We start from the raw sequence: 55,401 nt of genomic DNA on the forward strand, positions 1-55,401 counted from the left end.
GGGCACGCGTGTGGCGCGTGCCCGGCGACCGGCTGGGGTTGGGAGACGGACGGTTCAGGTGGCGTCCCGGTCCCAGCGGTAGAAGCAGTTCGCCATCGCGTCCTTCGGCGAGCGCCAGGTGGCCGGGTCGTAGGCGGTGACGTAGGCCGACAGGCGCTCGCTGATGTGCTGGAACTCCGGGTGCCCGGCCATCTTGGCGATGGCCGGCCCGGGGTCGTGCTCGGACTCGATGAGGTGCAGGTACACGTCACCGAACTGGAACAGACTGCGCCCGCGGACCCCGATGAGATGCGGGAGCTCCCCCCGGTCCGACTCCTCGAACACCTTGGCGATGTCCTGGGCCGAACCGGGGGCCATCCGGGCGACGATCAGGGTGTGGTGCATGGTCGTGTGCTCCGTCCCGCTCAGTCGGTCAGGCTCGGCACGGGCTCGCGCTCCGCGGCGGCCTGCTCGATGCGGTCCCGGATCAGAGCCATCTGGACCTTGGAGTTCCGGTTGATGTTGTCCGTCATCCAGTCGTCGTCGACCGGTGCGTCCGGCTTCATCGCGAAGTCCTGGATCCACACCATCCGGGTGCCCTGCGGCACCTCCTCGTACCGCCACCGGATGTTCATGTACGCGAAGGGGCCGGTCTCGACCCGGCGGGCCGTGACGGAGAGCGTGTCACGGTCCGTTTCGCGTTCGGAGACCCAGCTCCACACCGTGCCGTCCTTGTCGGGGTGCATGGTGAGCCGGAAGGTGGTCTTGTTCCCTTCCTGCGACAGGATCTCGGCCGAGGCGTACTCGCTGAACAGGTCCGGCCAGTTCGCCACGTCGTTGGTCATGTCCCACACGAGGTCGACCGGCGCGGCGATGACGATCTCGTTCTGCGTGTGCCCGGCCATCTCAGGCTCCCGCCAGCAGCGCGCTGTTGACGAGGCCGAGGAACTGCCGCGGGGTCTTGGAGCGCTCCGCGTCCGGCGGCATCGGGGTGCCGTACCGGTTCTCCAGTTCGCCCACGATGCCGAGCAGGCCGAGCGAGTCGATGCCGAAGGTGTCGAAGCCCGAGTCCTGCCGCTCCCGGAGGTCTTCCGCGGGGACGGTCACTCCGGCGGCCTTCTTCATCAGCTCGGACAGCTCTTCCACGGTGATGCGGTCACTCATGTGTTTTCTCCTTTGCTCTGTGCCGTCTCACTGCGCGGCGTCGGCGGTGCCGCGTCGCAGCACCAGCGCCGAGTTCGACCCCATGAGCCCTCGGCTGAGGACCAGCGCCGTGCGCAGCTCGGCGGCGCGGGCCCGGCCGGTCACCAGGTCGAGGTCATGGCATACGTCGAACACATTGGGGGTGGGCGGGACGAGTCCCTGCTCCATCGCGAGCACCGCCGTCGCGGCGTCCAGCACCGGCGCGGCGCAGTAGCCCCGGCCGATACCGGTCTTGGGGGCGGTGACGGGCACCCGCCGGCCGTGCGCTCCGAGGGCGTCCGCGATGGCCAGTGCCTCGGCGCGGTCCGCCTCCGGCACGCCGAGGGCGTCCGCGAAGACCACGTCGATCTCCTCGGGCGCCAGGCCGGCCTCGTCCAGGGCGCCCCGGACGGCCTGGGCCAGCCCTTCCCTGGACTCCTCCCAGCGGGAGGCTCCGGTGAAGGTCGCGGCGTGTCCGGCGAGGACGGCCCGCACCGGCGCGCCGCGCTCCAGCGCCGAGCCCTCGTCTTCCACGACGAACATGGCACCGCCCTCGGCGGGCACGAACCCGCAGGCCGCCGGCGTGAACGGGCGGTAGGCACGCGCCGGGTCGCCGGCTGTGCTCAGTTCCGCGTAGCCGAGCTGGCAGACCACCGAGTACGGGGCCAGCGGGGCCTCGGTCGATCCGGTCACGATCACCTCGGTGCCGCGCCGGACGGCCCGCGCGGCGTGCGCGAGGGCGTCCAGACCGCCGGCCTCGTCGGCGGCGACCACCCCGCAGGGGCCCTTGAAGCCGCGGCGGATGGAGATCTGGCCGGTGCTGGCGGCGTAGAACCAGGCGATCGACTGGTACGGCCCGACGAAGCGGCTGCCCTTCCCCCACAGCTGCTGCAACTCCCGCTGCCCGAACTCGCCGCCGCCGGAGCCGGCCGCGGTGACGACACCGACGGAGAACGGCGAGCCGTCGGTGTCGCTCCGGGCGAGGCGGGCGTCGTCGAGCGCGAGGTCGGCGGCGGTCATCGCGAAGTGCGTGAACCGGTCGGTCTGGACCAGATAGCGCTCCTCGACCGCCGCCGACGGGTCGAACTCCCGGATCTGGCCGGCGACCCGCAGCGGCAGGTGCTCGCATCCCTCCCGGGTGACCCGGTCCAGGACGCTGATGCCCTCCTTGGTGGACTTCCAGAAGGTCTCGGTGGTGGTTCCGTTGGGCGCGACCACGCCGATTCCGGTGACGGCCGCGCGCCGTGGATGCGGTTCGCTCATGGTGTCTTCTCCCTCGGCCGGGTCAGGACCACCGCGGACTGGAAGCCGCCGAACCCGCTGCCCACGGAGAGGACGCTGTTCAGTCTTCGCTCGCGGGCGACACGCGGGACGTAGTCCAGGTCGCATTCCGGGTCAGGGGTCTCGTAGTTCGCGGTGGGCGGTACCACCTGGTGGGCGAGAGCCAGCACACAGGCGACGACCTCGATCGATCCGATCGCCCCGAGGGAGTGCCCCACCATGGATTTGATGGAGCTCATGGGCGTGCCGTAGGCGTGCTCTCCCAGGGCGCGTTTGACCGCCGCCGTCTCGTGCCGGTCGTTCTGCTGGGTGCCCGACCCGTGCGCGTTGACGTAGTCGATCGCCGTGCCGTCGAGCCGGGCGTGATCGAGAGCGGACTCGATGGCCCGGGCCATCTCCAGGCCCTCCTTGGTCAGACCGGTCATGTGGTAGGCGTTGCCGAAGGTGGCGTAGCCGCCGATCTCGCAGTACACGCGCGCTCCGCGGGCCCGCGCGTGCTCCAGCTCCTCCAGGACGAGTACGGCCCCGCCCTCCCCCATCACGAACCCGTCACGGTCGGCGTCGAAGGGGCGCGAGGCGTGGGCGGGGTCGTCGTTGTTGGGGGACGTGGCCTTGATCGCGTCGAAGCAGGCCATGGTGATCGGCGAGATAGGCGAGTCCGAGGCGCCGACGATGCACACGTCGGCCCGGTTCTCCTCGATCGTGTGGAACGCGTACCCGATCGAGTCGAGTCCGGAGGTGCACCCGGTGGAGACGGTCTGCACCGGCCCGCGCGCCCCGAACCGCTCCGCCACCGTCGAGGCGAGCGTGCTGGGCGAGAACGCGCGGTGCAGGTGCGGCTCCGCCTCCCGGTGGTCCACGTCCCAGCGCCGGCCCCGGTGGCTGACCAGGACGTAGTCGTGCTCCAGCCGGGTGGTGCCGCCGACCGCGGTCCCGAGGGAGACCCCGACCCGCCAGGGGTTCTCCCGGGCCAGGTCGAGGCCGGAGTCCCGTACCGCTTCGTCCCCGGCGGCCAGGGCGAACTGGATGTACCGGTCGCACTGTTCGATCTGTTCGGTGTCCAGACCGTGGGCCGCCGGGTCGAAGTCGCACTCGGCGGCGATCCGCGAGCGCAGTCCGGACGGATCGAAGAAGGTGATGCCCCGTGTCGCGGTGCGCCCGTTGGACAGCAGGTCCCAGAACGCCGGCACGCCGATGCCACCCGGCGCGACAATGCCTATGCCGGTGACGGCCACGCGCCTGGTCATGACCGGACCTGCCGTCGCTCGGCGGCCGGCGCGTCGCCCACGCGGACCGGCTCCGCGGCGGCCGGGACGGCGTCGGTCTCCTCGGTGTCGACGTGGCCGAGCGGCGGGCTGGGGGCGAGCGGGCCGAGGTGGAAGACGATGCGGGCCTCCACGTTGCCGACGTTGCGGAAGCGGTGCCGCATGTGCATCGGGATCATCAGCCCCTGCTCGGGCTGGAGGGGGTGGGGCTCGCCGTCGAGGTCCACCTCCAGCTGTCCGCACACGACGTAGACGAACTCCTCGGAGTACGGGTGGTAGTGCTCGGCGATGCGGTCGCCGGGCTGCACGATGGCCACACCCATGAAGCCGCTGGTGGAGCCGACCGTGGCCGGGGTGAGCATGGCACGCAGATCGCCACCGCGCCGGGTGTTGGGCTCGACCTCGCTGAGATGCACGATTCTGGGACTGGCTTTGATCACAGCTTTCCTCCGATCTGGTGCCGCTTCGACGCGGCGGCGTGGCTGGGGCGGCACGTGCGCCGACGCATCAGGCTTCGGGCGCGTGGCGGTCGGTGACGAGGTCCATTCGGGCGAGCGTGAGCAGGCGGGCGGGGTCGCCGTCCCGCAGCGCGGAGGCGTCCGCGCCGAGCGCCCCGGCGTCGAGGAGTGCCGTCAGCTCCCCCGCGTGCTCCCGGTCGCCGAGGCCGAGCACGGTGCCGGGGTCGGCCGCGGGCCCCTCCCGCACGTCGACGAGCCGCGTCACGACGTCGTCGCGCTGGAAGATGGTGCTGCGCAGGACCGGGCCCCGCGGATCTTCCGCCGCCGCCTCGTCCTGCCGGGCGAGCAGTTCGGCCAGACGCATGCCGCGGCCCTCGCGGGCCGGGTAGTAGAGCGCGTACCGCACGGCGTCCGCGGTCTCCCGGCCGGCGTCCACGTGGTGTACGGCGGGCAGCGCCGCCCGGGTGAAGAAGGCGCGGGCGGATTCGGGGTCGTCGAGGTCCCGGTCCTGCTCCAGGTGGGGATTGATGGCCTCCTCCACCGCCCGTACTTCGGGCTGCCGGGCGACGTGGCGCAGCGCGGCGAGCAGGTCGCCCCGTACCTCGATGGCGCGTACCACCCGGTTGCCGTGCATGAACAGGGAGGTGCGGCACAGGCGGGTGGTTGCGTCGACCCGGGGCTCGGGTGAGACGTAGCCGGCCAGGATGTCCGCGACGGCCTGCTCGCTGCCGGGCTTGACGGTGAAGGTGAGCGCGTGGCGGATGACACCGTCACCGATCCTCGGCGACGCCTGGAGGCGGCGCTCCGCGGGATCGGCGTCCGCCGCCGGGCCGCCCGTCTCGCGGACGATGTGGAAGCGAAGGGACCTGGTGTCCCGGACGCAGCTGTGCAGCGGTTCCACCATCTGCACGTGCTCCTCGCTGTTCACCCAGGTAAGGAACGGCGGGGCGCTCTCCCACTCACTCGTGATGAGCCATTGGGAGGGGTTCTCGATGGACTGGCACAGCTGGTCGCTGACATGTCCGGGAACGGAGGCGACCTGATTGCACAGTTGTTCGTATGCTTCCAGGAACTGCTGCTGGGCACCGTCGTGGACGTCCACCAGGAGGACGACACGGAGCCTGGAACCGTCGAACACGGACTGGGAGACACGCTGCGACACCTGTCGGGTCAGCGGTCCGGAAACACGTTCGGACGTGGTGGTCATCCTGCGTACATCTCCTTCGGAGGAACGGGGTGGACATCGGGTCACGGTGAGCGACGTCGGCGTTCCTCGATCCTGTGGCCGTCCTCTGAGGAGCGCGACTTGCGTGGAGTAGGCGGGTGATCGGCCGGCCCCTGGGGACCGGCAGGGCGGCACGGGCTCAGGTGAGGTGGGCGAAGACCACGAGGTTCTCCGTGTAGTCCTTCACCGCGGTGTCGTAGGCGCCCGCGCACGTGATGAGCCGGACCTCGGCCTGGCCGGTGTCGCCGTACACCCGTTCGTCGGGGAAGTCGTCCTTGTCGAACGTCTCCACTCCGTCGACCACGAACGACGCCTTGCGGCCGTCGGCCCGCCGGACGTGGAATACGTCGCCCTTCGTCAGTTCGCTGAGGCCCGCGAACACCGCGGGGGACGTCTTCGTGTCCAGGTGCCCGGCGATGACCGACGTACCGATCTCGCCCGGCGAGGGTCCCTCGGCGTGCCAGCCGACGAGGTTGACGTCACCCGCGGGCGGGGCCTCCAGCTGCCCCGAGGGATTGATGGAGAGCTCCGTGAACGGGGCGTCGACCGAGATCTTCGGGATGAGCAGGCGCACCGGTTTCGAACGCGGCAGCCGCTTCCCCGGCGCCCCGCTCGGCTCCTCGGCCGACGGGGCGGCCGAGCCGGCCGGCGCGGCCTGCGGCGGCCGGGGCGCGTAGGTCGTGGTGTCGTTGCCGCCCATCAGGCTCATGACGAGGACCAGGACGGCCAGGGCCCCCGCCATCAGCACCCCGGCGGGGTACTTCTCCTCGGCCGGAGCTGATTCGCGGTCGGCGAGCGAAGACGGATCGGCTGCCATCGGGGAACCACCTCACTGGAGCACGGCGAACAAGGCGAACGGGGTGCCGGGGGTACCGACCGGGGCCGCCACGCGGCACGCGCGTGGCGGCCGCAGCGGCTATCGCGTCCGGCATCGATCAGCCCGCGCTCTCGGCCGACTTCTTACGACGCACCACGTACAGGCCCGCTCCGGCGACGGCCAGGGCGGCCATCCCGCCCGCGGTCACCGTCGGCGCGGCCAGGGCGCCGCCACCGGTGTGCATCCCGCCGCGGGGCTTGTCGTGGTCGCCGCCCCAGGAGCCCTTGCCCTGCCCGCCGTCCCTGTAGCCCGAGGACTGGCCGCCCTCCTTGTAGCCCGAGGACTGGCCGCCGTCCTTGTGGGAGCCCGAGTCGCGCTGCCCGGAGCCCCAGTCGCCCTCGTTCACCGCGGCCAGCGCTCCGCCGCCCGTGCGCATGCCGCCGCGCGGGGAGTCGTACGGGTCGTCCTCGTCGTGGTCCCCGCCGTTGTCCTTGTCGTGCTCCTTGCCGTTGTCCTCGCCGTTGTCCCGGCCGTTGTCCTCGGCGTCCTCCTTGCCGTTGTCCTCGCCGTTGTCCCGGCCGTTGTCCTCGGCGTCCTCCTTGCCGTTCTCCTCGCCGTTGTCCCGGCCGTTGTCCTCGCCGTACCCGGTGCTGTCCTCCTTGCCGTTGTCCTCGCCGTATCCGTTGCTCTCCTTGTCGTGGCCGTTGTCCTGTTCCTGGCTGTAGGAGGAGTCCTCGTGGTCCGAGCCGTCCGCGTAGGCGCCGGGCGCACCGAGAGCGAGGGCGGCCGAAGCCGCTCCGGCGGCCAGCAGCATGCGAGCAGAGCGCATCTGTCATTCCTTCCGCCGAGGGCCGAGCAGCTGTCACTTGGTCAGCTGGCCTAACTCGACCTCGACGTGCTCAACCGTCAGCCAGCCGGCTCCTGACCGCTACTCCTGGCGATCAGTCGGGTGAACCCTTCCGTCCACCGGAGGACGTGACGCCCGCCCGCGCCGGGTGCCGCCGGACGCGCCGGCTCGTCAACTTCGCGGGGGCTCATCACCGCTGAGGGCCCCTCCGACGACGAGGCGCCGACCCGCGCTGTGCGGATCGGCGCCTCGCCCATCGATGCCGGCTGCCCTGTGCGACGCGCGCGGCGTTGGAAGGTCAGCCCACGGCCAGCACCTCGGTCAGCACCCGGCGCAGCTCCCGCACGGCGTCCGGGACCGGGCCGGGCGCTCGCCACGCGACGAACCCGTCCGGCCGGACGAGCACCGCGCCGCCCGGTTCCGTGCCGTGGCAGGCGCTCCACTCCACGCCGTCCTCGGGCGTCAGCTCGGCCTCGGGGCCGGTGCCCACCCGGTACGAGGTCAGCGGTACGGCCATCTCTTCCGCGACCCGCTGGGCGGCCTCATGCCACCCGCTCGCGGCGTCGGCGTCACTGAGCAGGACGAACGACGTCTCGTAGAGGTCGAGGGTGGAGACACGTTCCCCCCGGCGCCGCAGCCACATGTGGGGCGCCCTGCTGCCGGGTGCGCCGGTCAGTCCGAGGCCCTCCGGGACCACCGGGGTCGCCGGGTCGGCGCCGATCACGGCACCGCGCGGATAGCGGTAGCCGAGGGCCACGTTGAGGATGCCGCGCTGGGGCGCGCCGGCGGCTTCGGGCGGCGGGGTGAAGCCGGGGTGGCTGTGCTCGACCGACCGTGCGGCGGCCCGGGAGCTGGTCGCCTCCGCGATCGGGCGGCGCTCGGCGTCGTACGTGTCCAGCAGCCCGTCGCCCGCCCAGCCGCCGAGCACCGCGGCCAGCTTCCACGCGAGGTTGTGGGCGTCCTGGATACCGGTGTTGGAGCCGAAGGCCCCGGTGGGGGACATCTCGTGAGCCGAGTCGCCGGCCAGGAACACGCGCCCCGCCCGGTAGCTACGGGCGACACGCTGGGCCGCGTGCCAGGGCGCCTTGCCGGTGATCCGGACGTCGAGGTCGGCGACCCCCACCGCACGGCGGATGTGCTCGACGCACCGCTTCTCGGTGAAATCCTCCAGGGTCTCGCCGCGTTCGGGGTGCCAGGGGGCGTGGAACACCCAGTTCTCGCGGTTGTCCACGGGCAGCAGCGCGCCGTCGGCGTCCGGGGCGGTCAGGTAGCAGACGATGAAGCGGCGGTCGCCCACGATGTCGGCGAGGCGGTGGGAGCGGAAGGTCAGGCTGATGTTGTGGAACAGTTCGCCGGGGCCGCTCTGGCCGATGCCGAGCTGTTCGCGGACGGGGCTGCGGGGGCCGTCGGCGGCGACGAGGTAGTCCGCCCGCACGGTGGTGTGCTCTCCCGTCTCACGGCTCTTGACCACCGCGGTGACACCGGCGGGGTCGGCGTCGAACGAGATCATTTCGGTGTCGTAGCGCAGGTCGCCGCCGAGTCGCGCGGCGTGGTCGAGCAGGACCGGCTCCAGGTCGTTCTGGCTGCACAGGCACCACGAGCTGGGGCTGAAACGGGACAGGCCGCCGCCCGGGTCGATCTCCCGGAAGAGCCACTGCCCCGCGTCGCCGACCAGGGTGGGGGTTTGCAGGATGCCGTGGTTGCCGGCCAGCGTGGCGGCGGCCTGCCGGATCGCCGGTTCGGTGCCGGCCACCCGGAACAGCTCCATCGTACGGACGTTGTTGCCACGGCCCCGGGGGTGGACGGAGGTGCCCGCATGACGCTCCACCAGCGTGTGCCGCACTCCCAGCCGTCCCAGGAACAGCGAGGTCGACAGGCCGACCAGGGAGCCGCCGACGATGAGGACCGGGACCTGATGGACGGTGGGGTCCGTCTGATGGGCTCTTTGGTTCATCACTCGCCTCCAGGCGCTTCGGGTCCGAGGATGCGGCCGGAAACGGCCGGGACCTCCATGCATGCCCGGCGAGGCGGGCGACGGCCCAGTCTTCACCCGCTTACCCCGCGCGGTTCGCCGTGTCGGCGGGCCCGGGCCCGCCGGCCCGGGCCCGCCGGCCACGAGGGCGCGTCGCACGCCGCGCCTGCCGGGGCATCAGTTCCGGTGCCGGCGCGTCACCCGGCGTCCGGTCGCGTACGGCCGACAGGCCGCCGCCCGCCTCCGCGCGGCCGGTCCCTGATTCCGCCCCGGCGGCCCGGTGCTGACGCGGCGGCTGCCCCGGCGGCTGACCCTGGTCCTCGCGCTGGGCGTCTTCACGGTCGGGCATCTCGTCGTGGCTCTCGGCTCCGGCTGCCCGCCGCCGCTGGCCGCACGGTTCCTGACCGTGCGGGCGACCGGGGCGTTCTGGGCGGTGGCCAACGTGGTCGCCGCACGCGCGGCCGGACCCGCCGCGAGCTCCCGCGCCCTGGGCGTGGTGGGCGCCCGCGCGATGCTCGCCGACGTCGTCGGGGTGCCGCTGGTGCCTTCGCCGGGCAGCTCATGGGCTGGCGGGGGCCGTTCCGGGCCCTCGCCGTCCTCGGCGCGGCCGTGATGCCGCTCGTCGCTCGCCGGGTCCCGCGCGACACCCACAGTGGCCAGACGGTCTCGGTCCGCTCCGAGCGTCGGCTCTGCGTTCGGGGCGCCTGTGGTGGGCGCTGGCGGCCTGCGTGACCACAACCGGCGGCGTACTGTCGACGTACACCTGCATCTCGCCGCTGCTGACCGACCGGGCCCATCTGGCCCACGGTCTCGTGCCGCTGGTCCTGGTCGGTTCCGGCGTCGGCGCGCTGGCGGGCTTCCTCCTGGGAGGCCGTCTCGGGACCACTGTCCGCGCACGGCGACGCTCGTGGCCCCGGCGGTGACGTCGGTCCTGCTGCTGGCGATCTGCCTGCTGTCCGGACACGCCGCGCCCACGATCGCGCTGGTCGCCCCGCTGGGACTGTTCGGGCTCGGCGCGAACCCGGTGCTCATCTCCCCGGGGGTCCGCTTCCCGGGCCGGGCCCCGACCCTGGGGTCCGCACTGACCGTGTCGGCGTTCAATTCGGCACCGCCGCGGGCTCCTGGATCGCCGGGCTCGCCCTCGCCCGAGGGCTACCAGGCCATGGACGAGCGCCCCGCCGCCAAGGTTCCCCTCACCCTCTGAGGCCACTGGAGTGCCCCCACGCACCGGCCCCGGCCGCCGGCTCCGGAGCGGCGGGGGACACCGACCCGACGACTGGATCACCGTCAATTCCCGGCGGGATCGGCCGAGTCCGCCGCGTTCACCGAGTACTGAGCCCACCCGTCCTCGTCGGCCACACCGCCCGCCGCGCCGCCCTCGCGCCGGCGGAGATACGCCTCCAGCTCCGCGGCCCCGGTCAGCATCGCCCGTCCGCGGGCGGAGAGCCGGCCGTGCCAGTCGCGCAGTGCGGCCTCCAGCGGCTCCGGCCCGCCGGCCGCCCGCACCCGGGCGATCAGCGGGGCGATCTGCTCCAGCAGGTAACCGCCCCGCCTGAGCTGGTGGGCCAGCCGGGCGTCCCGTACGGCGGCCTCGTCGTAGACGCGGTACCCGGTCCGCGGGTCGCGGCGCGGGCGCACCAGCCCGGCGCGCTCCCAGGCGCGCAGGGTCGCTGGCCGGATTCCGAGCCTGCGCGCCAGCGTCCCGATGAACGTGTCGCCGGGCGCGGAGGCCCGGGCCGGCTCGGGCCCCGCACCGGGCTCGGACGCCGTGACGGGCTTCAGGTCGCTCAGGGCTCTCTCCACGGCCTGGAGGGTCCGGCGGTCGTCGAGGAGCTGGGCATGGCTCTCGTCGAGGAGACGGAACGCCTCGTCGAGCGCGCCCTGGTTCACGGCCCGCATGATCGCCGTCGCGGTCCGGTGGCCGTGACCGGGCACCAGGGCGAGAAACGCGCGCAGGGCGTCCGCGTGCAGCGACGTGTAGGTGCGGTAGCCGTGGGCCGTGCGGCCGGCGGCCGGAAGGATGCCGGCCGCCTCGTAGTTCCTGATCGCCTGTGTGGACAGGCCGTGTCCACGCGCGAGATCCACCGGCCTGAGCCGCCCACCGTTTTGAAGGTTTCGCCCCATCGTCCTGCCGTTTTCGCGGAAAAGTCTCCACCGAAGCTTCAACGATAGCGTTGAAGGCATGGCTACAGACATCAGGGACACCACCCATGCCGTCGAAGCCGCCGCCGTCATGCGGCTGCTTCCCGCCCGGCCCCGGCTGCTCGCCCTGGGGGAGCCCACCCACGGCGAGGACGCCCTGCTCGGCCTGCGCAACGAGCTCTTCCGGCAGCTCGTCGAGCAGGAGGGCTACCGGACCATCGCGATCGAGAGCGACTGCGTGCGGAGCCTGGTCGTGGACGACTACGTCACCTCGGGCACGGGCACTCTCGACGAGGTCCTGGAACACGGGTTCAGCCATGGCTGGGGCGCCTTCGCGGGCAACCGCGAGCTCGTGCGCTGGATGCGCTCCTACAACGTCCGCGCCGAGAGGGACGGCCGCCCCGCGTCGGACCGGCTCCGCTTCGCCGGTTTCGACGGACCGCTGGAGATCACCGGTGCCGCGAGCCCCCGGCAGGCTCTCACCGCTCTCCACGGCTACCTCGCGGCCCGGGTGGACGCGGACCTGCTCCCCTGCGCCGACCAGACGCTCGACCGTCTGTTCGGCGCCGACGACCGGTGGACCGATCCCGCCGCGATGAGGGACCCGGCCCGGTCCGTGGGGCAGTCGGCCGAGGCCGGCCGGCTGCGGCTGCTCGCCGACGATCTGGTGGCGTTGCTCGACGCGCAGACGCCGCACCTGCTCGCGGTGTCGCCGCGGGAGGACTGGGAGCGGGCGCGCCTGTACGGGCGCACCGCGACCGGCCTGCTGCGCTACCACTACTGGATGGCCGACGCCTCACCCGCCCGGATGGCCCGGCTGGTGGGCCTGCGCGACCAGATGATGGCCCACAACCTCCTCGCCGTCGCCGCTCGCGGCCCGGCACTGGTCCACGCCCACAACTCCCATCTCCAGCGGGAGAAGAGCACGATGCGGATGGGCGGGATGCCGGTGGCGTGGTGGAGCGCCGGCGCGCTGGTCAGCGCCCGGCTCGGCGAAGAGTACGCCTTCGTGGCCACCGCCCTCGGCACGATCCGCCACCGGGGAGTGGACGCGCCGCCGCCGGACACCGTCGAAGGACTCCTGTACGCGCTCCCGCGGGACCGCTGCCTCGTCGACGCCCGCCGGCTGGCCGCCGTCCTCGGCGACACGCTGCCCGCGGCCCGCGTGTCCCCCTGGTTCGGCTACGCCCCGCTCGACCCGGCCCACCTGGCGGACGGCGACGGGATGGTGTTCGTCAAGGACGTCCTGCGGAACTGGGGTCAACGGCCTCCGCGACACCGAAGCCCCACGGTCGGGTGAGGCCGGCGATGACGACGTCCAGGTCGCGCTCGTGCGGGCCCCCGGGAAGTCAGCCGCCGCAGGTCGTGAACTGCGGGCCCGTCTTCGCCAGATAGATGCTGGCCTGACCCGCCTCATCGCTGGTCAGAGGCACGGTGACGGTGTCCTGCGCCTTCCAGGGGTAACCGTTCGCGTCGAAGGTCCACTCACCGGTCACCTTCGTCGCCAGTTCGGAGAGGGCCACCCATCCGTAGTGGTGCGACGGCACAGTGATCGTCAGGCTGTTACCGAGCGTCTCGCTCAGACTGTAGGTGATCTTCCCGGAGGTGGTGACGGCGACCTTCGTCTGCACGGGGCTCGGCTGCCCCACCGTCAGCTCCGACTCCAAGGAGACGCTGATCTCGCTCGACCAGCCACTGGAGGTGGTCAGCGAGAACGTCCACGGCACCGGCGCGCCGGTGCCATTGTACCAGACGGGCGAGACGCACTGCACGGGCAGCGGCTCGGCAGGCGCCTGGGATCCCTTGCTCCACGAGCACGTCGCCGCGTCCTTCTGGCAGCGCTTGGACGCGTAGTCCACGGCGGCCTGGAAGGCGTCGGCGGCGGCCGAAGAGGGAATGGTCCAGCGCTGCGCCTTGGTGCCGTTGCAGTTGTAGGTCTGGGTCCACGCGTCGTTGTTCTGGGCGGCCAGGAAGACGTCGAGACACTTGTTGTCACCGGCGTTACGGATCATGAAGGTGTCGTCGGAACCGCTCACGGGCTGGAAGTACCACCGTTGGCCCGCTGCCCCGGAACAGGACTGCTGCGTGAGCGGGAAGCCGGTCGCCATGCACTTACCGGTGTCGTCGTTGGCGAGGGTGAACGACCCGTCGGCCAGCCGATGGACGCTCCACTCCTGGTGGTAGCCGGGTGCGGAGTTCGTGACGAGGAAGACGCCGTCCCCGGTGTTGCCGTTCTGCACGTCCAGGTTCCGGCCATTGTTGACCGAGGTGAACGTCAGACCGGTCAAGCCCGACGCGCCATCGGCCCGCGCGGTGCCGGCCTGCGCTGTGCCGGCCTGCGCGGACATGCCGAGGATGACGGCCAGCGTGGCCATCAGAACGGTGAACGCTCTGGGTAAGACGCGGGCTGCGCGCGATTCCATACGATTCCCCCTTCGTGAGCGGTGCGCTCCTCCTGCTGTGGCGGGCATCACGCTAGTGCCGCCCGCCACCACCGCGGGGCACTTCTGTGTCTTTGGCCGGTATACGGAGGTAATGACCGGGTGGTCACCAGGCGTCCACCGCGGTCGGCGGGCCGGCGGCCACGCACCTCGGAGCGGCCACGACAGGCGCGCCGGGCAGGTGTGCGGGCACCCTGGACGATGAACCGACGGCCTTCGTCACCCCCCTGGGCGACGACAGCCACCAGTACGAAGAGTGCGAGCGTGGTGACGACGAAGGCCGGTCGGCCATCGCGGACTCCTGGAATGAGGTTCGGTGGAAACGGACGATTGCGGGAAAGCGCCTCACCGACCGAAACAGGACACCCCTTGACATTTCCCTTACGGCGATCCGTACGACTTTGACGGACCTCATACGCCCGCAGTCCATATCGATGAGCAGGCCGGCTGAGCGGCCGGTGACCCGGCTCACGGCAGGTGAGACGGGGGCCGGCCGGCGGTCACCCGGCGGGCCGCGTGACGCGCCGTGGGCGACGACCCGCCGTACGGGGCGGCCCGGCGACCACTCGCCGGTCGAACCCTGTGTGAGCGTCTGGGGTCGCGCGGGGCGCGCGATAGGGGTCCGCCCGCAGTCAGGGGTCGTCTCACCTGTACGGCGGGATCGGCGGTCGGTCCAATGGAAGGCGTGCCTCCGGAACTGGCGTGGCATCAGCGAGCCTGTGCCGGCGGCGGATTCTTGCCATCCCTCGAAAGGCGAGGTCACGTGACCGACGTCTGTCATGACAACAGGCAGGCGGGTCCGGCGCCGCGCGCGCTCAGCGCGGCCCGGAGGGCGCGGGCCCCGGCGTCCGCGATGGCGGCGGCCGCCGCGGAGACGCGGCAGGCCGTCGAGGCCGCGGACGGCACGGACCGCGCGGCCACCGTCACCGAGCTCGGTGTGGTGCTGGAGGATGCCTCCCGGCACACGGACGCCGCCGCCGAGGCCGCCGTCTCCGCCGCCCGGGCCGCCGCCCGGGCCGAGACGTCCGAGGCCGCCCGGGCGGTGGCCGCCGAGACCGCAGAGGCCGTCGCTGCCGCCGCCGAGACGGCGGTCCTGGCGGCCCGGGTCACGGAGGCCGCCACGAGCGCCGCCGCCGAGGCCGCGGCCGGTACGGATGCGGCGGACGCGATGGCGGCCGCGGCGGCGCACACCCGGCAGGCCGCCGCCGAGACCGCGGCGGTCGCCGCCGCGGCCGCCGCCGCGGCCCGCGCGGCCCGCGCCGCCGTGGGCAGCGAGGCGGCGGACGGCACGGACCTGTGCCGGCGGGCCGACGAGGAGGAGGCGGCGGCCCTGCGGCTGTGCGCGGACACGCCGTGGCTGCGCAGGCATCTCCCCGACGCGTGAGACAGCGTGCCCGGTGGCGCCGGCGGGCCGGGCGGTCCTCATTCCCTTGGGATGCCGAAGGGCTCCCGGACGCGACCTCGCAGCCGGTGACGGGCCGGGCGGCGGACGCGGCGACCACGACGGAGGAAAGAGCACGATGGACTCGATCAGCCACGCCCAGGACGGGTCGCAGTGTCCGGCCGGACAGCCCAAGCCCGCGGCACGTCGGCAGCCGTCGCAACAGGCCGGCACGGATGTCGTGGCCGGGGCCGCACCCGGCCGGGTCACGCTGCTGGGACACGGGGGCGCGATGCTGCGGCGGCCGCTGGAGTTCCTCGCATCGCTGCCGGCCCACGGTGACCTGGTGGAGATCCGGATGGGGCCGTGGCCGTTCCACGTGATCTGCCACCCTGAACTCAACGGTTACGCCGTGCACCAGCGGGCCGACCTGTATCCACGGCCGGCGGTCTTCGATCCGGACCGCTGGATCGATCAGCGGACCCCCCGCGGCGGGTTCCTCGCGTTCGGCGGCGGGCGCAAGTGCATCGGCGACGTCTTCGGCCTGACCCAGATCGCTGTGGCGCTCGCCACCATCGCCGGCCGATGGCGGCTCGCGCCGGCCCGTCCGTCCCGGGTGCGGCCGGTGGCCCGGACCCAGCGGGCGGCGCTGGGCTACCCCATGCGGGTCACCGCCCGCTGAACACGTGCCACTCGCCTCCGGCACGCGCAGGTGTCCGCCCGGTGTGTGTTCACACCCGGCTTTCGATGTGCGTGTAGAGCCGAGCGGGCAGCTCCTGACGGCGGCTGATCTCCAGCTTGCGGTAGGCGCGGGTCAGGTGCTGCTCCACGGTGCTGACGGTGACGCAGAGCCTGGCGGCGATCTCCCGGTTGGTGTGCCCGTTGGCGGCCAGTTCCACGACCCTGAGCTCCGATCCGCTCAGCGCCGCCTCGGACCGCCCCGCGTTGTCTCCGGGCGACTGCCGCCCGGGGCCTCCCGGCAGGATCCGCTCGCACAGCGCCCGCGCCCCGCAGTCGTTCGCCAGATGCCAGGCACGGCGGATCGTGGCGCCCGCCCGGGTCGACTCGCCGCGCTCCCGGTAGACGGCGCCCAGATCGGCCGGGGCACGAGCCAGGGACAGCCGGTCGCCGCTGCTCTTCAGGTCGTTCACGGCCTCGGTCAGCAGGCTCAGCCGCTCCGGCGGGTCGGCGATCTGCGCGCGCAGCCGGAGCGAGACGCCCCGCACCTGCGGATCGTCGTCGGGGGTCCTGGCCAGTTGTTCCCGCAGGAGGCGGTCGGCCCTCCTCGGCTCGCCCAGGCGCAGGAACGCCTCCGCCGCGTCCGAGCGCCACGGCATCAGCGTCGGCCGGTCGATCCCCCAGCGCCGGACCAGACCACCGGCGTCGAGGAAGTCCCGGACAGCGGCCAGGGGCCGGTCCAGGGCCAGGTAGTAGTGGCCTCGGGCGCGCAGGTAGGCCAAGCCGTACACGCTGCGGAACAGGGCCTCCGGCACCGGGTGGTCCAGCTGCCGGGTGGCCTCGTCGTAGCGTCCCATCGCGGTGGCCGCGAGCACCCGGCTGGCCAGCGGACCGCCGACGAAGACGCTGCGGCTGCACCGCGGCACGCAGGCCAGGGCCTGGCGGGCGTACTCCTCGGTGTCGGCGAGCAGTCCCCGGCACAGCGCGATCTCGGCCTGGAGGGCGAGGAACTGCGCCTTCCAGCCGGGCAGTTCGCGACCGGCTGCCTCGCCGAGCAGGCGTTTGCACCACAGCGCCGCGGTCTCGTACGAACCGGTGCGGCACAGGACCCGGACCGCGTTGACGACGATGACCAGGGTGGTGTCGGTGAGCGGCAGGCTCCGCAGGACGTGCTCCGCCGTGTCGGAGGCCGACGCGTTGGTGCCGTCGCCGGGCAGGTCCCAGATGCCGGTCGCCGGCATCGGCGGGCGAGAGCTCTTCTCGTCCCCGGGCTCCGGGTCCGGGCGGGCTCGGATCAGCGGCTCCCAGAGGGCGGAGGCGTGAAAGCCCGTCGCCAGCCGGGAGCTTCCCGGGTCACCGGGGGTGCCCAGTCGCCCCAGGACCTCCGTGGCCTCCTCCAGCCGTCCGCATCCGAGCAGCAGGTGGCCCAGCCGTTCGGTCTCGGTGCTCGTCAGTCTTCCGGCCCGCAGCTCGGTGACGAGCTCGGCGAGGTGGGTCTCCGCCGCCGCCGGATCCATGCGCCGGGTGGCGACGGTGAGGCGCAGCAGGATCTCGGCGCGCCGGCGTTCCACGGCACAGGAACGCCGGGCGAGTTCGAGGCAGGAAATCGCGGTCAGGACGTCGTCGCGCATCAGCAGTTGCTCGGCGGCGTCCCGCAGTACGGACATCGCCCACGGCCCTACCGCGTGCCGGGCCGCGAGCAGGTGCCGGGCCACCTCGTCCGGTTCCGCGCCGACGTCGTACAGCAACGCGGCGGCGCGGCGGTGGAGGTGTGCGCGGTGGTCGTGGTCCAGGATGTCCAGGGCGGCCGCCTCCACCACGGGGTGCCGGAAGCGGCCGGCCGTCGTCAGACCGGTCGCCTCCAGGGCGCGCAGTCCGCGGGCCGCCATGGCGCGGCCGATGCCGAGCAGCCGGGCGACCACCTCGGCGCAGCCGGAGTCACCGAGGACGGCGAGCGCGCCCGCGCTGTGCCTGACCACGGTGTCCGTGCGGGACAGGGAGGCGAGGACGGCCTGGTAGAACCGGCCGCCGATGACGGGGGGCGTTGTTCCGCGGCGTCGGGCGGCGCGCTCGTCGGCGTGTGCTTGGGTGTGCTCTCGACGAGTTCTTCGAGCAGGGCGTGGACCAGCAGCGGATTGCCACCGGTGACGGCGAGGAGGTCGTCCGCGGGCAGGGCCTCGACGGCCGGTCCGGGGCGGGCGGCGCGCAGTCCGGACACGGCGCGGAGGGAGAGGCGGCCCAGCATGACGCGCTGGAGGGTCGGCTGGCACAGCAGCTCCGCTTCCACGGCCGGGTCCGCCGCCAGGCCGGACGGCAGCGCGGTGCAGACCAGCAGCAGACGGGTGGCGCGGGGGTGGCCGACGGTCTGGAGCAGGCAGTGCAGGGACTGCGGGTCCGTGTGGTGCAGGTCGTCGACGCCGATGACGACCGGTACGGTGTCGGTGAGCTGGTGGAGCGCCGCCCGCACACGTTGCGCGGCCGGGGTCTCCGGCTCGCTCGGCGTCTTCGACGGCGCCGTCGCGAGGGCCTCCTGGAGCAGGGAGCGCTGGGCGCCCGGGATGTCGGGGTCGATGGCCAGCTGCCGCAGGAGGTCGAAGGGGCGCCGCCCCTCCGGCGGGCACCCGGCGGACCGGAGGACCAGGAAGCCCGATGCCGCCGCGTGCTTGAGCGCCTCCCCCAGCAACGCGCTCTTTCCACAGCCGAGTCCTCCCTCGACGACCAGCACCTGCACCCGGCCGGCCGCGCAAGCCTCGAGCGCCGTTCTCACGGCATGGGACTGCCTGCCCAGGCCGATGAACGTGAGCCCTCGCGGCTCCCGCACGGATACCGAAGGGGAAACGCCCCGCATAATCTCCCTCTGACTCCCTCCCCCGAAGACCGGGGGCATTACGGATTCGTACCAACAGGAAAGCCCACAAGTCGACGATATCCTGCCCGCCTCCCGAAGCCGCCACACGCGCTCCCGATGCGAGAATGAGCCAACGAGCAAGCCGGCTGGCCGAGTTGATGCGGGGCGCGAATAGACATCATTTCGCTCGTCTTTTCGAGTGCGAGGAGAGACCCGGAATGGGCGGCCGGAAGGATGGGCAGCCTCCGCGGGACGGCGAGCCATGCACGAGGCCACGCGGATACACGTGTTGCGATAATCGCACTTAAAGGAGAGGAAGAGCGATGCCCGACCCCTGCGAGACCGAATCCCTGTGGCTCCGGCGGTTCCAGCCGGCTCCCGGAGCCCGGACGCGGCTGCTGTGCTTCCCGCACGCGGGCGGGTCCGCCAGCGCCTATCTGCGCCTCGCCCGGTCCCTCGCCCCCGGCATCGAGGTCCTGGCCGTCCAGTACCCCGGACGGCAGGACCGGCGCGCCGAGCCCTGCCCGGACTCCGTCGAAACCCTGGCGGACGATCTGTTCGCGGCCGTCCGGCACCGTGTCGACGCGTCGACCGCGCTGTTCGGACACAGTATGGGCGCGGTGCTCGCCTTCGAGCTGGCCCGGCGGCTGGAGCGTGACGCGGGTGTCCGCTGCGCCCGGCTCTTCGCCTCCGGGCGCCGGGCACCGTCCCGGTTCCGCGACGACTCCGCCCCGGCCGCCAGCGACGCCTCGATGCTCGCCGAGATGCGGGCTCTCGGCGGGACCGATCTGCGGGTCCTCCAGGACGAGGAACTGCTGGTCGCCGCGCTGCCCGCGCTGCGCGCCGACTACCGCGCGATCGGCACCTATCGCGCCGACGACGACGCCGCGGTCGGCTGCCCGGTCACCGTGCTGGTCGGTGACGCCGATCCGAAGACCAGCCTCGACGACGCCCGTGCCTGGAGCGCCCACACCACGGCGGAGTCCGAGGTGCTGACCTTCTCCGGCGGGCACTTCTTCCTCGACGCCCACCACGACGCGGTGGTGGACATCGTCACCGCGCGCCTGCTGGAGGACCGCGCTCCCCGGCCGGACCCGGTGTAAGGGGGCTCCCGGCACGAAGTGCCGGGCCGCTTCGCGCGCCTGCCGGCGCCGGGCCGCACCGGACCCGGCGCCGGCAGGCGCGCGGCGGCTTCACATCATGGCGGGCGCCAGGGCCATACCACCGCTGGCGTCCAGCAGCTGGCCGGTGATCCAGCGGGCGCCGTCGGAGACCAGGAAGGCGACGATGTCGGCGATGTCGCGCGGCTGGCCCAGCCGGCACAACGCCGTCAGGGCCGAAATGCCCGCCTCGGCCCCCGGGGTCTGGCGCACCCAGCTGTTCATGTCGGTGTCCGTGATACCCGGTGCCACGGTGTTGACGGTGATGCCGCGCGAACCGAGTTCGTTGGCGAGCCGGGGAGCCATCATCTCCAGCGCGCCCTTGGTCATGGCGTAGGGCAGGAGCGGCCAGGCGATGCGGGTGACGGCCGAGGAGACGTTGACGATGCGTCCGCCGTCGGCCATCAGCCGCAGGGCCCGCTGGGTCACGAAGAACGGCGCCCGGACGTTGACGCGGTACAGGCGGTCGAACTCCTCGGGCGTGATGTCCGACAGGCCGGCGACGTGACCGTTCTGTGCCGCGAGGGCGGGATCGCCCGGGGCGGCGGCGACGGCCGCGTTGTTCACCAGGATATGGAGCGGTCCCCCCGCCAACTCCCGCTCCAGCGCGGTGAAGAGCTCGTCGACGGCGTCGTCCCGGAGGAGGTCGGCCCGGACCGCGAAGGCCCGTCCCCCCGCGCGTTCGATGGCCTCCACCGTCTCCCGGGCGCTCTTTTCCCGCGTACCGTAGTGCACGGCGACCCGGATGCCTTCGGCGGCGAGTCGCTGGGCGATGGCCCTTCCGATGCCGCGCGAGGCACCCGTGACCCAGGCCGTCCTGTCGTTGAATTCCGGCATCCCGAATCCCCTTCTGCTGATTATCTTACTTTTTCTCTGTGTGCATGGGGACAGGTCCGAGGCCAGATCCGCGCCCCGGCCACGCGTGAGGCCGCGACCTCACCGGCTTACTGTGCCAGAGTCCAGGCGACACACGGGAGGGTGGGAATCCGATCGATATTCCCACCCGGAATTCGCAGGGGGTGAGCGAACAGACCGGCCGAATATCCCTGGGGTGGCTAGGGGTTACCCGGGCCGTCTCGCGATCACTATTTTGAACACACGACTCCGGCGCGCGGCCGGCGGCGAAAGTCCTCTCCATGCCGGGCTGTCCCCTGCCTCGAAATCCCTCCGGGGACTTTGGCCCTGCGATTCGGCCGCCCATCCTGCCGAGCGATGAGGAGACGACAAGTGCACGAGACACACGCGCACGGCGAGGAAGGGTCGGCCGACGGGTCCGCGGACGGGGTGGTCTTCGTCTTCCCCGGCCAGGGATCCCAGTGGCCGGGCATGGGGGCGGAACTGTGGCACGCCTCACCGGTGTTCCGGGACAGTGTGCGCGCCTGCGCCGAGGCACTCGCCCCGTACGTCGACTGGTCGGTCGAGGGCGTACTGCGCGGCGCCCCGGACGCCGCGGACGGCTTGGCGCTGGATCGCGCCGACGTCGCGCAGTCGGCCTTGTTCGCCCTCATGGTGTCGCTGGCCGAGCTCTGGCGCTCGCACGGAGTCGAGCCCTGCGCCGTCCTGGGGCACAGTTTCGGCGAGGTCGCCGCCGCCCATGTGGCCGGCGCCCTTTCCCTGACCGATGCCGCACAGGTGGCGGCCCTGTGGAGCCGGGCCCAGTTCACGCTCTCGGGCACCGGCACCCTCCTCGCCGCCAAGGCCGCCCCCGAGGAACTGGCACCGCGCCTCGAGCGGTGGAACGTCGGCGGCCAGGGCACCGCCCGGCTCTCGATCGCCAGCGTCAACGGGCCGCGCAGCACGGTGGTCGTGGGGGACATCGACGCGATCACCGCTCTGGCCGCGGACCTCGCCGCGGCGGGCGCGCGGACGCGCCAGGTCGCCGTCGACGTGCCCGCACACTCCCCCGCGATGCGGGCCGTGCGGGAGCGGATCCTCGCCGACCTGGACTCCGTCACCCCGTGCGTCTCCCGTCTCCCCTTCCACTCCTCGCTCACCGGCGGTCTGCTGGACACGTGCGAACTGGACGCCCGTTACTGGTACCGCAACATCGCCGAAACAGCGCGCTTCGACACCGCCGCCCGCGGGCTCCTGGCCGAAGGGCACCGGACGTTCGTGGAGCTGAGCCCGCACCCGATGCTCACCCTGGGCCTGCAAGCGCTCGCCGACGACATCCGCGGCGCCGCCGACGCGCTCGTGACCGGCACGCTGCGCCGCGGTCGTGGCGGAATGCGGCAGTTCCGGGAGGCGCTCGGCCGGCTCAGCGCCCTCGCGGGCGGGCGGCCCGCCCGTGAGGTGAGCGCCGCGGCCCTCACCGACCGGCTGGCGCCGCTCTCCCCGGCGCAGCAGGAGCACCTGCTGGTCGACCTGGTCTGCGTCCACTTCACCGCGCTCGTCGGCGGTAACGGCGGAGCGGCGCCGGCGGTGCGGCCCTCGGCCTCCTTCACCGACCAAGGCTGCGACTCCGCCGTCGCCCTGGAACTGCGCAACCGGCTCCGCGAGGCGACCGGGCTGGACCTGCCCGCGACCCTGGCCTTCGACCACCCGACGCCGGTCGCGGTCGCCGACCGGTTGCGCCGTCTGGCCCTCGGGATCGAGGACACCGCGGACACGGCACCGGCCGCCGTCCGTGGTCACCGGGACGGCGAACCGATCGCCATCGTCGGGATGGCCTGCCGCTTCCGGGGGACGTCCGGTCACCGGAGGACCTGTGGCGGCTGGTCGCCGAGGGCGGTGACGCCCTCGGGCCGTTCCCCGCCGACCGCGGCTGGGACACCGGCCGTCACGCCGAGGACCCGGACGTCCCCGGCACGTGCTACCAGCGCGAGGGCGGCTTCCTGTACGACGCGGGCGAGTTCGACGCCGAGTTCTTCGGGATCTCCCCGCGCGAGGCGCTGGCGATGGACCCGCAGCAACGGTTGCTGCTGGAGGTCGCGTGGGAGACCTTCGAACGGGCGGGGATCGATCCTGCCTCGGCCCGGGGATCGCGTACCGGCGTCTTCGCCGGGGTCCTCCCCCTCGGTTACGGCCCCCGCATGGACGAGGCGGCCCACGGCGCCGCCGATCTCCAGGGCCATGTCCTCACCGGCACGCTGCCCAGCGTCGCCTCGGGCCGCATCTCCTACACCCTCGGGCTGGAGGGTCCGGCGGTGTCGGTGGAGACGGCCTGCTCGTCGTCGCTCGTCGCCCTCCACCTCGCCTGCCGCTCACTGCGGGCGGGCGAGTGCGACCTCGCCCTGGCGGGGGCGTCTCGGTGATGGCCACCCTCGGCATGTTCGTCGAGTTCTCCCGGCAGCGGGGTCTGTCGGCGGACGGCCGGTGCAAGGCGTACGCGGCGGCGGCCGACGGGACCGGCTGGAGCGAGGGTGCCGGGATGCTGCTGGTCGAACGGCTCTCCGACGCGCGGCGGCTGGGACACCGGGTGCTCGCGGTCGTCCGGGGCAGTGCGGTCAACCAGGACGGCGCGTCGAACTGCCTGACCGCGCCCAGCGGGCCGTCGCAGGAGCGGGTGATCCGCGAGGCCCTGGCCGACGCGGGTCTGACGGCGGCGGACGTCGACGCCGTGGAGGGACACGGGACCGGCACACGGCTGGGCGACCCGATCGAGATCCAGGCACTGCTCGCCACCTACGGGCAGGGACGCGCGCGGGAACGGCCGCTGTGGCTCGGGTCGGTGAAGTCCAACATGGGGCACACCATGGCGGCGGCGGGGGTGGGCGGCGTCATCAAGATGGTGATGGCGCTGCGGCACGGGCTGCTGCCGCGCACCTTGCACGTCGACGAGCCCTCCCCCCAGGCCGACTGGTCGGCGGGCCACGTACGGCTGCTGACGGAGCCCGTCGCGTGGCCCGCGGCGGCAGACGGGGTGCCGCGGCGGGCCGGGGTGTCATCCTTCGGCGTGAGCGGCACCAACGCACACCTGATCCTGGAGGAGGCGCCCGCGCCGAAGGAGGAACCGTCGCCGCCGGACGGTGAATCGCTGCTGCCCTGGGTGGTGTCGGCACGGTCGGAAGGCGCTCTGCGGACGCAGGCGCGGATACTGGCGGACTTCGTACGCGACGATCCCGACGCCGAACTCGCCGATGTGGGTTCGGGGCTGGCCCGGGGGCGGGCGGCGCTGGAGCACCGGGCCGTCGTCGTGGCCTCCGGGCGCGCGGAGTTCGTACGGGCGCTGGAGGCGGTGGCGTCCGGCGACCAGCGCCCGGGGGTGGTCCGAGGCCACGCGGAGGGCGAGCGCGGCGGGGTGGTGTTCGTGTTCCCGGGCCAGGGCGGGCAGTGGGCCGGCATGGGACAGGACCTGCTACGGACCTCACCGGTGTTCGTGGAACACATCGCGGCATGTGGTGAAGCCCTGGCCCCGTGGGTGAGGTGGTCGCTCACGGAGGTACTGCACCGCGACGCCGGGGACCCGGTGTGGGACCGGGCGGACGTGGTGCAGCCGGTGCTGTTCTCGGTCATGACGTCGCTGGCGGCGCTGTGGCGCTCGTACGGCGTCGAGCCGGACGCCGTGGCCGGGCACTCTCAGGGGGAGATCGCCGCCGCGTACGCCTGCGGGGCACTCGGGCTGGAGGACGCCGCCAAGGCGGTGGCGCTGCGCGGCCGCGCCCTGGTGGCGCTGCGCGGGCGGGGCGGCATGGCGTCGGTCGCGTCCGCCGCCCCGGACGTCGAGGAGCTCCTCGCGCGGCGCTGGGCCGGGCGGCTGTGGGTCGCGGCGTTCAACGGCCCTGGCGCGGTGACCGTTTCCGGGGACAGCGACGCGCTGGACGAGTTCCTGGCCCACTGCGCGGGAAACGGGGTGCGAGCGCGGCGCGTGCCGGTGGACTACGCCTCCCACTGCCCGCACACGGAGGCAATAGAACGGGAACTGCTCGACGCCCTGGACGACATCACCCCCCGGCCGGCGGCGGTCCCGTTCTATTCGACGGTGGACGACGGTGGCTGGACACCACACGCCTCGACGCCCGCTACTGGTACCGCAACCTGCGCCGGCCCGTCCGGTTCAGCCAGGCCGTCCGGGCCCTCACGGACGGCGGCCACCGCGTCTTCATCGAGGCGAGCCCGCACCCCACCCTCGTCCCCGCCATCGAGGACCACGACGGCACCACCGCCCTCGGCACCCTGCGCCGCCACGCCAACGACACCGAACGATTCCTCACCGCCCTCGCCCACCTCCATGTCACCGGAACCGGCCGATCTCCACCGCGGACGCCTCCGCCCCATCCGCATACGCCCGCAACCGCCGCGCCTGCGCCCGCAACGCCGACTCCGAACGAGCCGACACCACCCACGGCACCACCACCGGCCCCGCCCCACCCCGCGCCGACCCCTCCTCCGACGACGCCGCCTCCTCATCCAGTGGTGCTTCCTCCACAATCACATGTGCGTTGGTCCCGCTCACCCCGAACGACGACACCCCCGCACGACGCGGCCGCCCACCCCGCTCCCACGGCACCGACTCCGTCAACAACCGCACCGACCCCGACGACCAGTCCACATGCGGCGACGGCTCATCCACATGCAACGTCCGCGGCAGACACTCCCGCCGCAACGCCATCACCATCTTGATCACACCAGCCACCCCAGCAGCCGCCTGCGTATGCCCCAGATTCGACTTCACCGACCCCAACCACAACGGCACCCCACGACCCCGCCCATACACCGCCAACACCGCCTGCGCCTCAATCGGATCCCCCAACGACGTCCCCGTCCCATGCCCCTCCACCACATCCACCTCAGCAGCCGACAACCCCGCACACGCCAACGCCTGGCCAATCACCCGCTGCTGAGACGGACCATTCGGCGCCGTCAAACCATTCGACGCACCATCCTGATTCACCGCACTCCCCCGCACCACGGCCAACACCCGATGCCCCAGCCGCCGCGCAACCGACAACCGCTCCACCAACAACACACCCACACCCTCGGACATCCCGGTACCGTCGGCCGCGGCGGCGTACGGCTTGCAGCGGCCGTCCGCCGACAGGCCCCGCTGGCGTGAGAACTCCACGAACATGGCGGGGGTGGACATCACGGTGACGCCGCCGGCGAGCGCCAGCGAGGACTCGCCCGACCTGACGGACTGGCAGGCCAGATGCAACGCCACCAGCGACGACGAACACGCCGTGTCCACCGTCACCGCCGGGCCTTCGAACCCGTAGGTGTAGGAGAGCCGGCCGGACAGGACGCTCGCCGCGTTCCCGTTCCCGAGGAAGCCTTGGAGGTGGTCCGGGACGGACAGCAGACGGGTGGCGTAGTCGTGCGACATCGTCCCCGCGAAGACGCCGGTGCGGCTGCCGCGCAGGGTGGCCGGGTCGATCCCGGCCCGTTCCAGCGCCTCCCACGACACCTCCAGCATCAACCGCTGCTGCGGATCCATCGCCAGCGCCTCACGCGGCGAGATGCCGAAGAATCCCGCGTCGAACTCGGCTGCCTCGTGCAGGAATCCGCCCGACCGTGTGTAGGACCGTCCCGCCCGGCCCGGCTCCGGGTCATAGAGGTCCTCGACATCCCAGCCCCGGTCCACCGGGAACCCGCCGATGGCGTCCCCGCCCGACGCGACCAGCTCCCACAAGCCCTCGGGTGACCGCACGCCCCCGGGGAAGCGGCACGCCATGCCCACGATCGCGACGGGCTCCTGCCGGCCAGACTCGACCTGCTCCAGCCGGCGCCGCACCCGCAGCAGATCAGCGGTCGCGCGCTTGAGGTACTCGCGGAGCATTTCCTCGTTGGCCATGACGGGCTCTCCTCGCCGCTGCGCTGGAGGTGGCACGGAACCTCGCCAGATTAGGGTGGGCAAGTCAACCCCAATACCCCCTATACACCCCAGACTGGTTACGCGAAGTGAATACCCGTTCAAATAGGGGGAAGAGCGGCAGGCATGGATCGTTACGCTAAGCGTTTCGAGGACCGCTTGGTCCTGGTCACGGGGGCGGGGAGCGGTATCGGGCGGGCGACGGCCTGCCGGTTCGGTGCCGCCGGGGCGCGGCTGGTGTGTGTGGACCGGAACGGGCCGGGTGCGGAGGCGACCGCCGAACTGGCGCGTGTGCGGGGGGCGCGGGCGGCCTGCGCCGAGGTGGCCGACGTGTCGGAGGAAGCGGCGATGGAGCGGCTCGCGGCGCGCGTCACGGCGGCGCACGGGGTGGTGGACGTGCTCGTGAACAACGCCGGTATCGGCATGTCGGGGCGTTTCCTCGACACGTCGGTCGAGGACTGGTGCCGCACCCTGGGCGTGAACTTGTGGGGCGTCATCCATGGCTGCCGCCTTTTCGGCCGGGGCATGGCGGAGCGCCGGCAGGGCGGTCACATCGTGACGGTGGCCTCGGCGGCCGCGTTCCAGCCGACCCGGGTCGTTCCGGCGTACGCCACCAGCAAGGCCGCGGCCCTCATACTGAGCGAATGCCTGCGCGCGGAGTTGGCGGAGTTCGGCATCGGTGTGAGCGTGGTCTGCCCGGGCCTGGTCCGTACGCCCTTCCCCTCCGCGATGCATTTCGCCGGCGCGTCCCCCGACGAACAAGCGGGGCTGCGCGAATCCTCCGCCCGCCGCTTCGCGGGCCGCGGTTGTCGCCCGGAGAAGAGCGCCGACGCCGTGCTGCGCGCGATCGTCCGCGACACCGCCGTGGTCGCCGTGACCCCCGACGCTCGTGCCGTCCGCCTGATGAGCCGCTTCGCTCCCCGGCTCCGCGCTGCCGTGGCCCGGCTGGAACCATAGGGGCCCGCATGCGGCCCCTCAGCGACCCGCCACGCCTCGCGGCCGCGACGTCGGCCTTTCCCGCTACGGATCCGCACGGATCCAGATGTATCCGAACAGACCCGGTCGTCCGCGCCGCGCCCGTGCCCAGTGCCGTGAAGGCGGCAAAAGCGGTCCGCCGGGACGGACCGAGCGCAACTCACCGGTACCACGCGGAGTTTGGCGGCTGGCCGACCGTCCACAGCCGCTTCAGCCAGTGACATCGCTATGCATGTAGTCTCGGTTTTGATCGATAGTCTCGTGGCTTGGAGGAAGCACCCATGACGAAGGCCCCGTTCGTCACCATGGCCGCCGCTACCGCGGCGCTGGGGACGGCCCTTGGTTCCCTCGCGCTTCAGCTGCGCGCAGAAGGCTACGAGCAGTACGTCGAATCCGTGGCCACCTTCAGCATCCTGATGTACATCACCGCGACCCTGGTCGTGGTGACGTGGGTCCGGGACGCTCGTCCGCGCTCGAGCTGAGTGACGTCCGGGCAAGCACCGGGCTGATCGAGCGGCCTCCGCTTCGCGCGCCTCGCCCTGCTGCGATCGGCATCTTCACATCATCGGTGCGGCACTAGAGTGAAACGGTGACCTCTCCGCAGGAAGAACCGTTACCACCGCTCAGCGAAGACGACCGCGAGACCGCCCTGCGGCGCCTGCAAGAGGCCTACGCCGAGGAGCGCGTCTCGCATGAGGAGATGGACGAACGTCTCGATCAGGTGCTCACCGCCCAGACGTCCAGTCAGCTCGCGTCGGCCCTGGCCTCGCTCCCGCGGGAGCAGCCGGGCACCACCTCGACGATCACCGCCGCCGGCGGACGGATCCAGCGGCGCGGCACATGGCGGGTACCTCGGAATCTCAAGATCGGGTCCGCCTACGGCAGAGTGCGCCTGGATCTGTCCCGGGCGATCATCGAGCACCCGGTCGTCGACATCGAGCTGCGTCTCGGAGTCGGCGGGGCCAGAATCACGGTGCCTCACGACGCGGTCGTCGACGTCGAGGGTTTACGCACCGAGTGGAAGGACCTGCGCTACAAGACCCCGCGGCATCCCCGCTCCGGCGGACTGAAGATTCGAATCTCTGGGACCATGGGATTCGGACGATTGAGAATCCGACACGCCTGGCGTTGAGGTGCCAACCGACACCAAGCCGTTTCAGGCGCCGCCGAGGTGTCGTACGCCCATCAGCACATGGAGCACCCGGCGGTCGATGATGATCGGCGCGATCAGACGGCTATCGAGCTCGGCCAGGGCGGAGGAAGCACTGATCGCCGCGGAAGAAGCCGTACGGGTCGACCGACGGCTTGCCGCCGCAGAGCCGGCCGCCTTCACCGGCTACTTGCGAGCGGCTGTCCTGGTAGGACGCGGTCCCCTGAAGGGGGCACCCGGCGCGTGGCAACAGGCGGACACCCGGAAGTCGATGGTCGATAACAACTCACCAGGCCGCTACGACCCCGAGGATTCCGACACCTGCGTGACACTGACCGGCTGGGCACCGAATTCGGCCCGGTTCATTGCCGGGTTGCCGGGAGGGTGCGGGGCAGGGAGTTTCGAGACCTCGCAGCTTTGTGCCGCGACCACACTGCCGGGCTTGTGCCGCGTGACCGCTCCGGAGAAGTCCGGGCTGGTGGCGCAGGACGACATGGCCGCGGTGGTGGCCGACGGCTCTCTCGCCTACTGACCTGCATCAAGGTCGAAGACGCGCCCAAGTGCCTCGACGCCCGCCGGGAGTTCTGCGTCCCAGCAACCGGCTCACCACCCAACCGGCCGACCACGTGCCCGCCGTACAGTCCGTCCGCTGCCGCGACCTCCTGCACCAAATACGCCGCTCCGCCGGCACCCGCATGCGCGCGCCGGACAGCGCCCGTGCGCTCACCGCCGTCGACAGGGCACTATCGGCCTCGTGACCTCCGCGCCCGCCACCCCCGATGCGATACGCCTGGCGCCTTCCGTGACCGCCGAGCCCTACGACCACCCCGACGCCCGCCGCCTGACCCGGGCCCTGCGCGCGGAACGGCTCGGCCTGTACGGCTCCGCCGACGATCCGGACACCACGCCGGAAGCGGACTTCGACCCGCCCCGCGGCCTGTTCCTCATCGCCCGCGTCGGCGAAGAGCCAGTCGGCTGCGGTGGGGTACGCCTCTTCGACGAGCACACCGCGGAGATCAAGCGGATGTACGTCGCCGACCAGGCTCGTGGCCACGGAATCGGCGGGTACCTGCTCGAACACCTCGAACGACACGCCGTGAGCTGCGGGGCCACGCGGATCATGCTGGAAACCGGGCGGCGCAATACCGCCGCCCTGGCCCTCTACCACCGCACCGGATATGTGCCGTGCCCGTCATACGTCCCTGGGCGCGACCACCGAGTGAACCGGGCCATGGCCAAACCCCTCGGCACCGGAAGACGCCCGTGATGAGGAGGAGAAGACAGCGATGCAACCGACGCCGCTTCCCGTGGAGTTCGTCGACGCGCAGCGGATCGATCTCGTCGAGCTCCCGCCTCCCAGGCTGTCACCCTGGGAGCAGCAGCAGGTCGACCGCCTCTGGGCCCTCACCACGGCCCGGAACCCGATGACCTTCGACGGTCCCCTCGTCGCGAGTGTCGGGCTCGACCGGCCGGGTCCCGGCCGGCTGACGGTGCGGTGGGCGCGGATGACGTACCGGCACAGAGCCCTGCGGCAGCTCCGGCCGGCCGAAGCTGTCCCCGGCTCCGTCTTCGTCACGGTCCTGCTTCCCACCGAGGACGGGATCGTGGTCGGACGCGGCTCCCCCGCCACGGCGGCGCCCGGCCACTGGACGCTGCCCGGCGGCGCGGCCGAACCTCCACCGCCCGGTCGGTCCCTGGACGTGGACTCACTGCGCCGGCACGCCGCCCGCGAGCTCACCGAAGAGATCGGCCTCCGGGTTCCCGAAGTCGGGTTGCGGCTCTGGGGCCTCACCCGCGGAAGACGCTTCGGCAGCCTCGGTTTCCACTTCCTCGCGCCGCCCGTGCCCAGCACAGTCGCACGGCACCGGCATGCACAGCTCGGCGCGTCAGGGTTCGATCAGGCCGCGGTCGAGCTCGACAAGCTCGCGATGGTGCCCACGGCCGGGCACGCCGCCCGTCTCGGCCCTTGCGCGGACTACCTGCACCAAGTGCTGGGCCGGTACTTCACACCCTGAACGCGCGGGCACATGCGCGCTCTGCCGGCATCACAGGGCAGCGACCCACTCCGCACAGGCGGTACGGATTCGCCTCCCGTCTCCTCGCATCCGAACGTCTGGTGGAACGCCGCCCCGATCCGCACTGCCCGTCACCACGCCCGCGACCACGCCGAATTGTCCCGGGCCCGGATTCATCACCCTCCGGGCTCGCCAGGACCACCACGCCCGTCCACTCCGCCGTGTCGGGACGAGCCACACCTGGGGACGCCATGCTGCCCTGCGAGAACACGCGATGAGCACCGGCTCTGGTCGTCGTGCACGGCGGTCCGGGCACAGGGAGGACCACGCATGCACACGCGCTCGCCCCCCTGCTCGGATGTTCCGCGATCACCGCGACGAGAACAAGCAGGGCGACGGGCACCGCGACGGCATCGGTGAGGTGATGGTCGCCGTCCGGGTGGAGCACCGCTCGGAGTCACCGGCCGGACCGGGCGGCAGCTTCTCTCATGCCATGTCACCCGCACGGGTGGAGCTGCCTGCTGCCCTGCGAAATCCGCACCGCCCGCGGCCACCGGACCCTACGGTCGAGGTCCAGCCCCTCTCACGGAAGGAATGGCTCATGCGCGTGAACACGCCGTTTCGTGCCGCGCTGGCTGTCGCCGTCCTCATCGCCGGAACGGTCCTGGGCACCGCGGCCCCGGCCGGCGCGGACTCCTGCCCGGCCACCCGCGACGTCAGGATCGACGGCGCCGTGGCCCACTGGTCCTTGAAGTGCAAGGACACTCGCCTCTACGTCGACGGATGGGTGAAGGACACCCGGCGCGACGCCATGTGCGCCCGGGTCACCATCGAGCACAAGTACGGCGTCGACTGGCCCCAGGCGTGCGGAACCGGCAAGCGCGTCGCGTTCCACAAGAGCTACCCCGACAGCCAGAAGAGTGCCAAGGTCAAGCTGCAACTCGTCTACTGACCCCAGTCGGCGCCAGCAGCCTGTACAGCGGTAAACAGCCCGCCGCGGTCCGGCTCATATCCACGATTCGCGGACGTCTGCTCAGGGTGTGCCGCGTCCGGCACCCGAACGCAGTAGCCCGCTCCGCGGTCAGGTTCACCCCGGTCCATGACGCTGGTGACCCGAGGCCCGGAAGGGCCACAGCGAACGGGACGGCATCCGGTCCCTGAGTCCCTTATCGAGGTGCTGTCGCTGGGCCGGCACATCCCGCGCGGGTAATTGGTCGCCGGCTGGCCACCGCCGTGCGGGCCGGGGCCGCGACCGCGGCGCGGTCGCGGTCGCGGTCCCCCTGGAGTCACTGTGACTGCTCCGCGCACGGAGCCCCCAGAGGGCTGTGGGACGTGCGAGGAGGAGACCTCAAGCGGGCAGTTTCGTGTCGATGACGAAACTGATTTCGATGACCTGGCCGGGCAAGGCCAGTTCAGTGATGCCCAAGACCGTGCTGACCGGGCGGTGGTCGCCGAAGTACCCCAGGTTGCCCTCCTCCACCGACGCGGCGTTCTGCCGCAGGTTCACCACGTACAGGGTCTGCGAGACGATCTGGTTCCGGGTGGCGCCGTAGTGATCCAGGATCTTGTCCATGTTGGTGTAGGTCTGTTTGAGCTGGGCGGCGAAGTCGCCCGCGTGGAGGAGCTCGCCTGCCTCATTGAACGAGAGCTGCCCAGAGACGTGGATCAGCTCGCCGGACTTGATCGCTTGTGAGTAGCCGAAGTCACTCTCGGCCGGCACGTCGTGGTTGAAGGCATCGATGGTGGCCACAGGGCTCGCCCTTCCATTTGCTCTCTTGTAGTTACTCGGAAACTGTAGGAGAGTGAAGGTTGACCTGGAAGAACGCACTTTTCGGTGACTGAGGAACCTGATGGTGACCAAGCAGCTACTCAAGGGCCTGCCCGAGGACGCCGACCTGCGGCGCGCAGACTCCCTGGCGCGGGAGATCTTCTCGGACGTCGCCAACAAGTGGGCGCTCCTGATCATCGAGGCGCTCGGCGAGCGCACCCTGCGCTTCAGCGAGCTGCGGAACGAGGTCGAGGGCGTCAGCCACAAGATGCTCACCCAGAACCTGCGCATGCTGGAGCGCAATGGCCTGGTCGACCGGAAGGTGCACCCCACCGTGCCACCGCGAGTCGAGTACACCCTCACCGAGCCGGGCCGGGCCCTGCGCACCGCGGTCGACGCCATTTGCGGCTGGACCCACCAGCACCTCGGTCACATCGAGCGTGCACGCGGCCGTTTCGACGCCTGACGGGCACGCGGCGACACCCCCGCCGCTGCGCGACTCGGACGTCCGAGAGCCCGTCACCGGTCGCGGTGTGGGCCGCGCTCGGTGGCGTGCTGGTCGCTGTCGCCGCAGGAGGAGCCTTCTACCTGCGACGACGCTCGCCCCGAGCGTGACGGCGCCCGTCATGGACAACGTCTTCTCCTGGCTGGAGGACACCTGGTTCTGAACATCCTGATCTTCCACCGGCGGACCTACCGCGGCGTCGCCGACTGGGACATCGACCGGACGGCGCCTGTCGCCGCCCGTCTCGCTGCGGTCGTCTCCCTCACTTCATGGTCGGGCGTCACGATCGCGGGAAGGCTTCTGGCCTATACCTGACCGCCAGTCACACCCCACTCTCGTGGCCGAAGGTGTTCACCGCCATGCCCGGGACCCACGAGGTGCCCGAGTCGCGTTGACCGGAGCGGCACGGCCCTTCGGCGCGGGCTCTGGCAGTCCGCCGCCGCGGTGATGCTCGGCGACCAGTCGGCACGGTCCGCGTGGTCGGGGAGGGGTTGTCTCCCCGACCACGCGAGGTCGTCCCAGGCGGGCCTGGCCCGGTGGTCACCGGCGCGCGGGACCCGTCGGGGAGCCGCCCGGCACACCGCGGATCATCCGTCGAGCGCGGCGAGTGCCTGCCCGTACTGCTCGTCCGTGACGGGCTCCAGCCAGGTGGTGCCGTCGCCGTTGCCGTCGCCGACGACCATGGCGATGTGCGCCATCAGCGTGGTGTCGGTGGCCCCGTGCCAGTGTTCCTCACCGGCCGGGCACTTCACGGTCTCGCCCGCGCTCACTCGCACGACCTCGCCGTCGCGGGTACCGACCAGGCCGACGCCGTCGGTGATGTGGAGGGTCTGGCCGTTGGCGTGGAAGTGCCAGTTAGTGCGGGCGCCGGGAGTGAAGCGGACCAGCGCGGCGGCCAGACGGGCGGGCTCGGCCGGGGTCTCGATCATGTTCAGGTAGACGTCTCCGGTGAAGCGCTCCGCCGGGGCTTTGGCCGTCGGGGTCGACGTGACGTGTTCCATGATTTCCGTTCCTCGGGGTGTGCTCGGAAAGAGTGACGGTGCGGGGGCAGGGCCTCACACCATGGCGCGTTCCTCGGCGATCTTCTTGAGCTGGTTGATCGCGGTCATGGCATTGGGCCAGCCCGCGTAGAAGGCGAGGTGGGTGATCGCCTCGGCAAGCTCCTCCGCGCTGAGCCCGTTGTCCAGGGCGAGGCCGAGGTGGTGACCCAGCTGTTCGCCGCGGTACAGCGCGGTCAGCGCGCTCACGGTGACCAGACTCCGGTCACGGGGCGAGAGACCCGGGCGTTCCCAGACGTCGCCGAAGAGGACGTCGTTGGTGACGTCGACGAGCTTGGGAGCGATCGCCTTCAGCTCTCCGGGAGCGGACTGCTTGGGCTGATCTCCACGCTGGACGCCGAAGCCGCGGCCCCGGCTGACGGGTGGCAGGCACCGAGAGCGGCGTGCGGCCGGTCGTGAGATCGGCGAAGACGGCGCCGGTTTTGTCGCGTCCCGACAATCCGGCGCTCCGGATGTCGCCCCTCTGTGCCCGACACCGTCCCTCCAACGCCGTCAGGTCAGCAAACCGCAGGGCCCCGCCTCGGCAACGAACGCAGCCACGACTGCCAATCAGCGGCAACCACCGCACGCCAGAACTGATGATCTGTCAGTGAAGTCAGCACTGGGTCAGCAAAAGGCCGACCAAAGCCTGCCAGAGGGCAGCCACACCCTGGACTCGGCCCGCGCGCGCAAACCTCCCGTAGCCTGAAATAGCAGCCGCCTCTCAGGTTCGAGCACACCCATACGCCAGACCCTTCGAGCTACCTTCCCCACCCCAGAGGATCACTACGTTTCAGCAGGTCAGCTAGGGTTTCGCCGTGGTTTCAGCGGCACCGTGGGAAGCTCGGGCGCAGGGAGCGGATCACCGTCGTAGCCCTCGACCGAGCCGAACCGGTCCCCCGATACCCACGCATCGCGTGCCTGTACGATCTCTTCGTAAGACCGGCAGATGAAGTTCCACCACATGACGATCTCCTCGCCGAAGGGAGGCCCGCCCAGCAGAACCAGCCGGGCGGTTCGCGGCCCCTCGTTCGTCACCGTCAGCACGGTGCGTCCGGGAGCGGCGTAGCCCATCTCGGCCGGCTCCAGGGTCGTGCCGTCCATACGGATGTCGCCGGTGTCCACGAGGAGGCCGTGCTCGAAGCCGGGGTCGACGTCGAGGCTCAGCGTGGCGCCGGGGACCACCGACAGTTCGGCGCCGAGCAGGGGCGTGAAGGTGCGGACCGGGGAGGTGTCGCCGGCGAGCGTGCCGAGGAAGACGCGGGCGCTGCCGCCCTTCAATGACACGGGAGCCGGTACGTAGTGCTGGAAGTCCCGAGCGGTACCGCGGTGCTCGCCGGGCAGCGCCACCCACAGCTGGACGCCGTGCAGGATCGTCGTGCGCGGAGTCGACACCTCCGAGTGGCTGATCCCGTGTCCGCCGGTCATGAGGTTGAGCTCGCCCGGCCGGACGAAGGCGTGGCTGCCGAGGCTGTCACGGTGCTCGATCTCGCCGCTGAAGAGCCAGCTGACCGTCTGCAGTCCGGTGTGCGGATGCGGGGGGACGTCCATCCCGCCCGTCGCGGACACGTCGTCGGGGCCGTAGTGGTCGGCGAAGCACCAGGCCCCGATCAGCGTCCGGGCCCGCTGGGGCAGGGTGCGCCGCACCGGCATCGCCCGGGGGCCGCCGAGCGGGACCTGCCGGGGCGTGAGGACGTCGACGGCGGAAGGTCCGTCGTCGCCGGGCTGTCCCCCGCATCTCAGCTGGGCGGGACGCGCTTCGGTGTTGCTCATGACTTCGGCCCTCTCCCCAAAAAATGTTCGACTTTCAACTTCATTCATCGATCATAGGGCGCTCGACGAGTGATCGCTCGATGAAGGAGACCACACGACGGTCACGGCGGCGGTGAGATCGGGCTACCGGTCTTCCTCGGTCATCCAGGGGACACGCCCGTCGAGAGGACACGCCGTGGCTCATGCACTGCGCGGATCACATGGGTCACGTCTGCGGCAAGGAGACACACACCGGGGCGAGTTGGGCTCATCGAGCGTGCGGAAGGCGGCTTCCGTGTGGGTCCGGGCGCCTGTTCAAGAGGCTCATGCCCTGTCGATCCAGTGGCCGACGCCCTGTCGGTCCAGCCGCCCGGTCGGCCCCATTGACGCGGGTGTTGCCGCAACACCTGGCTGCTCACCGGCTCCGACCTGCACATCGCCACTGTTGCGGGCCACCGGGCGGAGGCGGCAACAGCCGTGGGACGTTGCCGATTTGTCAGTTGCCTGGCGCAACGGATCCATCTGCCGTCATGGTGTGGCTCATCGCACGGCGGGCCCATCCGGGGCGCGTCGGCCGGAGTCCGGCAGGGACGGGGAAGGACAGGCCCGATGGATCGTTCGCTTGTGTCGGTGAGGGGGGCACTGGTGCTGTTGCTCGCGGCGCTGGCCGGTGTGTGCGTCGGCCTGCTGTCGCTGCTGGCCGGCAACGGGACAGCGGGCGGCGTGCTCGCCGGGCTCACCGCCGCGGGCGGGGCCGTGCCCCTGTTCAACCAGGCGATCGCCCCGGACACCGCCCACAGCAGGCCACGCGATCGCGAGGCGGCAGCGAAGGAGGGCGACACCCATGGGTGAGCTGCGTCCACTCGCCGAGAACCTGACGCCGCAATCGCGTGCGCTGGCCATGGCGCTGCGGGAGCTGTTCGAGGGCCTGGAGGTCTCGGTCCGCCGCTACGCGGCCCGCCGGGTGCGCGACGCCGGCACTTTCTCCCGTTACCTCAACGGCACTCGCGTCCCGCCATGGGAAGTGGTGATGGACCTGTTCACCGACGTGGCCGAGCACCGTGGCATGGCCGCCACCCCGGACGCCATCGAACTGGTGCGCTGCCTGCACCGGGCAGCGGTCGAAACCAGCGCCTCGCCCCGCCACGCGGTCGACGTGCTCGAGCAGCAACTCGCCGAAGCCGACCGCGTCTCCCGCCGTTCCACCGCCCGCGGCGACGCGCTGAGTGACGCGCTGCTGGACCGCAAACACCGCATCGCCGACCTGGAGGTACGCCTGAACCAGCTGGAAGCGGAATGGAGCGCGGAACGGGAACGAGCCGAACGCCTGGCCGCTGCCCATCCCGACGTCACCGACCTGCTGCACGAACGCGACCGGTTGCAGGACGAAGTCACCCACCTGTCCGCTCAGCTCCGCGAAGCGCGCGAACAGCGCGACGAAGCCGAACAGCGCTGTTCGCTGCTGGAACGACAGCTGGAGGCGGTCGAACACGTCCGCGCCGCCACCGCCGCGCCACCCGCGGTGCCACGGGCCATGCCCAAGGTCCTCATCGTCGATGACCAGCCGGACAACCTGCTGGCCATGACCGCCGTCCTGGCCACCCTCGACCAGGAACCGGTCGCCGTCTCCTCTGGCCGCGACGCCCTCAAAGCACTCCTGGACCACGACGACTTCGCCGTGATCATCATGGATGTCCAGATGCCCGACATGGACGGCTACGAGACCGCTGCCCACATCAAACGCCGCCCTCGTACCCGTGACGTGCCCATCATCTTTCTCACCGCCATGGGCACCGACCCCGAACACTCCGCCCGTGGCTATGCCGCCGGCGCGGTCGACTACATCGGCAAGCCCTTCGACCCCTGGGTCCTGCGCGCCAAGGTCGCGGTCTTCACCGGCATCTACCTCGAACAGCGGCGCCTGACCGCAGCCCAGTGACCACCGGACGACGTCGTCGCCCCGCCGACGCGGACGGCGAGTCCGGTAGCGCGGGAGGGGAGGGCGAAGAAGTGCGGAGCGGTGCGCCGGGCGTGGGGCGGCGCGGCCTGGCTCGACACCGACGGCCGCCCGCGCCCCGGCCCCGCGGCTGTCGTCCCGGTCTCGGGGCCCGTGGAGTCACTCCGGACGGAAGGGCGCGGCGCGGTCTGCGGACTCCCGCCAGTGGGTGAAGGGGCCGTCCAGGGCGGCCCATTGCAGGAGCAGGACGGTCTTGCCGTCGGTGATGCGTCCGTCGCGGGTCATGGCGAGGGCCTCGGCGAAGGGAAGTTCGAGGACCTCGATGTCCTCGCCGTCCTCCTCGAGTCCGCCGCCGGGTCCGGTCCGGTCGGCCGGGGTGTAGGGGGCGGCGAAGAAGTGGAGGCGTTCGGTGACGGAACCGGGGCTCATATAGGCGTCGAGGATGTGGGTGAGCGGACCGAGGGTGACGCCGAGTTCCTCGGCGCTCTCGCGTCGGATGGCGGTGTGCGGGTCGTCCGCGTCGAGCAGCCCCGCGGCCGCTTCGATGAGCATGCCGTCGGGGTGGTCGTTGACGTAGGCCGGATAGCGGAACTGGCGGGTGAGCAGGACACGGCCGCGTGCGGTGTCGTAGGGCAGGACGACGGCGCCGTTGCCGCGGTCGTAGGTCTCGCGCTGCTGGGTTTCCCAGCGTCCGTCGCGGCGGCGGTAGTCGAAGGTGGTGCGCCGCAGGACGTGCCAGCCCTGAGAGGTGAGCTCGACGTCACGGATCACGACGCCCGGGTTGCGGTGCAGGTCGCGTCCGGCCTGGTCGAGGCCGGTGCGGCCGCGGTGGTCGGGAAGGTCGATACCGGGGCGGGGTCTCACGCGGCCCCCCGCGGGGTGCGGCGGGGAATCCCGGCCGCGTCGTGGTAGACGGGCAGGCCGCGGCGGCGGGCGGCGGCGACGTCCTGGTCGGCTCCGGCGGAGTCGCCGGGCAGGCGCAGCACGGCGTCGCAGTGCGCGAGCAGGCGGTCGGCGGCCGGGTAGAGCACCTGGTCCGCGAGGGGGTCGGTGGGACCCGCACCGGCGGAGCGCAGGACGGGCAGGGCGATCCATTCCCCGATCACGGGGAGGTGGCCGGCGGCGAAGACCGGCCAGGCGGCGGCTTCGAGGCGGGCGAGGTTGGCGGCCATGGCCTGCGGGTCGCCGCCCGTGCCGGAGCGATAGGGCCCGGCGATGAGGATGAGCATGGGCTTGTCGGTCATGGGGCGCTACCATACATGCCAGAACGTGCAAGAACAGGAGAGAGTGTGCATGCTGGCTGCTGAACGACGCGACCACCTGCTCGGTCTGCTGGCCCGCGAGGGCAAGATCGTCGCCAAGGAGGTCGCCGCCGAACTCGGGATTTCCGAGGACAGCGTGCGGCGCGACCTGCGCGACCTCGCCGCCGAGGGACTGTGCCAGCGGGTCTACGGGGGCGCGCTGCCCGTTTCCCCGGCGGTGGTCGACTATGCCGCCCGGCAGACCGTGGCCCCGGACGGCAAACAGAAGGTCGCTTCGGTGGCCGCGGGGCTGGTGGGGCCGGGCGGCGCGCTGATTCTCGACGGCGGCACCACCGCCCTGGCCGTCGCCCGTGCCCTCCCCCAGGATCTCGCCTGCACCGTGATCACCCACAGCCCGACGATCGCCGCGGCGCTGCTCGGCCATCCGCGAGCGGAGCTGTTCCTGCTCGGGGGCCGCGTGTTCAAGCACTCGGCGGTGACCTGCGGTGCCGCCGCGGTGGAGGCGGCGCAGAACGTCTCCGCCGACCTCTGTCTGCTCGGCGTCACCGGCGTGCACCCCGAGGCGGGACTGACCACCGGCGACGCCGAGGAGGCGGCGATGAAGCGCGCCCTGTCCGCGCGGGCCGCCGACACCTACATCCTCGCCTCCTCGGAGAAGATCGGCACGGCGTCGCGGTTCCGCGTCCTGCCCTGGCAGGAGGTCAGCGGAGTGATCACCGACGCCGACCCCCACGACGCGGTCGTGGACCGGCTCAGGACGCTCGGCGTGGAGGTCCTGACAGCCGGCTGACAACGACGGGAGCGGACGGCGGAGCCGGCCGGCAGCAGGATCCTCCAGGCGTTGCGGGCCTTACCCGACCGGCGTCCGCCGGCTCTGGCCGCGGTCGAGCACCAGGGGGTCGGCTACCGCCTCACCGCTCCGTTTCCCGACGGGGAGCCGCCGGCGAGATGATCGTGGCCGGCCGCGAACCCGGCCGATGGTTCGGCTGACCGGCACGGCCGGGCGGCCGGCGGACCGCATGGACGAGGAGTCAAGGTGGCAGGGGCAGGGACGGACGGCACGGGGCGACGCGGCCGCAGCAGCCGGCCGCTCCTGGCGGCGGTGGCGATCGACTCGCTGGGCACGGGCCTGTATCTCCCGCTGTCACTGCTGTACTTCCTACGGGTCACCGATCTCGACCTGTCGACGATCGGCCTCCTCGTCAGCGTGGCCACCGCGCTGACGCTGCCGGTGCCGTTAGCCGTCGGACGGCTCGTCGACCGGCTCGGGCCGCGGCCGGTGGTCGCCGGCGGCCAGGCTCTGCAAGGGACCGGCTTCCTGCTCTACCCGACGGTCTCCGGGGCGGCGTCGCTAGTGGCCGCCGTCCTGGTGACGACGGTCGGGCTGCGGATCTACTGGTCCTCGGTCTTCACGCTCATCGCCGACCACGCGGACGCCGAAGGCGTGGACGCCAAGGACCACTGGTTCGCGCGGACCGGGATGATGCGGGAGACGGGCGCCGGCGGCGGGGCGCTGCTCGCGGGCCTGCTGCTCACCGCCGACTCCACGCGCGTGTACGACGGGCTGGTCCTCGGCAGCGCACTGGCGTTCCTCGCCGCCGCGCTGCTGGTGGTCTTCGCGGTGCCTTCCGCCCCGCACGCCCCGCCACCGGCCGGGGCCCACGTCGGCCTCCGGGCGCTGCTGCGGGACCGTCCCTATCTCGCGCTGATCGGGACGTGCACGATCTTCGCCCTGTGCAGCACGTTCCTCACCCTGTCGCTGCCCGTCTACGTCGTCCAGGGCCTGTCCGGACCCAGTTGGGCCCCCGGCCCCCTGCTGGCCCTGAACACCCTGCTGCTGGCCACCTGCACGGCCGCCTACAACCGCTTCGTCCGCCGCCACTGCACCCGCGCCCGCGCCATGGCGTGGGCCGGCGGACTGTGGGTGCTGTGGTGCGCCGCCTCCGCGGCGGCCGTGCTGCTGCCGTCCAAGGCGCTGGTGCCGTACCTGGTGGCCGTGGTGATGTGCTACACCATCGCGGAGATGACCTACGGCCCCTCGTCGAACGCCCTCGCCGCGGCCGCGGCGCCGGCCGGGTCGCGGGGCACCTACCTGGCGGCGTTCCAGTACTCCTTCGCCTGCTCGAGCATCGTCGCGCCCAGCCTGTTCGGCCTGCTCTTCAGCCAGAACCGCCTGCTCCCCTGGCTCGCCGTGGGCCTCCTGGCCACGCTGGGCGGAGTGCTGATGCTGCGCCTTGAGCACCGGCTGCCACCGGAACACCGAACGCCGGAGCACCAGGGCGGCACCCAGGACGCCGTGCCGGAGCGCGCGGAGTGAGAGGAATCGGACGGCGGGCCGGCCACCACCGGCGACGCGCGTGGCGGCCGGCCCGACGCGAGTCCGCGGCAGCGGATCAGGGTGCGCGCGCTGCCGGCGACTGGAGAACCGCCCCGTCGGGAACAGCGCGCTGCTCGCCCGGACTCGACGAGTCGCGCGGCGTCCCTCAGGTGAGCCCCTCCGTCGCCACGGCGAGGGCCGAACGCAAGGTGGCCGCCAGCCCGGCCCTCGCCGTCCGGGGGTCGGGGGCCGGGCCGGCGGCGTGCCAGGCGTGGTGTTCGACCGCCGCGCGCAGCGCCGCGTTGAACATGGCCGCCTGGATGGCCGGACGCAGGTCGTCGGCGGGCAGGCCGGCCCGCTCGGCGAAAGCGCGGGCGAAGACCGGCTCGGCCTCGTCGTACGTCTGGAGCCAGACCGCGCGCAGTCCCGGTTCGCTGCGGGTGAGCCGTACCAGCGCTCCGACGGCGGCCGGGTCGGGGCCCGGCAGCAGGCGGTCGTCGCCCGCGAGGTCCCGGTCGAAGTCGAAGGCCTCGTCCAGCGGCCGGCCGGGGCGCCACTGCCGCAACTGGGCGGCGATCACGTCGATGCCGGCGGCGAGCAGGGGACGTACGCAGCTCTCCTTGCTCGGGAAGTAGCGCCACACGGTTCGCGCGGAGACGCCGACCGCCCGCGCGATCTGCTCGCCCGTCGTCGCCGTGACGCCCTGGGAGACGAAGAGGTCCACCGCGGCCCGGGCGATCTCCAGCCGGATCTCCGCCTTGCGCTCCTCGGTCAGGGGCGGTCGTCCGGTCCGTCCGCGGGCTGCCGTCATGGGTCTCCTCCGGCTGGGTGATCGTCGCACAGGGATTGTCCACCGTCCGTCCGGCGCGGCGTGGCGGGGGCGGGCCGGTGCGGCCCCACGGGCAGCGCGCGGCCGCCGGCGCCGTGGACCGCGGGCGGAGCGTCCGCGGGCGGTGGCGCTCGCCCCGCGCTGCGCCGGCCGCGGGCGGGCCGCCCGGCCGCAGGCGCGTGCGGCGCCGGTGGTGTTCCTCGCGGGCCGCGGGCGACCTCGGCGGCGCCGCCTGCGTCGACGACGACCGGCTCGCGCTCCCCCGCGCGGTCGGCGGTGCGGGCCTCCTGGGCGGGCCGGACCGGCCTGCGGGCACGGCGGCCGGCCGTCAGGCGGGAGGCGGCGGTGGCGCTCCGGGGCGGGCTGGGCCCCGGCAGGATCGCGGCGCCCTCAGTCGCCGCGGGCGAACCGCCGGGCGAGCCGTTCCCCGGTCAGCGCCGCCGCGGTTCCGTCCTCGATGGGCGTGACGCGGCTGCCTTTGAAGACGATGTAGGTCACCCCGGAGGGCGTGCCGCCGGTGTGCGGGTCGGGGTCGATGCCGAGGGCCTCGGCGGCGGCGTAGGACGCCTCGCCGATGATGTCGCGCGGCCCGGTGTCGCCGACGACCGCGTACCGGACCCGGTCACCGTGGACCACGGCCGCGACCGACCCGCCCCGCACGCCGTGCGCGCGGTGGTCCCAGAGGCGGCTCGCGGCGGGCACGACGATGTAGGGGAGGCGTTCGGCGTCGAGCGGGCGGCCGTCGGACTGGGGGTAGGCCGTGGCTGCGGTGTAGGAGCGGTCGGTGCGGTGGTTGCAGCGGGTCCCGGGCTGCCCGTCGCAGTCGATGTCCATGTCCGCCTTCCAGAAGACGACGTCACGGGTACCGCAGACCGGGATGTCCGCCGGCGCTGCGGCGTCGCTGCGGTAGCGGCCGTGTGAGACGGGGACGCACTCCCGCACCCTGGCCAGCAGTTCGGCGGCGCGGACGGCTCCCTCCTGCCTCGCGGCCGGCTTCGGACGGGCCCGGCCCAGGCGGAACCGGTCCGCGCGGAACCTGTCCGCGCGGAACCTGTCCGCGCGGACCGGTGCCGGACGGGCCGGCTCGGTGTGCGCCGGTTCTGCGCGAGTCTGTGCCCGCGGCTGCTGCTGCGGGGCCGTGACCGGCGCCGTCGGGGCGAGCAGGGCGGCGCCGGCCGCCACCAGGGTCAACGACTGGAGACGCACGAGGGGCCTTCCGTCGGGAACATAACGGACGTTCCGCCCAAATGTGGTCCCGGATCGATCACGGGTCCAGCATCGGGGGCCAGACGGCGTACGGCCCCGCGCCGCTCCACCGGCGGCCGGGCACCCGTGCCTGTGCCGGCTCCCGGCTGCCCGGCCGCCCGCGCCGGCGCGGCATCAGCGACGACAGCGGTCCGCGCCACCGGCCCGAACTCCCCAGCGGTCTTGGGGCATTGGGCCGTACAGAGCCTCAGCATACGTAACCCCCGGACGCGGTCACCAACGGCACCCTCTTGATGTGGTCGCGCCAACACCGGCATATTGGTCCGGACCATTGCCGTCGCGCCGTTCCGGGAGGGCTGCCGTGCGAGGCGTATCCGTTGCCGACGTTCCCGAGGTTCCCGCCGCCGCGGGGGCCGGCGGCGGCTCCTCCGCGTCCCCGGCCCCCGCCGCCACCTGGCGTCGCTGCGCCCTGTTCTGCTCGGCGCTCACGCTGGTGGCGTCCTGCGGCTGGGGCGCGGGCTCCGGCGAGCCCGGCGGCCGGCTGCCGGGGGCACCGACGGGCGTCACCGCCGAGGCGGGCAGCGCGACCAGTGTGCACGTGATGTGGAACGCGGTCGCCGGGGCCGAGCGGTACGAGGTGTACCGCGGCCGCGCGAAGGTGACGGAGGTGGCCGGTTCGGCGCGCATGGTGGACGTGACCCGGCTGCGGCCGTCGACCGCGTACGTCTTCACGGTGCGGGCGCGGGACGCCGACGGGCGGCTCGGGCCGCGCAGCCGCGAGGTGCGGGCCACGACGCCCGCGGCGGTCGCGGCCGACCGCTCGGCGCCGACGCCTCCGGAGCGGGTCAGGGGCCGGGCGGCCGGGGGCCGGGTCGTCCAGCTGTCCTGGTCGGCGGCGCGGGACGACCGGGGCGTGGTGTCGTACGACGTCTACCAGGGCGGCGCCAAGGTCCACAGCGTGGGCGGCGGCCAGACGGCGGCCGTCGTGACGGGGCTGCGGCCCGGCACCCGGTACTCCTTCACCGTCCGGGCCCGGGACGCGGCCGACAACCTCTCCCCCGCCGGTCCCGCCGTCCGCCTCACCACGCCGGGGACCGACGACGGACGGGCCACCGCCCCGACCGGCCTGCGGGCGAGCAGCCACCGGGCCGACGGCGCGTACTACATCGACCTGGTCTGGGTCCCGCCGCGCGCGGACGGCCTGGTCACCGAGTACCAGATCCACCTCGACGGACGGGCGGCCACCTCGCTGGTGTTCGGCGGGAAGGCCCCGCGCGACCGGGCGGAGTACAGCTTCTACGCCGGGCAGGAGGCCGGTGTCACCCACCGGGTGCGGCTGCGGGCCAGGCTGCCCGACGGCACCTGGGGCGGGTTCTCGGCGGAGCGGACGGTGACGACGGGAGGCCGTCGGTGAGACCGCCGTCCGCCGGCGGGCCCGGTACGTCACCTGGGCGGGGGCGCCCGGCATGCGGGCGCCGTCACGGCCCTGTTGGCTGCCTGTGAGGCAGCACGGGCGTTTCCCGATCGGCGGCGCGAGGGACGTACCGCCGGCCGTGCCGCCGGAGGGCAGGCGGTCCACATGCGCATCTCCCCGTCACTTCTCCGCTGGGGCCCGGCCGTGGCAGCCGCCGCGCTGCCCGTCGCGCCGGCCGCGGGGCCGGCTGCCGCGGTGTCCGGGATCTCCGTGAGCACGAGCGGTTCGACGGTGTCCGTCACGACGAGCGCCTGCGGCCGGATCAACGGCAGCTGGGGCACCGCGTCGCTGCTGGACAGCGGCCAGACGAGCTTCGCCCAGGGGCGGCAGGCGGCCCTGTCGGGGACCGGCGCCGAGCAGTCCGCCGCGTGGCCGAACGTCACCCCGGGCACCTACACGGTCATCGTCCTGTGCTCGAACAACAACACCGCCGGCACCCAGACGGTCATCGTCGCCCCGGCATCCTCCCCGTCCCCCAGCCGGCCGGCGGCGCCGGCCGCCACGGCCTCGCCGTCACGCGGTGTCCTCGGCGGCGTCGGCGGGGCCGTGCGGGACTACGGCACCGCCACCCTGGTGGCGGGCGGCGCCCTGGTCGGGTCCGGGGTCATCGCCGGAGTCTGGTTCCTGCGCCGCCGCGCCAGGCCGTACCGCTTCTAGAACACCAGACGCCGCTTCATGTCAGCGACCAGCCATCGCCATAGGCCCAAGACCTGCGAGAACGTGTCGCACCTGACCAGCCGTCACTGCCATGACCTCACCGCTACGAAGCCGACACATCGCAATTCGGATTTACACCGCCTTGTCCCGCTTCTCTTCTGCCGATTAAGTCGCTTTTGTCCATCAGTGGTTCGAGCGGTACGCCCGGCCCGGAGAGCGCCGGGACCCCGGCCGAGGGCAGAGCTCAGCGACCGGGGTCTTGGTGTTCGCACTGGTCAGACGAGGTTGTGTGGTGTGCTTCCGCTACCGGGAGGCTCAGTCTCTACGCAAAACCTCCGCAGGTAGCCACCGCTCACCCGTTGGTCTTCTGCACCCCCGCATACGTGATTGTGTCGCTGGAGGCGCCGCACCATCGCGCGCTCCTGGCGTTCGGGCCCGGCGTCTTCCACGGCCCTTGAGCGGTGTAGATGCTCCCGGTGGACCGTTTGCAGGTGATCGTGACCCGGAACTGGCCGTTCCCACTCGTGCAGGTGGCCTCACCGAGACCGTTCGTGAACTTCCTGGCCGTGCAGCCAGACGGAGCCGCGATGACGACATCCGTCGTGCCGGGCGCGAGACGGAGCTCGTCGCGGACAGCCCCCGTCAGGGTCTGCGACTGCGCGGCCGCCACCCCCGGGGCGCCGAACGCGAACGCACCGACTGCGAGAATCCCCGCGCCAATGACGCGCATACGGTTTTCGAAGAACACTGGGCCTCATCCCTTCGAGTCGACTGACCCTTACGTAAGGTCAGGTCCTGACGGCGAACGCCGCCGACACCGGCCACGGCACGGCCGCCACAGCAGATTCCGGCACTCCACATCGGAATCTCCTGTCGGCTGCGAACCGCTCCGTTCCAGAAGTTGGCCCGCCGTCCTGGGCCCCCTCCCGACTTGACGTGGAGCCTGTTGCCAGTACAGCGCACGGACCGTCAAATCATTTCACCGTCCTGTCTCTAAACCCCGCTAAAAGGTACGCAGCCATATCAAGGAGATTGAACTTTGATCGCTTTTCGACCTTCCGTTCGAATTGATCAGTCGCGATACTCGGCCTCGTTCCAGCAGATCACCAGCAGACAGCGGCCCACCCCTTCCATGACCAGTGCGCAGACCGCCCCCGCACACCCAGGCCGCCGGCCGATACCCCGCGGCTGTCAGGTGAGAACCGGAGTGCGATGTGTCGCCCACACGACAGCGGACCGCTTGGGGATGTACCACGTCATGTCAGCCACTAGGGTCCGCCTTCAACGGATCTTGCCCAGAGCAGGAGCGATGCGAGTGTGACCGTTGCTTCGTATGAGGTGGCGGTCTTCTCGTATCGGGTGGCGATGGCACGGAAGCCCTTGAGCTGGTTGAAGCAGCGTTCGACGAGGTCGCGTCGGCGGTAGATCTCCCGGCTGAATCCTGGTGGCCGGCCACCGCGGCTTCCGCGGTGCTGCCGGCGCCGCTGCCGGTCGGTCTTTTCCGGGATCGTGTGCGCGATGCCGCGTCGTCGCAGGCAGCCGCGGAAACCACGAGAGCTGTATGCCTTGTCCGCGATCACATGGTCGGGGTGGCAGCGTGGCCGGTCCGATCCGGTGCGGGGAACACGGACGTTGTCCAGCAGGGCTTGTGCGCAGACGCTGTCGTAGCGCTTGGCCGGGCGTACCTGGCCGCGCTCGACGTGCGCACCGAGGGCGCGTCGTCATCAGCCCGGGCGTGGCCCGGTGTGACCAGGAGGGCGAGAGGGCGGCCCCTGCCGTCGCAGGCGAGGTGGACCTTGGTGGTCAGTCCGCCTCGGGATCGGCCGAGGGCGTGATCGTCCGGTGCGTCCTGCCGGTGTCTCCCCCTTTCTGGCCGGTCGCGGCGGCGTGCTGGTGGGCGCGGACGATGGTGGAGTCGATCTGGACCAGCCAGTCGATGTCCCCGGCGGCGTCCGCCCGGGCCTGGATCTGCTGCAGGGCCCGGGTGAACACACCCTCGATCGCGTAGCGGCGGAAGCGGGTGTAGACCGTCTGCCAGGGCCCGTAGCGTTCGGGCAGGTCACGCCACGAGATGCCGGTACGGATCTTTCCTAGGGTCTGTCGTCACACTCCCGTCGCCGGTGCGCCGCGCCGCCCGCCCGTGTCCGCGGCGCGCCCTCAGGCGGGCTCGCTGCCGGGCAGGTCGGCGAACTCCGCCAGGGCGTGGCGCAGCCACCGCGTCCAGAACGTCTCCAGGTCGATGCCCGCCCGGAGCACCAGGTGCCGCAGCCGGTCCTCGGCGCCGTCCTTCCCGGGCGGGAAGTCCCGCTCCTCGATCTCCCGGTACTCGGCCAGCTGCCGCTCGTGCAGCTCCAGATGGCGCCGCAGGTCGGCTTCCAGGCCCGTGGTGCCGACGACCGCGGCGGCCCGCAGACGCAGCGGGAGCGGGTCCCGCATGGGCTTCGGGTCCTGGGCGGCGGCGGTCCAGCGGGCCAGTTCGTCGCGGCCCGCGGGCAGGACCTCGTAGCTCTTCTTCTGTCCGCGGGCCGGCTGCTCGGCCGGCAGGGCGCGGATCAGGCCGTCGGCCTCCAGCTTCCCCAGCTCGCGATAGATCTGCTGGTGCGTCGCCGACCAGAAGTAACCGATCGACTTGTCGAACCGGCGGGTCAGCTCGAGCCCCGACGACGGCTTTTCGAGCAGGGCGGTGAGGATCGCGTGCGGGAGTGACATGGGGGTCATCCTAGGGACGGCCCCGGCGCCTACAGGGCCGCGGCCAGCTCGGTGCCCTGCTTGATGGCGCGCTTGGCGTCCAGTTCGGCGGCCACGTCGGCGCCGCCGATCAGGTGCGCGTCGCGTCCGGCGGCGACCAGGGCCTCGTACAGGTCCCGGCGCGGCTCCTGGCCGGTGCACAGGACGATGGTGTCGACGGCCAGGACGGTGCTCTCGCCGCCGACGGTCAGGTGCAGCCCTGCGTCGTCGATGCGGTCGTAGCGCACCCCGGGGAGCATGGTGACGCCGCGGTGCTTGAGCTCGGTGCGGTGGATCCAGCCGGTGGTCTTGCCCAGCCCGGCGCCGACCTTGGCCGTCTTGCGCTGGAGCAGGTGGACGGTGCGGGGCGGGGCGGGCCGCTCGGGGGCGGCCAGCCCGCCCGGTGCGCGGTAGCGGGTGTCGACGCCCCAGTGGCGGAAGTAGGTATCGGGGTCCTCGTGCGCCTGGTCGCCGCCGTCGGTGAGGAACTCGGCGACGTCGAAGCCGATGCCGCCCGCGCCGAGGACGGCGACGCGTTCGCCGACGGGGGCGCCGTCCCGCAGGACGTCGAGGTAGCCGAGGACGCTCGGGTGGCCGATTCCGGGGATGTCGGGGACGCGGGGGGTGACGCCGGTGGCGAGGACCACCTCGTCGTAGCCGTCGAGGTCCCCGGCGGTCACCCACGTGTTCAGGCGGACGTCGACGGCGTGCTCGTCGAGCCGGGTGCGGAAGTAGCGCAGCGTCTCGTCGAACTCCTGCTTGCCGGGGACCTTGCGGGCGACGTTGAGCTGGCCGCCGATCTCGCTTCCGGCGTCGAAGAGGGTGACCGTGTGGCCGCGTTCGGCGGCGGTGACCGCGCAGGCGAGTCCGGCCGGTCCGGCGCCGACGACCGCGACGCGCTTGCGGCGCCGGACCGGGGACAGCACCAGCTCGGTCTCGTGGCAGGCCCGCGGGTTGACCAGGCAGGAGGTGATCTGCCCGCTGAAGGTGTGGTCGAGGCACGCCTGGTTGCAGCCGATGCAGGTGTTGATCGCCTCGGGGCGGCCGGCGGCGGCCTTGGCGACGAAGTCGGGGTCGGCGAGCATCGGGCGGGCCATCGACACCATGTCGGCGTACCCCTCGGCGAGCAGCCGCTCGGCGACCTCGGGGGTGTTGATGCGGTTGGTGGTGACCAGCGGCACCGACACCTCGCCCATCAGCCGCTTGGTCACCCAGGTGTAGGCGCCGCGCGGCACGGAGGTGGCGATGGTGGGGATGCGGGCCTCGTGCCATCCGATGCCGGTGTTGATGATCGTCGCGCCGGCGGCCTCGACGGCGCGGGCGAGCGCGACCACCTCGTCCAGCGACGAGCCGTCCGGCACCAGATCCAGCATGGACAGCCGGTAGACGACGATGAAGTCCTCGCCGACGGCTTCGCGGACCCGGCGGACGATCTCGACGGGGAAGCGCATGCGGTTCTCGTACGAGCCGCCCCAGCGGTCGGTGCGGCGGTTGGTCCGCGCGGCGATGAACTCGTTGATCAGGTAGCCCTCGGAACCCATGATCTCCACGCCGTCGTAGCCGGCCTGCCGGGCGAGGCGGGCGGTGCGGGCGTAGTCCTCGATGGTCCGCTCGACCTCGGCGCCGGTCAGCTCGCGGGGCACGTGGGGGCTGATGGGCGCCTGGAGCGGGCTCGGGGCGACCAGGTCGCGGTGGTAGGCGTACCGGCCGAAGTGGAGGATCTGGAGGGCGATCCGGCCGCCCTCGCGGTGCACGGCCTCGGTGACGACCCGGTGCCGGTCCGCCTCGGCGGCGGTGGTGAGCTTGGCGCCGCCCTCGTAGGGCCGTCCCTCCTCGTTGGGCGCGATGCCGCCGGTGACGATCAGGCCCACTCCCCCGCGCGCGCGGGCGGCGTAGAACGCGGCCATCCGCTCGAACCCGCGCTCGGCCTCCTCCAGGCCGACGTGCATGGAGCCCATGAGGACCCGGTTGGGCAGGATGGTGAAGCCCAGGTCGAGCGGGCTCAGCAGGTGGGGGTAACGGCTCATCGGGCCCTCCGTGCACGGTGTCGTGCCTCTGTTCTAGAGGACCCCCGCCGCTTTTTGCAACTAGTTGCATAAGTGGCGGTGCGCACGTTCTCCCCGCCGGGGCGGAGCCGTGCCCCGCCCCGTCACCCGGTCACACCGCTACCGGCTCTCCAGCCGTACGTGCAGCTCCCGCTCCTGGTCACCGGAGGACCCGCACAGGTCGCGCACGGCGAACAGGGAGTCCAGGGTGGTGCGGAACCGCTCGATCGCCCAGTAGCCGCCCTGCGCGTCGGCCTCCACGGAGGCGCGCAGCCGGGTGGGACCGCACTCGCCCTGGTGGGCGTCGGCGACGTCGAAGGTGCCGAGCCACACGGTGGGGCGCACCGCGTCGTACTCCCGGAGCACGTCGTCCTCGCACCGGTCGGACGAGAAGCAGGCGCACAGGGCGTCGAACACGGTCCGGGCGTCTTCCTTGCTGCATCCGCTCAGCTCCACCGAGACGGATTCCGGGTGGGATCGCTCGCCGTCCATCGTGATCGCTCCTCTCGTGGCCGCGGCACGGCCCGCGGAGGGCCGCCCTGCGGGCGCCGCGCGGGACATCGCGCGCATATCCCTAGAAAAGCACCACCTACGGCGGAGCACTACCGGCGCGAGCCGCGGACGCCGGCACGGGGAACGCGGCCCCGCCCGCGGTCCCGGCGCCTTCGCGGGCGCCCGGGCCGGGGGTGGGGGAAGGTGGAAGGAAACCGCGGGGGCCCGCGGGAAACGGTCCGGTACGCGGTAGTACGCGGTAGAACAGGAGAGTCGGCATCGGGAAGGCGTGCCGCGTGGAACGGCGAAGGCGGGGCAGGGGATGAGCGCAGCCGGGACCCCCGTGATCCAGGGCGACGAGCCGCCGCGCGGGCCGGTGCGGCCCAGCGGGCTGCTCGACGTGCTGGGCGTGGCCTCGGTGGTGCTGGACGCCCGGGGCCGGATCGTGCTGTGGAGCCCGCAGGCGGAGGAACTGTTCGGTTACTCGGCACGGGAGGCGCTGGGACGGTACGCCGCCCGGATCATGGTGCACGAACAGCATCTCGATCTGGTCGTGAAGCTGTTCGCCGACGTGATGGAGACCGGGCGGAGCTGGGCCGGGGCGTTCCCCGTCCGCTGCAAGGACGGCACCACCCGGCTCGTGGAGTTCCGCAACATGCGGCTGCTGGACGACCGGGGGGAGGTCTACGCGCTGGGGCTCGCCGCCGACCAGGCGACGGTGCGGCGGCTGGAGCGGGACGTGGCGCTGTCGTCGCGGGTGATCGAGCAGTCCCCGATCGGTCTGGCCGTCCTCGACACCGGTCTGCGGTACGTCTCCGTCAACCCGGCGCTGGAGCAGATCGACGGCAGGCCGGCCGCGGAGCACATCGGGCGCCGCATCCGCGAGGTGCTGCCCCGCCTGGACGCCGACGCGCTGGAGTCCGCGGCACGTGAGGTCCGGGACACCGGACGGCCGGTCGTCGACCGGCCCGCCCACGGCCGGACCCCCGCCGATCCGGACCACGACCACGCCTGGTCGGTGTCGCTGTACCGGCTGGAGGACGCCCACGGGACGGTGCTGGGCGTGGCCCTGTCGGTGGTGGACGTCACCGACCGGTACCGGGCCGGTGTCGAGGCGGAGGCGGCGCGGCGCCGCCTGGCCGTGGTGGCCGACGCCTCCGCCCGCATCGGCACCACCCTGGAGCTGGACCGCACCGCGCACGAGCTGGCCGACGTGGCGGTGCCCGAGCTCGCCGACGTGGCGGCCGTGGACCTGCTGGAGGCGGTGGTGAAGGGCCGGCGCAGCAACCTGTCCCCCGCCGAACCCGCGGCGATCCGCGCCCTCGCGGTGCAGGCGGACGACGCCCCCGACGCCCTGCGGGCGGCCGATCCTCCCGGACAGGTGGCCCGGTACGCGCCCGACCGCCTCGTCACCGAGTGCGTGCGCACCGGGAACCCGGTGATGGTCCCGCGGGTGCGGGAGGGGGACCTGCCGCGCATCGCCCGCTCCCCCGAGGCGGCCGAGCTGCTGCGCCGGGCGGGTGTCCACTCGTATCTGGCCGTACCGCTGATCGCGCGCGGCGAGGTGCTGGGGGCGCTGGATCTGAAGCGGACCCGCAATCCGCTGCCCTTCGGCGAGGACGACCTGCTGCTGGCCCGGGAGCTGGCCGCCCGGGCGGCGGTGCAGATCGACAACGCCCGCTGGTACCAGAACGCCCGCGACACCGCCCTGACCCTCCAGCGCAGCCTGCTGCCGAGCGTGCCGTCGGTGACGGGCGGCCTGGAGGTGGCCTCCCGCTACCAGCCCGCGGAGGCGACGAGCGAGGTCGGCGGCGACTGGTTCGACGTGATCCCGCTGGACGGCTGCAAGACCGCGCTGGTGGTGGGCGATGTGATGGGCAGCGGCATCACGGCGGCGGCCTCCATGGGGCGGCTGCGCACCGCGACGAACACCCTGGCCTCCCTCGACCTGGACCCGGCGCTGCTCCTGGAGCACCTCGACCGGACCGCCACCGGCCTGGACCAGGCCATCGCCACCTGCGTCTACGCCGTGCACGACCCGCATCGGCGCCAGTGCCGGATCGCCAACGCCGGGCACCTGCCCCCGGCCCGGGTCCGCGCCGGGCGCCCCCCGGCGCTGCTGGAGGTGCCGACCGGGGTGCCGCTGGGGGTCGGCGGCGTCCCCTTCGCCACCACCACCGTCGACCTGGAGCCCGGCGACCTGCTGGTGTTCTACACCGACGGACTGGTGGAGACGCGCCGGCACGCGCTCGACGAACGGCTGGACGCCCTGCTGTCCGTGCTGGACGGCCCCGACCGCCCCCTGGAGGAGGTGTGCGACCTGCTCCTGCGCACCCTGCACGAACCGGAGAACGCCGACGACGTGGCCCTGCTCGTCGCGCGGGCCACGCATCCGGCCTAGGTTGCCGGGACAGGTGGGTGACGCGGGCCGGGCACGAGCCTCCGCGGCGACGGAGCCCGGTTCATCGCTCCCGGGTGCCGATCACCACATGGGCGTACCACTCCTCGGAGACGGCCGAGCGCGCCGCCAGACCGCCGCGGGTGACGGCGGCCAGCGCCCCGGCTGCCTGGCGCCCACTCGTCTCGGCCAGCAGCAGGCCGCCGGGGGCGAGCCACCGGGGCGCCTCGGCGGCGACCCGGCGCAGGACGTCGAGCCCGTCCGCACCGCCGTCGAGGGCGGTCGGCGGCTCGTGGTCGCGGGCCTCGGCCGGCAGCAGGGGCACCTCGCCGGTGGGGACGTAGGGCACGTTGGCCGCCAGGACGTCGATCCGGCCCCGCAGGTCGCCGGGGAGCGCGTCGAACAGGTCGCCGGCGTGGACGTGCCCGCCGTAGGCCGCCAGATTGCGGCGGGCGCAGCGCACGGCGGCCGGGTCGATGTCCGCGGCGTGCAGCTCCACGTCGCCGAGCGCGTCGGCCAGGGCCGCGCCGAGGGCGCCCGAGCCGCAGCACAGGTCCACGACGACGGCCGCGTCCGGGGCGTGGGCGAGGGCCTGCTCGACGAGGAACTCGGTGCGGCGCCGGGGCACGAAGACGCCGGGTTCGACGGTGATGCGCAGGCCGCGGAACTCGGCCCAGCCGACGACGAGTTCGAGGGGCTCTCCGGCGACACGGCGGTCCACCAGGGCGGTGAGTCCGGCGGAATCGCGGGCCGCCGTCAGGAGCAACTCCGCTTCCTCCTCAGCGAAGACGCAGCCGGCGGCACGCAGCGCGGCCACGACGGAGTCACGCGAGGCGGAGGAGGGGAACGAAGCGGAAGAAGGAGAAGAAGGAGAAGAAGGAGAAGAAGGAGAAGAAGGAGAGGAGGAAGGTGAAGAAGAAGGCATGGAAGCCGAGAGCCTTTCGGGAACCGAAGGGCGCTCTCGCGGTCACCCGCTGCGGTGATCCGCCCTGTTCCGAGGTGAGAGCACCCGGGCCGACACAGTGGCGATGGGTCTCACCTCCTCGGGTCCGTCGGCCGGGGCTGTCCCGGCCGACGGCCACCCTACCGGAAACGATCAGAGGCCGACCGGCTCCCTCGGCCTCTTCGTCGGCTTCCGGGTCCAGGTTGCGCGTCTGACGGACGGGGGCCGCCGCGTCCTGGCCCAGGTGACCGGGAGCCGCCGCACCGCCGGCCGGGAGCGGCTCGCCGGCCGGCCCGAGGCGGACCTGATCCGGTGCGCCGCGTGTCCGGAGCGGTACGACGCGTGGCCGGAGCAGGTGCCCGGCCAGGGGTGCGGGACCGGGAGGAACACACCACCCCGTACGGTTGAATACGTAACCACCGATGGACCGCGTAGCCACCGGTCACGCCCCGACCAGCGGGCCGCCGCACGCCGGCGGCCGGAGACAGCACCGTATGAACAGCACCACCCGAGGCTTCACCGGGCGTCCGCGCGCCGCCCGTCCCGGGCTGCCGCCCGGTCAGTACGACGCGCGCGACGACTGGCCCGTCCTGTCCGCCGAGGTCACGCCCGACCTGGCGCCCGCCGACTGGACCTTCCGCATCGGCGGCCTGGTCGCCGAGCCCCGCACCTGGGACTGGGAGCAGGCGCACGCCCTGCCGGCGTCGGCGTACTCGGGCGACATCCACTGCGTGACGGGCTGGTCGAAGTTCGGCGTGCGGTTCGGGGGCGTGTCCCTGGACGCCTTCCTGGACGCGGTGCGCCCGCTGCCGTCCGCCACCCACGCCGTCGCCTACGCGCACACCGGCTACACCACGAACCTGCCGCTGGCCGACCTGACCGGCGGTCGCGCCTGGATCGTCTGGGAGTACGACGGACAGCCCCTCGCCCCCGAGCACGGCGGCCCGGCGCGGCTGCTGGTGCCGCACCTGTACTTCTGGAAGAGCGCCAAGTGGATCGCGGGCCTGGAGCTTCTCGACCACGACGAGCCGGGTTTCTGGGAGCGGAACGGCTACCACGCCCGCGGCAACCCCTGGCGGGAGCAGCGGTACTCCGGTGACTGAGACAGCGACGCACATGCAGGGCGGCTTCACTCCCCCGGTCCGGTTCGCCGTGCCCGGGCGGATCGCGGTGAGCGAGCAGGTGGCGACCCGGTGGCAGACCGCCACGCTCACCGAGATCCGCCGTGAGACGGCGCGCGCCGCCACCTTCCGCCTCGCCGTCCCCGACTGGGCCGGTCACCTGCCCGGCCAGCATCTGCACCTGCGGCTGACCGCCGCGGACGGGTACGTGGCCCAGCGCCACTACTCGATCGCGTCCGCCCCCGACGACTCGGGGCACATCGAACTGACCCTGGACCACGTCGAGGGCGGCGAGGTGTCGGGGTGGTTCCACACGGTGGCCCGGGTGGGCGACCGGGTGGCGGTAC

The 55,401-nt window shown here is 72.5% G+C and carries 54 protein-coding genes and 4 pseudogenes (1 of these 58 only partly in view); 25 read left to right on the forward strand and 33 right to left on the reverse strand.

The window, feature by feature from the left end; all coding sequences use genetic code 11:
- Positions 1-54 precede the first annotated feature (54 nt).
- The 10 genes from AB0L74_RS25310 to AB0L74_RS25355 form a co-directional block, all read right to left on the reverse strand.
- Positions 55-384 carry a TcmI family type II polyketide cyclase gene (locus AB0L74_RS25310; RefSeq protein WP_365656647.1) on the reverse strand — a complete coding sequence of 110 codons (330 nt, stop codon included), beginning with the start codon at positions 382-384 and terminating at the stop codon, positions 55-57.
- Between the two features lie 20 nt (positions 385-404).
- Positions 405-884 carry an SRPBCC family protein gene (locus AB0L74_RS25315; protein ID WP_365656649.1) on the reverse strand — a complete coding sequence of 160 codons (480 nt, stop codon included), beginning with the start codon at positions 882-884 and terminating at the stop codon, positions 405-407.
- A gap of 1 nt (position 885) precedes the next feature.
- On the reverse strand, positions 886-1,143 hold the full coding sequence (locus AB0L74_RS25320) for an acyl carrier protein (protein WP_365656652.1): 258 nt from the start codon (positions 1,141-1,143) through the stop codon (positions 886-888).
- Between the two features lie 27 nt (positions 1,144-1,170).
- A complete protein-coding gene (locus tag AB0L74_RS25325; RefSeq protein WP_365656655.1) occupies positions 1,171-2,424 on the reverse strand; it encodes a ketosynthase chain-length factor in 1,254 nt (417 codons plus the stop codon).
- On the reverse strand, positions 2,421-3,689 hold the full coding sequence (locus AB0L74_RS25330) for a beta-ketoacyl-[acyl-carrier-protein] synthase family protein (protein ID WP_365656658.1): 1,269 nt from the start codon (positions 3,687-3,689) through the stop codon (positions 2,421-2,423). The genes AB0L74_RS25325 and AB0L74_RS25330 overlap by 4 nt, the downstream gene beginning before the upstream one ends.
- Positions 3,686-4,147: a cupin domain-containing protein gene (locus AB0L74_RS25335; RefSeq protein WP_365656661.1), complete on the reverse strand. Its 462-nt coding sequence runs from the start codon at positions 4,145-4,147 to the stop codon at positions 3,686-3,688. The genes AB0L74_RS25330 and AB0L74_RS25335 overlap by 4 nt, the downstream gene beginning before the upstream one ends.
- Positions 4,148-4,214: 67 nt before the next feature.
- Positions 4,215-5,372, reverse strand: a complete 1,158-nt coding sequence (locus AB0L74_RS25340; protein ID WP_365656664.1) for a SchA/CurD-like domain-containing protein — start codon at positions 5,370-5,372, stop codon at positions 4,215-4,217.
- A 157-nt stretch (positions 5,373-5,529) separates the two neighbouring features.
- Positions 5,530-6,132 carry a class F sortase gene (locus tag AB0L74_RS25345; RefSeq protein ID WP_365656900.1) on the reverse strand — a complete coding sequence of 201 codons (603 nt, stop codon included), beginning with the start codon at positions 6,130-6,132 and terminating at the stop codon, positions 5,530-5,532.
- Between the two features lie 193 nt (positions 6,133-6,325).
- Entirely contained in the window at positions 6,326-7,036 is a 711-nt protein-coding gene (locus tag AB0L74_RS25350; protein ID WP_365656667.1) for a hypothetical protein, read from the reverse strand.
- 316 nt (positions 7,037-7,352) lie between these two features.
- Positions 7,353-9,008 carry an FAD-dependent monooxygenase gene (locus AB0L74_RS25355; RefSeq protein WP_365656670.1) on the reverse strand — a complete coding sequence of 552 codons (1,656 nt, stop codon included), beginning with the start codon at positions 9,006-9,008 and terminating at the stop codon, positions 7,353-7,355.
- A gap of 298 nt (positions 9,009-9,306) precedes the next feature.
- Between AB0L74_RS25355 and AB0L74_RS25360 the strand changes: the two genes are divergently transcribed.
- From AB0L74_RS25360 to AB0L74_RS25370, 3 genes are all read left to right on the forward strand, one after another.
- Positions 9,307-9,639, forward strand: coding sequence for a hypothetical protein (locus AB0L74_RS25360; RefSeq protein ID WP_365656673.1), 333 nt, complete (start codon positions 9,307-9,309; stop codon positions 9,637-9,639).
- Between the two features lie 115 nt (positions 9,640-9,754).
- Complete coding sequence (locus AB0L74_RS25365) at positions 9,755-9,949, forward strand: hypothetical protein (RefSeq protein ID WP_365656676.1); 195 nt, start codon at positions 9,755-9,757, stop codon at positions 9,947-9,949.
- Complete coding sequence (locus tag AB0L74_RS25370) at positions 9,946-10,230, forward strand: hypothetical protein (protein ID WP_365656679.1); 285 nt, start codon at positions 9,946-9,948, stop codon at positions 10,228-10,230. Before AB0L74_RS25365 ends, AB0L74_RS25370 begins: the two co-directional genes overlap by 4 nt.
- A gap of 83 nt (positions 10,231-10,313) precedes the next feature.
- Here AB0L74_RS25370 and AB0L74_RS25375 read toward each other — a convergent pair whose 3' ends face one another.
- Positions 10,314-11,150, reverse strand: a complete 837-nt coding sequence (locus AB0L74_RS25375; protein WP_365656682.1) for a TioE family transcriptional regulator — start codon at positions 11,148-11,150, stop codon at positions 10,314-10,316.
- Positions 11,151-11,208: 58 nt separating this feature from the next.
- On the opposite strand from AB0L74_RS25375, the gene AB0L74_RS25380 reads away from it, so the two are divergent.
- Positions 11,209-12,468 carry an erythromycin esterase family protein gene (locus AB0L74_RS25380; protein WP_365656685.1) on the forward strand — a complete coding sequence of 420 codons (1,260 nt, stop codon included), beginning with the start codon at positions 11,209-11,211 and terminating at the stop codon, positions 12,466-12,468.
- Between the two features lie 49 nt (positions 12,469-12,517).
- Here AB0L74_RS25380 and AB0L74_RS25385 read toward each other — a convergent pair whose 3' ends face one another.
- Positions 12,518-13,543 (reverse strand): RICIN domain-containing protein, encoded by a 1,026-nt coding sequence (locus tag AB0L74_RS25385; RefSeq protein WP_365656688.1) that lies wholly within the window; start codon positions 13,541-13,543, stop codon positions 12,518-12,520.
- An 829-nt stretch (positions 13,544-14,372) separates the two neighbouring features.
- Between AB0L74_RS25385 and AB0L74_RS25390 the strand changes: the two genes are divergently transcribed.
- Both AB0L74_RS25390 and AB0L74_RS25395 read left to right on the forward strand, forming a co-directional pair.
- Positions 14,373-14,993 carry a hypothetical protein gene (locus AB0L74_RS25390; RefSeq protein ID WP_365656691.1) on the forward strand — a complete coding sequence of 207 codons (621 nt, stop codon included), beginning with the start codon at positions 14,373-14,375 and terminating at the stop codon, positions 14,991-14,993.
- A 136-nt stretch (positions 14,994-15,129) separates the two neighbouring features.
- Entirely contained in the window at positions 15,130-15,672 is a 543-nt protein-coding gene (locus tag AB0L74_RS25395) for a cytochrome P450 (protein WP_365656694.1), read from the forward strand.
- Positions 15,673-15,721: 49 nt separating this feature from the next.
- On the opposite strand, the gene AB0L74_RS25400 is transcribed toward AB0L74_RS25395, so the two are convergent.
- Positions 15,722-17,647, reverse strand: coding sequence for a LuxR C-terminal-related transcriptional regulator (locus AB0L74_RS25400; RefSeq protein ID WP_365656697.1), 1,926 nt, complete (start codon positions 17,645-17,647; stop codon positions 15,722-15,724).
- Between the two features lie 359 nt (positions 17,648-18,006).
- A pseudogene (locus tag AB0L74_RS25405) lies at positions 18,007-18,780 on the reverse strand (ATP-binding protein); the annotation flags it as partial.
- 59 nt (positions 18,781-18,839) lie between these two features.
- Between AB0L74_RS25405 and AB0L74_RS25410 the strand changes: the two are divergent.
- Entirely contained in the window at positions 18,840-19,619 is a 780-nt protein-coding gene (locus tag AB0L74_RS25410) for an alpha/beta fold hydrolase (protein WP_365656700.1), read from the forward strand.
- Between the two features lie 90 nt (positions 19,620-19,709).
- Here AB0L74_RS25410 and AB0L74_RS25415 read toward each other — a convergent pair whose 3' ends face one another.
- A complete protein-coding gene (locus AB0L74_RS25415; protein ID WP_365656703.1) occupies positions 19,710-20,513 on the reverse strand; it encodes an SDR family oxidoreductase in 804 nt (267 codons plus the stop codon).
- A gap of 489 nt (positions 20,514-21,002) precedes the next feature.
- Between AB0L74_RS25415 and AB0L74_RS25420 the strand changes: the two are divergent.
- A pseudogene (locus AB0L74_RS25420) lies at positions 21,003-24,845 on the forward strand (acyltransferase domain-containing protein); the annotation flags it as partial.
- A 4-nt stretch (positions 24,846-24,849) separates the two neighbouring features.
- Here AB0L74_RS25420 and AB0L74_RS25425 read toward each other — a convergent pair.
- The gene (locus AB0L74_RS25425) at positions 24,850-26,406 is read right to left on the reverse strand and encodes a beta-ketoacyl synthase N-terminal-like domain-containing protein (RefSeq protein ID WP_365656706.1); all 1,557 of its coding nucleotides are present in this window, start codon (positions 26,404-26,406) and stop codon (positions 24,850-24,852) included.
- A 144-nt stretch (positions 26,407-26,550) separates the two neighbouring features.
- Between AB0L74_RS25425 and AB0L74_RS25430 the strand changes: the two genes are divergently transcribed.
- From AB0L74_RS25430 to AB0L74_RS25460, 7 genes are all read left to right on the forward strand, one after another.
- Complete coding sequence (locus AB0L74_RS25430; RefSeq protein WP_365656709.1) at positions 26,551-27,381, forward strand: SDR family NAD(P)-dependent oxidoreductase; 831 nt, start codon at positions 26,551-26,553, stop codon at positions 27,379-27,381.
- A gap of 299 nt (positions 27,382-27,680) precedes the next feature.
- Positions 27,681-27,881 carry an SCO3870 family protein gene (locus AB0L74_RS25435; protein ID WP_365656712.1) on the forward strand — a complete coding sequence of 67 codons (201 nt, stop codon included), beginning with the start codon at positions 27,681-27,683 and terminating at the stop codon, positions 27,879-27,881.
- A gap of 107 nt (positions 27,882-27,988) precedes the next feature.
- Entirely contained in the window at positions 27,989-28,531 is a 543-nt protein-coding gene (locus tag AB0L74_RS25440) for a DUF1707 domain-containing protein (RefSeq protein ID WP_365656715.1), read from the forward strand.
- 79 nt (positions 28,532-28,610) lie between these two features.
- Positions 28,611-29,081 (forward strand): hypothetical protein, encoded by a 471-nt coding sequence (locus tag AB0L74_RS25445; RefSeq protein ID WP_365656718.1) that lies wholly within the window; start codon positions 28,611-28,613, stop codon positions 29,079-29,081.
- 222 nt (positions 29,082-29,303) lie between these two features.
- A complete protein-coding gene (locus AB0L74_RS25450; protein WP_365656721.1) occupies positions 29,304-29,816 on the forward strand; it encodes a GNAT family N-acetyltransferase in 513 nt (170 codons plus the stop codon).
- A gap of 19 nt (positions 29,817-29,835) precedes the next feature.
- A complete protein-coding gene (locus AB0L74_RS25455; RefSeq protein ID WP_365656724.1) occupies positions 29,836-30,564 on the forward strand; it encodes an NUDIX domain-containing protein in 729 nt (242 codons plus the stop codon).
- 358 nt (positions 30,565-30,922) lie between these two features.
- Positions 30,923-31,516 (forward strand): hypothetical protein, encoded by a 594-nt coding sequence (locus AB0L74_RS25460; RefSeq protein WP_365656727.1) that lies wholly within the window; start codon positions 30,923-30,925, stop codon positions 31,514-31,516.
- A 396-nt stretch (positions 31,517-31,912) separates the two neighbouring features.
- On the opposite strand, the gene AB0L74_RS25465 is transcribed toward AB0L74_RS25460, so the two are convergent.
- Positions 31,913-32,314 (reverse strand): RidA family protein, encoded by a 402-nt coding sequence (locus tag AB0L74_RS25465; RefSeq protein WP_365656730.1) that lies wholly within the window; start codon positions 32,312-32,314, stop codon positions 31,913-31,915.
- A 100-nt stretch (positions 32,315-32,414) separates the two neighbouring features.
- Here AB0L74_RS25465 and AB0L74_RS25470 point away from each other — a divergent pair, with 100 nt between their 5' ends.
- Positions 32,415-32,798, forward strand: coding sequence for a helix-turn-helix domain-containing protein (locus AB0L74_RS25470; protein WP_365656732.1), 384 nt, complete (start codon positions 32,415-32,417; stop codon positions 32,796-32,798).
- Positions 32,799-33,424: 626 nt separating this feature from the next.
- Here AB0L74_RS25470 and AB0L74_RS25475 read toward each other — a convergent pair.
- The 3 genes from AB0L74_RS25475 to AB0L74_RS25485 all read right to left on the reverse strand — a co-directional run bounded on the left by AB0L74_RS25475 (position 33,425) and on the right by AB0L74_RS25485 (position 35,647).
- Positions 33,425-33,838, reverse strand: a complete 414-nt coding sequence (locus AB0L74_RS25475) for a cupin domain-containing protein (RefSeq protein WP_365656735.1) — start codon at positions 33,836-33,838, stop codon at positions 33,425-33,427.
- 54 nt (positions 33,839-33,892) lie between these two features.
- On the reverse strand, positions 33,893-34,189 hold the full coding sequence (locus AB0L74_RS25480) for a carboxymuconolactone decarboxylase family protein (RefSeq protein WP_365656903.1): 297 nt from the start codon (positions 34,187-34,189) through the stop codon (positions 33,893-33,895).
- A 486-nt stretch (positions 34,190-34,675) separates the two neighbouring features.
- Complete coding sequence (locus tag AB0L74_RS25485; protein ID WP_365656738.1) at positions 34,676-35,647, reverse strand: pirin family protein; 972 nt, start codon at positions 35,645-35,647, stop codon at positions 34,676-34,678.
- Positions 35,648-36,235: 588 nt separating this feature from the next.
- Between AB0L74_RS25485 and AB0L74_RS25490 the strand changes: the two genes are divergently transcribed.
- Both AB0L74_RS25490 and AB0L74_RS25495 read left to right on the forward strand, forming a co-directional pair.
- The gene (locus AB0L74_RS25490; RefSeq protein ID WP_365656740.1) at positions 36,236-36,478 is read left to right on the forward strand and encodes a hypothetical protein; all 243 of its coding nucleotides are present in this window, start codon (positions 36,236-36,238) and stop codon (positions 36,476-36,478) included.
- Complete coding sequence (locus AB0L74_RS25495; protein WP_365656743.1) at positions 36,471-37,565, forward strand: response regulator; 1,095 nt, start codon at positions 36,471-36,473, stop codon at positions 37,563-37,565. Before AB0L74_RS25490 ends, AB0L74_RS25495 begins: the two co-directional genes overlap by 8 nt.
- A gap of 177 nt (positions 37,566-37,742) precedes the next feature.
- Here AB0L74_RS25495 and AB0L74_RS25500 read toward each other — a convergent pair whose 3' ends face one another.
- Together AB0L74_RS25500 and AB0L74_RS25505 are read right to left on the reverse strand one after the other, a co-directional pair.
- The gene (locus tag AB0L74_RS25500) at positions 37,743-38,447 is read right to left on the reverse strand and encodes an NUDIX domain-containing protein (RefSeq protein ID WP_365656746.1); all 705 of its coding nucleotides are present in this window, start codon (positions 38,445-38,447) and stop codon (positions 37,743-37,745) included.
- Complete coding sequence (locus AB0L74_RS25505; protein WP_365656749.1) at positions 38,444-38,827, reverse strand: DUF4406 domain-containing protein; 384 nt, start codon at positions 38,825-38,827, stop codon at positions 38,444-38,446. Before AB0L74_RS25505 ends, AB0L74_RS25500 begins: the two co-directional genes overlap by 4 nt.
- 49 nt (positions 38,828-38,876) lie before the next feature.
- Here AB0L74_RS25505 and AB0L74_RS25510 point away from each other — a divergent pair, with 49 nt between their 5' ends.
- Together AB0L74_RS25510 and AB0L74_RS25515 are read left to right on the forward strand one after the other, a co-directional pair.
- The gene (locus AB0L74_RS25510; RefSeq protein WP_365656752.1) at positions 38,877-39,635 is read left to right on the forward strand and encodes a DeoR/GlpR family DNA-binding transcription regulator; all 759 of its coding nucleotides are present in this window, start codon (positions 38,877-38,879) and stop codon (positions 39,633-39,635) included.
- Positions 39,636-39,881: 246 nt separating this feature from the next.
- Positions 39,882-41,162 carry an MFS transporter gene (locus tag AB0L74_RS25515; RefSeq protein ID WP_365656755.1) on the forward strand — a complete coding sequence of 427 codons (1,281 nt, stop codon included), beginning with the start codon at positions 39,882-39,884 and terminating at the stop codon, positions 41,160-41,162.
- A 166-nt stretch (positions 41,163-41,328) separates the two neighbouring features.
- On the opposite strand, the gene AB0L74_RS25520 is transcribed toward AB0L74_RS25515, so the two are convergent.
- Together AB0L74_RS25520 and AB0L74_RS25525 are read right to left on the reverse strand one after the other, a co-directional pair.
- Positions 41,329-41,973 (reverse strand): TetR/AcrR family transcriptional regulator, encoded by a 645-nt coding sequence (locus tag AB0L74_RS25520; RefSeq protein ID WP_365656758.1) that lies wholly within the window; start codon positions 41,971-41,973, stop codon positions 41,329-41,331.
- Positions 41,974-42,381: 408 nt separating this feature from the next.
- Positions 42,382-43,197 (reverse strand): glycoside hydrolase family 75 protein, encoded by an 816-nt coding sequence (locus tag AB0L74_RS25525; RefSeq protein ID WP_365656761.1) that lies wholly within the window; start codon positions 43,195-43,197, stop codon positions 42,382-42,384.
- A 490-nt stretch (positions 43,198-43,687) separates the two neighbouring features.
- On the opposite strand from AB0L74_RS25525, the gene AB0L74_RS25530 reads away from it, so the two are divergent.
- A complete protein-coding gene (locus AB0L74_RS25530) occupies positions 43,688-44,611 on the forward strand; it encodes a fibronectin type III domain-containing protein (protein ID WP_365656906.1) in 924 nt (307 codons plus the stop codon).
- Between the two features lie 165 nt (positions 44,612-44,776).
- On the forward strand, positions 44,777-45,328 hold the full coding sequence (locus AB0L74_RS25535; protein ID WP_365656764.1) for a hypothetical protein: 552 nt from the start codon (positions 44,777-44,779) through the stop codon (positions 45,326-45,328).
- A 352-nt stretch (positions 45,329-45,680) separates the two neighbouring features.
- Here AB0L74_RS25535 and AB0L74_RS25540 read toward each other — a convergent pair whose 3' ends face one another.
- The 7 genes and pseudogenes from AB0L74_RS25540 to AB0L74_RS25570 all read right to left on the reverse strand — a co-directional run bounded on the left by AB0L74_RS25540 (position 45,681) and on the right by AB0L74_RS25570 (position 50,592).
- Positions 45,681-46,076 (reverse strand): hypothetical protein, encoded by a 396-nt coding sequence (locus AB0L74_RS25540; RefSeq protein WP_365656767.1) that lies wholly within the window; start codon positions 46,074-46,076, stop codon positions 45,681-45,683.
- Between the two features lie 520 nt (positions 46,077-46,596).
- Positions 46,597-47,004: pseudogene (locus tag AB0L74_RS25545) on the reverse strand (transposase); the annotation flags it as partial.
- 127 nt (positions 47,005-47,131) lie between these two features.
- On the reverse strand, positions 47,132-47,320 hold the full coding sequence (locus AB0L74_RS25550) for a hypothetical protein (RefSeq protein WP_365656770.1): 189 nt from the start codon (positions 47,318-47,320) through the stop codon (positions 47,132-47,134).
- Positions 47,321-47,413: pseudogene (locus AB0L74_RS25555) on the reverse strand (transposase); the annotation flags it as partial. It lies immediately after the preceding gene.
- Between the two features lie 72 nt (positions 47,414-47,485).
- The gene (locus tag AB0L74_RS25560; protein WP_365656773.1) at positions 47,486-48,037 is read right to left on the reverse strand and encodes a PadR family transcriptional regulator; all 552 of its coding nucleotides are present in this window, start codon (positions 48,035-48,037) and stop codon (positions 47,486-47,488) included.
- A gap of 29 nt (positions 48,038-48,066) precedes the next feature.
- The gene (locus AB0L74_RS25565; RefSeq protein WP_365656776.1) at positions 48,067-50,082 is read right to left on the reverse strand and encodes an NADPH-dependent 2,4-dienoyl-CoA reductase; all 2,016 of its coding nucleotides are present in this window, start codon (positions 50,080-50,082) and stop codon (positions 48,067-48,069) included.
- A gap of 138 nt (positions 50,083-50,220) precedes the next feature.
- Positions 50,221-50,592 carry a hypothetical protein gene (locus AB0L74_RS25570; RefSeq protein WP_365656779.1) on the reverse strand — a complete coding sequence of 124 codons (372 nt, stop codon included), beginning with the start codon at positions 50,590-50,592 and terminating at the stop codon, positions 50,221-50,223.
- Between the two features lie 322 nt (positions 50,593-50,914).
- Here AB0L74_RS25570 and AB0L74_RS25575 point away from each other — a divergent pair, with 322 nt between their 5' ends.
- Positions 50,915-52,993 carry a SpoIIE family protein phosphatase gene (locus AB0L74_RS25575; RefSeq protein ID WP_365656782.1) on the forward strand — a complete coding sequence of 693 codons (2,079 nt, stop codon included), beginning with the start codon at positions 50,915-50,917 and terminating at the stop codon, positions 52,991-52,993.
- Positions 52,994-53,054: 61 nt separating this feature from the next.
- On the opposite strand, the gene AB0L74_RS25580 is transcribed toward AB0L74_RS25575, so the two are convergent.
- Both AB0L74_RS25580 and AB0L74_RS25585 read right to left on the reverse strand, forming a co-directional pair.
- Positions 53,055-53,807, reverse strand: a complete 753-nt coding sequence (locus AB0L74_RS25580) for a putative protein N(5)-glutamine methyltransferase (RefSeq protein ID WP_365656786.1) — start codon at positions 53,805-53,807, stop codon at positions 53,055-53,057.
- A 7-nt stretch (positions 53,808-53,814) separates the two neighbouring features.
- A complete protein-coding gene (locus AB0L74_RS25585) occupies positions 53,815-53,961 on the reverse strand; it encodes a hypothetical protein (protein ID WP_365656788.1) in 147 nt (48 codons plus the stop codon).
- A gap of 466 nt (positions 53,962-54,427) precedes the next feature.
- Between AB0L74_RS25585 and AB0L74_RS25590 the strand changes: the two genes are divergently transcribed.
- Positions 54,428-55,036 (forward strand): sulfite oxidase-like oxidoreductase, encoded by a 609-nt coding sequence (locus AB0L74_RS25590; RefSeq protein ID WP_365656791.1) that lies wholly within the window; start codon positions 54,428-54,430, stop codon positions 55,034-55,036.
- 13 nt (positions 55,037-55,049) lie between these two features.
- Positions 55,050-55,401, forward strand: the 5' end (the start) of a protein-coding gene (locus tag AB0L74_RS25595) for a ferredoxin reductase (protein WP_365656909.1). It continues 404 nt past the right edge of the window; 352 of the gene's 756 nt are visible here — the first part of the coding sequence; the start codon lies at positions 55,050-55,052; its stop codon lies beyond the right edge, outside the window.

Origin of the sequence: Streptomyces sp. NPDC052020, from assembly GCF_040680575.1 — a bacterium.
In the GTDB taxonomy this organism is placed as follows: Bacteria; Actinomycetota; Actinomycetes; order Streptomycetales; family Streptomycetaceae; genus Streptomyces.

What these genes read in the sequence shown, in the direction of transcription:
- AB0L74_RS25310 (WP_365656647.1), bottom strand. Translation starts at nt 384, where the DNA reads ATGCACCACACCCTGATCGTCGCCCGGATGGCCCCCGGTTCGGCCCAG.
- AB0L74_RS25315 (WP_365656649.1), bottom strand. Translation starts at nt 884, where the DNA reads ATGGCCGGGCACACGCAGAACGAGATCGTCATCGCCGCGCCGGTCGAC.
- AB0L74_RS25320 (WP_365656652.1), bottom strand. Translation starts at nt 1,143, where the DNA reads ATGAGTGACCGCATCACCGTGGAAGAGCTGTCCGAGCTGATGAAGAAG.
- AB0L74_RS25325 (WP_365656655.1), bottom strand. Translation starts at nt 2,424, where the DNA reads ATGAGCGAACCGCATCCACGGCGCGCGGCCGTCACCGGAATCGGCGTG.
- AB0L74_RS25330 (WP_365656658.1), bottom strand. Translation starts at nt 3,689, where the DNA reads ATGACCAGGCGCGTGGCCGTCACCGGCATAGGCATTGTCGCGCCGGGT.
- AB0L74_RS25340 (WP_365656664.1), bottom strand. Translation starts at nt 5,372, where the DNA reads ATGACCACCACGTCCGAACGTGTTTCCGGACCGCTGACCCGACAGGTG.
- AB0L74_RS25345 (WP_365656900.1), bottom strand. Translation starts at nt 6,132, where the DNA reads ATGGCGGGGGCCCTGGCCGTCCTGGTCCTCGTCATGAGCCTGATGGGC.
- AB0L74_RS25350 (WP_365656667.1), bottom strand. Translation starts at nt 7,036, where the DNA reads ATGCGCTCTGCTCGCATGCTGCTGGCCGCCGGAGCGGCTTCGGCCGCC.
- AB0L74_RS25355 (WP_365656670.1), bottom strand. Translation starts at nt 9,008, where the DNA reads ATGAACCAAAGAGCCCATCAGACGGACCCCACCGTCCATCAGGTCCCG.
- AB0L74_RS25375 (WP_365656682.1), bottom strand. Translation starts at nt 11,150, where the DNA reads ATGGGGCGAAACCTTCAAAACGGTGGGCGGCTCAGGCCGGTGGATCTC.
- AB0L74_RS25380 (WP_365656685.1), top strand. Translation starts at nt 11,209, where the DNA reads ATGGCTACAGACATCAGGGACACCACCCATGCCGTCGAAGCCGCCGCC.
- AB0L74_RS25385 (WP_365656688.1), bottom strand. Translation starts at nt 13,543, where the DNA reads ATGGCCACGCTGGCCGTCATCCTCGGCATGTCCGCGCAGGCCGGCACA.
- AB0L74_RS25395 (WP_365656694.1), top strand. Translation starts at nt 15,130, where the DNA reads ATGGACTCGATCAGCCACGCCCAGGACGGGTCGCAGTGTCCGGCCGGA.
- AB0L74_RS25410 (WP_365656700.1), top strand. Translation starts at nt 18,840, where the DNA reads ATGCCCGACCCCTGCGAGACCGAATCCCTGTGGCTCCGGCGGTTCCAG.
- AB0L74_RS25415 (WP_365656703.1), bottom strand. Translation starts at nt 20,513, where the DNA reads ATGCCGGAATTCAACGACAGGACGGCCTGGGTCACGGGTGCCTCGCGC.
- AB0L74_RS25425 (WP_365656706.1), bottom strand. Translation starts at nt 26,406, where the DNA reads ATGGCCAACGAGGAAATGCTCCGCGAGTACCTCAAGCGCGCGACCGCT.
- AB0L74_RS25430 (WP_365656709.1), top strand. Translation starts at nt 26,551, where the DNA reads ATGGATCGTTACGCTAAGCGTTTCGAGGACCGCTTGGTCCTGGTCACG.
- AB0L74_RS25435 (WP_365656712.1), top strand. Translation starts at nt 27,681, where the DNA reads ATGACGAAGGCCCCGTTCGTCACCATGGCCGCCGCTACCGCGGCGCTG.
- AB0L74_RS25445 (WP_365656718.1), top strand. Translation starts at nt 28,611, where the DNA reads ATGATGATCGGCGCGATCAGACGGCTATCGAGCTCGGCCAGGGCGGAG.
- AB0L74_RS25455 (WP_365656724.1), top strand. Translation starts at nt 29,836, where the DNA reads ATGCAACCGACGCCGCTTCCCGTGGAGTTCGTCGACGCGCAGCGGATC.
- AB0L74_RS25460 (WP_365656727.1), top strand. Translation starts at nt 30,923, where the DNA reads ATGTTCCGCGATCACCGCGACGAGAACAAGCAGGGCGACGGGCACCGC.
- AB0L74_RS25470 (WP_365656732.1), top strand. Translation starts at nt 32,415, where the DNA reads ATGGTGACCAAGCAGCTACTCAAGGGCCTGCCCGAGGACGCCGACCTG.
- AB0L74_RS25475 (WP_365656735.1), bottom strand. Translation starts at nt 33,838, where the DNA reads ATGGAACACGTCACGTCGACCCCGACGGCCAAAGCCCCGGCGGAGCGC.
- AB0L74_RS25485 (WP_365656738.1), bottom strand. Translation starts at nt 35,647, where the DNA reads ATGAGCAACACCGAAGCGCGTCCCGCCCAGCTGAGATGCGGGGGACAG.
- AB0L74_RS25490 (WP_365656740.1), top strand. Translation starts at nt 36,236, where the DNA reads ATGGATCGTTCGCTTGTGTCGGTGAGGGGGGCACTGGTGCTGTTGCTC.
- AB0L74_RS25495 (WP_365656743.1), top strand. Translation starts at nt 36,471, where the DNA reads ATGGGTGAGCTGCGTCCACTCGCCGAGAACCTGACGCCGCAATCGCGT.
- AB0L74_RS25505 (WP_365656749.1), bottom strand. Translation starts at nt 38,827, where the DNA reads ATGACCGACAAGCCCATGCTCATCCTCATCGCCGGGCCCTATCGCTCC.
- AB0L74_RS25510 (WP_365656752.1), top strand. Translation starts at nt 38,877, where the DNA reads ATGCTGGCTGCTGAACGACGCGACCACCTGCTCGGTCTGCTGGCCCGC.
- AB0L74_RS25520 (WP_365656758.1), bottom strand. Translation starts at nt 41,973, where the DNA reads ATGACGGCAGCCCGCGGACGGACCGGACGACCGCCCCTGACCGAGGAG.
- AB0L74_RS25535 (WP_365656764.1), top strand. Translation starts at nt 44,777, where the DNA reads ATGCGCATCTCCCCGTCACTTCTCCGCTGGGGCCCGGCCGTGGCAGCC.
- AB0L74_RS25560 (WP_365656773.1), bottom strand. Translation starts at nt 48,037, where the DNA reads ATGTCACTCCCGCACGCGATCCTCACCGCCCTGCTCGAAAAGCCGTCG.
- AB0L74_RS25565 (WP_365656776.1), bottom strand. Translation starts at nt 50,082, where the DNA reads ATGAGCCGTTACCCCCACCTGCTGAGCCCGCTCGACCTGGGCTTCACC.
- AB0L74_RS25570 (WP_365656779.1), bottom strand. Translation starts at nt 50,592, where the DNA reads ATGGACGGCGAGCGATCCCACCCGGAATCCGTCTCGGTGGAGCTGAGC.
- AB0L74_RS25575 (WP_365656782.1), top strand. Translation starts at nt 50,915, where the DNA reads ATGAGCGCAGCCGGGACCCCCGTGATCCAGGGCGACGAGCCGCCGCGC.
- AB0L74_RS25590 (WP_365656791.1), top strand. Translation starts at nt 54,428, where the DNA reads ATGAACAGCACCACCCGAGGCTTCACCGGGCGTCCGCGCGCCGCCCGT.